This is a genomic window from Prauserella sp. PE36, assembly GCF_003311655.1.
Classification (GTDB): domain Bacteria; phylum Actinomycetota; class Actinomycetes; order Mycobacteriales; family Pseudonocardiaceae; genus Prauserella_A; species Prauserella_A endophytica.
In genome coordinates, this window is sequence record NZ_QEQT01000087.1 from 224,681 (window position 1) to 281,128 (window position 56,448).

The window sequence follows — 56,448 nt, forward strand, 5'->3', positions numbered from 1 at the left end:
CGAGCGTCGCGCCGATGCCGTTGTGTGCCCGCCAGCCGAACAGCAGGCCGCACGCCGCCATGATGACGAGGCTGCCCGCCGCGATCACCAGATCGGCCGCTGTCTGTCCGAACGGGACGGCGGAGCGGGCCATCGGCATGGAGCGGTAGCGGTCCATGACGCCCAGCCCGTTGTCCTTGGCGATCACCGTCAGGGCGCCCATCACGCCGAACACGGTGCTCATCACGAACAGGCCGGGCATGAGGTACTCGCGGTAGTTCCCGCCGCCGGGAATGGGGATGGCGCTGCCGAAGACGTAGCCGAACAGCACCACCGAGACGAGCGGGAAGGCGAACGTCGCGGCGATCTGACCTGGCTGGTGCTTGAGCTTGAGCAGGTTACGGCTCATGACGGCGAGGCCGTCGGAGAGCCCGGTGCGCAACGGGGACGCGGTCGCGGGCGCGGTCATCGGGCCGTCTCCTCGGGGGTCGTGGTGGTGGGTTTGCCGGTGAGGGTCAGGAACACCTCGTCGAGCGTCGGCTTGCGGATGCCGACGTCCACCGCCTTCACCCCGGCCTGGTCGAGCTGCCGCACGATGTCGGGCAGCGCCAGTGAGTCGGCGCCCACCGGCACGCTCAGCAGCCCGCGGTCGGCGTCGATGTCGGGCTCGGCGCCGGTGCCGGCGAGCACGGCGAGCGCCCGCGCGGCTTCGGCGATCTCGGCGGCATCGCCCACGGTCACGTCGATCCGGCCCCCGATCCGCGCCTTGAGCTCGTCGGGAGTGCCCGACGCGATCACCTTGCCGGTGTCGATCACGGCGATGTTGTGGGCCAGCTGGTCGGCCTCGTCGAGGTACTGCGTGGTGAGCAGCACCGTGGTGCCCTGTCCGACGAGGTCGCGGACGGTGTCCCAGATCTCGTTGCGGCTGCGCGGGTCCAGGCCCGTCGTCGGCTCGTCGAGGAACAGGACGGTGGGAGAGACGATCAGGCTCGAGATGAGGTCGAGCCTGCGGCGCATCCCGCCCGAGTAGGTCTTGACCAGCCGGTCGGCCGCGTGGGCGAGGTCGAAGCGCTCGAGCAGCTCGTCGGCCCGCTCCCTGGCTCGCTTGGTGCCGAGGTGGAAGAGCCTGCCGAAGATGCGCAGGTTCTCCCGTCCCGTGAGCTGCTCGTCGAGCGCCGCGTGCTGCCCGGCCAGTCCGATCTCACGGCGGACGGCGCCGGCCTCGCGCACCACGTCGTGGCCGGCCACGGTGGCCCGGCCCTCGTCGGGCCTGGTGAGCGTGGCGAAGACGCGCACCGACGTGCTCTTGCCGGCCCCGTTCGGGCCGAGCAGCCCGTAGACCTGCCCGGCGGGCACGGTCAGATCGAGCCCGTCGAGTGCCTGCGTCTGCCCGAATCTCTTGCGTAGTCCCTCGGCGACGACGACGGCGTCACCCGTGTGTTTCCCCATGAAGACCCCTGAAGTGAGTACGATGTACGCAGTACAAAGGTAGCCAACCGAGTACGACGTACGCAACTGAGTTTCGCCGAAGGAGAACGGGTGGCAGGCACGGGCGAGGCACGGCTGTCGGCTTTGGTCCGCGTGTGGGGCGACCAGCAGCGGCGCACGCGTGGACCCGCACCCGCCTACAGCCGGGACCAGATCGCCGACGCGGCCATCGAGATCGCCGACGAGGAGGGGCTGGCCGCGGTCACGATGCGCAAGGTCGCCGCGCGCCTCGGCACCGGGGCGATGAGCCTGTACCGGTACGTCGCGAACAAGGAGGCGCTCGTCGAGCTGATGGCCGACCGGATATTCGGCAGGGAGGAGTGGCCCGAGCCCAGCGGCGACTGGAAGCGAGACCTCGGCGACATCGCGCGTGGGCAGCGGCGGGCGCTGCTCGCGCACCCGTGGTTGCCCCGCGTGTGGTCGGGCAGGCCCGCGATGGGACCGAACATGCTGCGCGGCTTCGAGCGCTCGATGTCCATCCTGGACGGTCTCGGCCTCGGCATCGACGACATGTTCGAGACCATCGCACTGGTCAACACCTGGGTCGACGGCTACGTGCAGAGCGAACTGGCGACCCGCGAGTTCTTCGGCGACGCCGACGACGAGGAGGTGCACCGGGCGATGGCGCCCTACGTCGAGTCGGTCATCGAGAGCGGCGAGTACCCGTACTTCGCCCGCCTGATCGCCGAGGCCAAGGCGCCCCACCAGGACGCGGAGAGCCGTTTCGAACGCGCCCTCGACCGGATCCTCGCCGGCATCGAGGCCACCCTCCCGGAGTGACCCCAACCGCAGTGAAGGCCACCATCACTGCGTTCAACGCAGTGATGGTGGCCTTCACTGCAGTAGGGCTTACTTGGCGTAGAGGGAGTCGATCGCGGCGGCGTAGTTCTTGCTCACCACGTTGCGCTTGAGCTTCAGGCTCGGCGTGATCTCCCCGCCCGCCTCGGTGAAGTCGTTGGGCAGGATCGTGAACTTCTTGATCGACTCCGCGTGCGACACGAGCTTGTTCGCCTCGTCCACCGCCGCCTGCACGGCCGCCTTCAGGTCCGGGTCGTCGGCGAGGTCGGACACCGAAGCGCCCTCGGGCTTGCCGTGCTGCGACTTCCAGGCCGGGAAGAACTCCTCGTCGATCGTCACCAGCACGCCGATGAACGGGCGCTGGTCACCGACCACCATGGCCTGGCTGATCAGCGGGTTGGCCTTGAGCGTGTCCTCGAGCGCCGACGGCGCGACGTTCTTGCCGCCCGCCGTGACGATGATCTCCTTCTTGCGCCCGGTGATCTTGAGGAAGCCCTCGTCGTCGAGCTCGCCCAGGTCGCCGGTGTGGAACCAGCCGTCCTCGAGCGACTCGGCGGTGGCCTGCTCGTTGTTCCAGTAGGAGCCGAACACGATGTCGCCCTTGAGCAGCACCTCGCCGTCGTCGGCGATCCGCACCGAGGTGCCCGCGACCGGCCTGCCGACCGTGCCGACCTTGAACGCGTCCTCGGTGTTGACGTTGGCGGCCGCGCTGGTCTCGGTGAGGCCGTAGCCCTCGAACACCGGCACGCCGATGCCGCGGAAGAAGTGCGCGAGCCGGGTGCCGAGCGGGGCGCCGCCGGAGACGGCGGCGACGCACCGGCCGCCCAGCGCCGCCCGCAGCTTGGTGTAGACCAGCTTGTCGAACACCGCGTGCTTGATCTTCAGCCCCAGGCCGGCACCGCCCGCGTCCCTCGCCTCGCTGTAGGCGACGGCGGTGGCCTCGGCGGCGTCGAAGATCTTGCCCTTGCCCTCGGAGTGGGCCTTGAGCTTCGCGCCGTTGTAGACCTTCTCGAACACACGCGGCACGGCCACCACGAACGTCGGCCGGAACGTGCCGAGGTCGGCGACAAGGTCCTTGATGTCGGCGGTGTGCCCGAGCGTGGCCCGGGAGGTGAAGGCCGTCAGGGCGATGGCGCGCGCCAGGATGTGGGCCAGCGGCAGGAACAGCAGCAGCGAGTTGCCCGCGCCCATCAGCTGCGGGAACGCGGCGATGTCGGCGCGGACCTCGGCCAGCAGGTTGCGGTGGGTCAGCGTGACGCCCTTGGGCCTGCCCGTGGTGCCCGACGTGTACACGATGGTGGCGACGTCGTCGACGCGAACGGAGCGGCGGCGGGTGTGCACGTCGTCGTCGGACACGTCGGCGCCGAGCGAGCTCAGCTCGCCGACCGCGGGCTTGTCGCCCTCGATCTGCCAGGCGTGGTCGAGCTCCGGCAGCCTGCCGCGCACCTCGCCCAGCGTCTTGCCGTGCTCGGCCGTCTCGACGAACACCGCCTTGGCGCCCGAGTCGGAGAGGATCCAGTGGACCTGTTCCGCGGAGGAGGTCTCGTAGATGGGGACCGTGACCCCACCGGCGGCCCAGATCGCGAAGTCGATCAGGGTCCACTCGTAGCGGGTCTTCGACATCAGCCCCACGCGGTCGCCCTGCTTGAGCCCGGCCTTGATCAGGCCCTTGGCGACGGCCAGCGCCTCGGCCGCGAACTCGCGCGCGGTGACGTCGCGCCACGAGCCGTCGACCTGGCGCCGAAAACTCACGGTTTCGCCGAACCGCTCCGCGTTGGCCCACACGACGTCCGAGGCGTTCTCGTCGTCGGCGACGGTCCGGCTGGCGGGGGCGCTGTACTCGCGCACGTGAACCTCCGTGTCCCACTGTGTTACTCGCCGGTCAACTTAGCCCCAATATGTCCGTTTGACCATGGGCGGGTCCCGGTGATCGGGTGAGCATGTCATTCTGCACCCGTGTTGGCATCCGATACCGCGCCCGCGCTGGACATCGTTGACGAAACGTTCCTCGCGGTGCCCCCGAGCACGGTCGCCGCGGCGTTCGCCGACCCCCGCTCGTGGTCGAGATACTGGCCCGACCTGGTGCTCGAAGTTTACACCGACCGCGGCGACGCCGGCCTCCGCTGGACGGTGCGCGGTGCGCTCGTCGGCACCATGGAGGTGTGGCTGGAGCCCGTGCTGGACGGCACGCTGCTGCACTATTTCCTCAGGGCGACCCCCGCGAGTCCCGCCCGGTTGCGCCCCCGGGAGCTGCGCCGGGAGTTCGACCGCAGGGCACGGGCCGCGAAGGCGATCGCGCTGGAACTCAAGCAGCTGCTCGAGGACGGTCGCGAGCCGGGCGTGCCGCCCCGCGCTCCCGCCGCTCGGTAGGCTGTCGACGTGCGGGTTCATGTCGTTTCCGACGTGCACGGCAACGCGGAGGCACTCGCCCGCGCCGGTGACGGCGCCGACGCTCTCGTCGTGCTCGGCGATCTGATCGACTTCGTCGACTACCACGACCACGGCAAGGGAATCCTCGGCGCGCTCTTCGGCGCCGACAACGTGCGCACGTTCGCCAGGCTTCGGCGCGAGGGCACCCGCGACGAGACGGTCGCGTTCTCCCGGTCGCTGTGGGCGAGCCTCGACGATCCCGCGAGCGCCGTGGACGAGGCGATCCGCGAGCAGTACGCCGAGCTGTTCGGCGCCATGACCGCTCCCACCTACGCGGTGCCCGGCAACGTCGACGCGCCAGCGCTGTGGCCGGAGTTCGCCGGGCCGGGGATCCATCTCACCGACGGTGAGGTCGTGGAGATCGGCGGGCTGCGCTTCGGCTTCATCGGCGGGGCGCTGCTGCCCGACGGCGTCGTGCCCCGCCGCAACGGGATCTGGCGGCCCTACCTGCGCACGCCCGAGGAGTTCGACAAGGCCGCCGCCGAGCTGCGCGGCATCGACGTACTGTGCAGCCACATCCCGCCCGCGCTGCCGGAGCTCACCTACGACGTCGTCGCCCGCCGCGCGGAACTCGGCTCCGGCGCGCTGCTCGGCCTGATCACGGCGGAGCAGCCGAGATGGTCGCTGTTCGGGCACGTCCACCAGCCGCTCGCCGCCCGGTCCCGCGCCGGGCGCACCGAATGCCGCAACGTCGGCCATTTCAAGCACACGGCGCGCCCGTACGTGCTGCGCTGGTAGCCCGGCGTACCGCTACGCTGACGCCCATGGCCGAGCAGTCCACGCAGTCCATCGAGGTCGACGCCGCGCCAGCGGAGATCATGGCGGTCATCGCCGACCTTCCCGCGTACCCGGAGTGGGCCAAGGCCGTCCGCGAGACCGAGGTCCTCGCCACCGATGACGAAGGCCGCGCCAAGCAGGTCAGGTTCACGCTCGACTCCGGCCCGGTGAAGGACGTCTACACGCTCGAGTACGACTGGGCGGCCGACGGCCTCTCGGTGAGCTGGCACCTCGTGAAGGGGCAGATGCAGAAGGCCCAGAACGGGCGTTACCTGCTGGAGCCCCACGGTGAGCGCACCAAGGTCACCTACACGCTCTCCGTCGAGCTGGTGCTGCCCATGATCGGCCTGCTGCGCCGCAAGGCCGAGAAAATGATCATGGACACGGCGCTCAAGGAGCTGAAGCGCCGCGCCGAGGGCAAGGGGTAGCGTGCGGGTCCTGCTGTTCACGGGCAAGGGGGGCGTCGGCAAGACGACCCTCGCGGCGGCGACCGCCGCCGCGCTGGCGGGCCGGGGCAGCAAGACGCTCGTCGTCTCCACCGATCCCGCTCACTCGCTCGGCGACGCCTTCGGCGGCCCGCTGAGCGGCGAGCCCGCCGAGGTGGACACGTGCCTGCACGCCGCGCAGATCGACTCCCGGTCGCTCGTGGACAGCACCTGGCAGACCCTGCGGGCGCAGCTGCGTTCCGCACTCGTCACCGGCGCGGGCCTCGACAGCCTCGACGCCGAGGAGCTGACCGTGCTGCCCGGCGTCGACGAGCTGCTCGCGCTCACCGAGGTGCGGCGGCTCGCCGAGACGGGGCCGTGGGAGGCCGTGATCGTCGACTGCGGACCGACGGCGGAGACACTGCGGCTGCTCGCGCTTCCCGAGGCGGTCTCCGGGTACCTCACGCGGATGTACGGCTGGAAGACGCGGCTGTCCGGGCTCGCCAGGTCGGTCGAGCGGCTCGCCACCCACCTGGAGTCGCTGCGCACGCTGCTCACCGATCCGACGGTCACCAGCGTGCGGCTCGTGCTCACGCCCGAGCGCGTGGTGGTGGCCGAGACCCGCAGGACTCTGACCTCGCTCGCGCTGCGCGGCATCCGCGTCGACGGGTTGATCGCCAACCGGCTGATGCCCGCTCCCGGGCTGTGGCGCGGTGGCGCGGCGTCGTGGCTGCGTACGCGCAGGGCACAGCAGGAGGAGGTGCTCGCCGAGCTGGCGCGCTCCGTGCTCGGCGAGGGCATGCTGCGCTCGGTGGAGCACCGCGCCGCCGAGCCGGTGGGACTTGCGGCACTGCGCGAGATCGCCCACGAGCTCTACGGCGACGCCACGCCGCTCGCCGGCGCGGGGGACGGCCTCGCGCCGCTGCTGACGGTGTCGGAGACGGACACGGGGTACTCACTGCGGGTGGCGCTGCCGCTCACCAGGGACACCGTCGTCGACCTGGCCCGGATCGACGACGACCTGGCCATCACCGTGGACGGCTTCCGGCGGCTCGTCGCACTGCCCGAGGCGCTGCGGCAGTGCCGCATCGCCGACGCCGAGTCCGACTCCCGAGGGCTGCTGGTGCACCTGGAAGGACCTGAATGACGGGCAACGACGAAGGCGCCCGCCTTGCCGAGGAGATCCGGCTGCTCGTCGACCTGGTCATCGACCGAGCCGCCCCGTGGCTGGAGAGCGTGATCGCCGCCGGGCACGGAGACGCCGAGCAGGGAGAGCGGGGCGAGCACCCCGGCGGGCAGGGCGGCTGCACGTGGTGCCCGCTGTGCGCGGTCGTGGCCGTGGTGCGTGGTGAGCGGCCCGAGCTGGCCGCCCGCGTGCTGGAGCAGGCCGCGCAGCTCGTGGCACTGCTGCGCGCCGTGCTCGCGGATCGCTGGCAGCCGCAGGAGGGCGTGCACATGCCCGGCTTCCAGCCCGAGCCCAGGCCGGAGCCGCCCGGTGACGGCGCGGTCCGCGTCCAGCGTGTGGCCGTGCGCCAGCGCGAGCAGTGGGAGCAGTAGGAGTTCCGGATGCTGGCGATCGGCGTCGACGTCGGAGGCACGAGCGTGCGGGCCGGGGTCGTGGACGAGCAGGGCGCCCTGCTGGACACCGCGCGGACGGGCACGCCCAGCGGTGAGGTGGCGCTGGAGGACGCCGTCACCTCGGTGATCGAGGAGCTGCGCAACCGGCACGAGGTGGGCGCGGTCGGGCTCGCGGTCGCGGCGTTCGTGCGGCCGGACCGTCGCGGCGTGCTGTTCGCGCCGCACCTCGCCTGGCGCGCGGCCCCCGTCGGCGACCGCATCGCCAAGCGTGTCGGGCTGCCCGTGACCCTCGAACACGACGCCAACGCGGCGACCCTCGGCGAGCACCGCTTCGGCGCCGCGCGCGGCGCACGTGTGGTGACGCTCGTGGCGCTCGGTACCGGGATCGGCGCGGGGCTGCTGCTCGACGGCCGGATCTTCCGGGGCGCCCACGGCGTCGCGCCCGAGCTGGGGCACCTGTGCGTGGTGCCGGGCGGCAGGCCGTGCTCGTGCGGCAAGTACGGGTGCTGGGAGCGTTACTGCAGCGGCACCGCGCTCGCGGCGACGGCGATCGAGTTCCTCGCCCGCCACCCCGGCCGTTCCACCGTGCTGGCGAGGGAGATCGCCGGGGACCCCGGATCGGTCACGGGCCGGAGGGTCGCGGGAGCCGCGCGCGACGGCGACCCGGTGGCGCAGCTCGCGATGGCGGAGCTCGCCCGCTGGCTGGGGGAGGGCCTGGCGCTCGTCGCCGACGTCTACGACCCCGAGGTGATCGTGATCGGCGGCGGGGTTTCCCAGTCGGCTCCGCTGTTCCTCGACGAGGCGCGGGAGCACTACGCGCACGCCGTCACGGGCGCGGGGCACCGCCCGCTCGCCCGGATCAGGACGGCCCAGCTCGGCGACGAGGCCGCGATCGTCGGGTCCGCGACCCTCGCGAGGGAGGAAAGCGCCGGCCCGTATGACTAGGCTGGCGGAATGCTGCTCGGTGACGGCGACGGGTTCGTCAGCTGTGTGTGCGGGGAGCGGCACTGGGGGCTCCACGGCGCCGCCGGTCTGCTGCTGACCGACCCGCGGCGTGGTGTGCTGCTCCAGCACCGCGCGGGCTGGACCCACCACGGCGAGACCTGGGCGCTGCCGGGCGGGGCGATCCGCTCCGACGAGACGCCCGCGCAGGCGGCGACCAGGGAGACCGAGGAGGAGACCGCCGTGCCCGCCGGCTCCGTGCGGGTGCTCTCCGCACGTGCCGAGGACCACGGCACGTGGCGCTACACGACGGTGCTCGCCACGGTGCACGGCTCGGTGCGGCCCCGGGTCGCCAACGCCGAGAGCACGGCGCTGGACTGGGTCGACCCCGACGACGTTGAGCGCTACCCGCTGCACCGCAACTTCGCCGCCGCCTGGCCGAGCCTGCGCGCTCAGCTCGACCGCGAGCTCGTGCTCGTGGTCGACGCCGCCAACGTGATGGGCGCCCGTCCAGACGGCTGGTGGCGCGACCGGGCCGCCGCGGCCGGGCGCCTGCGCGACCGGCTCGCCCTGCTGGGCAGCTCCGGCGTCGAGGCCACCGACCTCGATCTGGACCACGACGGCCTGTGGGTCTGGTGGCCCAGGATCGTGCTGGTCGTGGAAGGCCAGGCGAGGCAGACGGCTGCGGTCGACGCGGTGGAGGTCGTCTCCGCCGAGCACGACGGCGACAGCGCGATCGTGGCGACCACGGCGGCGTTGCTGCGCGATCGGCCCCGTGACCATGTCCTGGTGGTGACCGCCGACCGGCTGCTGAGGGACCGGGTTCGCGCGGAAGGCGCCGGGGTGATCGGCCCCTCGGCGCTGTGGACCCTGCTCGACACCTGCGCGGTGTAGCGCTTCGTGGGGACCTGAGCCCTCCGTCGAGCGTCGCGGATTCGCGACTACTAGACCTGGGCGCCGTTGGACGGGTCGGCCCCGTCGGGCGGGCCCTGCTTCACGCGCAGCAGCAGCAACGCGATGCCGGTGGCCAGTGCGAGCATGCCGAGCGGCGTGCCCAGCGTGCTCGTCAGCCCGATGAGCTGGGGAGCGATGAGTAGCAGCAGGCCCACCACGAAGAACAGCAGCACCACGAACGCGCCCTTGCGCGGTCTCGGCAGCGGCGGCGGCTCCGGCGGGACGTAGTGCTCGTCGTCGTCGTCGCCGGCCGGGTCGGGACCGAGCATGGTCTCGTCCCAGTGCGAGCCGCTGTCGCGCCAGCCCGTGCCCGCGGGCGCGGGATCCTCCGTGGCGGGACGGCGTGGCTCGGGCTCCGGCTTTGACTCCGGCCGGGGATCGGCCTCGGTCGCCTGCCGGGAGTCTCTGCGTTCGGGTTCGGGGTCGCTCACGGCCTCCACGCCGAAGCCCTCGGCGCGCAGGTCCGCGATGATCTCCTCGAAGGTCGCGTCCACGTCCTCCGGGCCGTCGGAGCCACCAGCTCTGTTCACCGGGCACCCACCTGCCTGACCGTCCGTACGAACTCGGCGCTGCGTTCGAAGATCAACGGGGCGTCGTTGTCGAGCGTCGCCACGTGGTAGCTGTCGCGCAGCAGCACCTCCTCGAATTCGGTGCTGCGCACCCCCTCGGCGATGACCCTCGAGTTCACCGGCTCCACGATGTGGTCAACGACCGAGTGCATGAGGAGAAGCGGCTGGGTCACCCTGGGCAGGTCCTGCCGCACGATCTTCCACAGCCGGCTCAGGCTCTCCGTCGCCTTCACGGGCGTGCGCGCGTACGCCAGCTCGGTGACGCCCGGCTTCGCGATGTCGCCACCGAGCCCCTTGACCGAGGGCAGCACCCGCGCCAGCAGGGGCAGCAGCCTCGCGTCCTTCCGCAACGTCAGCACGGACGGGTTGACGAGCGCGAGCCCCGCCACGGCGTCGCCGCGCTGCTGGGCCAGCCGCAGCGCGAGCGTGCCGCCCATCGACAGGCCGAACACGAACACCGACTCGCAGATCCCCGTGAGTTCGGTGAGCTCGGCGTCGACACAGCCGTACCAGTCGGGCCAGCGGGTGCGGTTGCACTCCTGCCACGTGGTCCCGTGCCCCGGCAGCAGGGGGCAGCGGACGGTGAAGCCCTGCTCCGCGAGATACTCGCACCAGGGACGCATGCTCGCCGGGGAGCCGGTGAAACCGTGGCACAGGAGCACGCCGACCTCGGTCGAGTCGGTGTGCGAGAACGGCTCCGCGCCGGCGAGCACAGGCATGCCCGATCGCCCTCCCGTCGAGCTTCGTGGTCCCATGTTCGCACGCGCGGCGGCGGCTGTGGGGCACCGGCCTGGCTGTGAGATCTGTCGCGGGGATCGAGCAAGCGGGTGTCCGCTGTTGTGCCTCGCCAGCGCGGGTTCGTAGGCTGCAGAGCGGCCGGGTTTCGTGGAGGAGGGCTTGACGCGGTGCTGTATCGCCTCATGAAGTACGTGCTGCTCGGGCCGCTGCTGCGGCTCTTCTGGCCGACCAAGGTCACCGGCCTGGAGAACATCCCCGAGACCGGCGGCGCGATTCTGGCGAGCAATCACCTCGCGGTCGCCGACTCGTTCTTCATGCCGCTCTACGTTTCCCGCCGCGTCACGTTCCCCGCCAAGCAGGAGTACTTCACCGAGCCCGGGCTCAAGGGCAGGTTCAAGAAGTGGTTCTTCACCGGCGTCGGCCAGTTCCCGATCGACCGCTCCGGCGGCTCGGCGGCGCAGGCCGCGCTCGACACGGCGATCCGGCTGCTGCGGGAGGGCCGCCTGCTTGGCATCTACCCGGAGGGCACGCGGTCCCCGGACGCCAGGCTCTACAAGGGCAAGACGGGTGTCGCGCGCATCGCGCTGGAGGCGCGCGTGCCGGTGATCCCGGTCGCGATGGTCGGCACCGAGTCCGTGAACCCCATCGGCTCGAAGATGTGGCGGCCGCGCAGGCTGGAGATCCGCTTCGGCAAGCCGCTGGACTTCTCCCGCTACGAGGGCCTCTCCGGCGACCGCTTCGTCGAGCGCTCGATCACCGACGAGATCATGTACGCGCTCATGGAGCTGTCGGGTCAGGAGTACGTGGACATCTACGCCGCGAAGGCCAAGGAACTGCTCGCCGCCGAGGCCGCCGGGGTGCGGCCCGCGGTCCCGCTGCAGCCCGACGCCCGTGACGCCGCCCGGCTCCCGCAGAGCAAGGCAGGCTGAGCGGTCGAGTACCGTGCTGCGGTGCGATTCTTCTACGACACCGAGTTCATCGAGGACGGCGTGACGATCGACCTGGTGTCGATCGGTGTCGTGGACACCTCCGGCCGTGAGTTCTACGCCGTGTCCACCGAGTTCGACCCCGGCAAGGCCGGTCCGTGGGTGCGGGAGAACGTGCTCGACAAGCTGCCCTCGCCTGGCGACCCGGCCTGGCGGAGCCGGGAGCGCATCCGTACCGACCTGCTCGAGTTCCTCGGCTCCCCGCCCGGCGGCATCGAGCTGTGGGCGTGGTTCGCCGCGTACGACCACGTGGCGCTCGCCCAGCTGTGGGGACCGATGCCCGCCTTGCCCCGGCAGCTGCCCCGGTTCACCCGCGATCTCCGGCAGCGCTGGGAGGACGTCGGCAAGCCGCGGCTGCCCTCGCCGCCCGCGGACGCGCACGACGCGCTCGCCGACGCGCGGCACAACCTCGAACGCTGGCGCGTCATCGAGGAGGTCCGCCGCCGCAAGGGCTTCCCCGCCGCCTGACCGCCCCCAAGGCCACCTTTGTTGCGTTCAACGCAACGAAGGTGGCCTTGGGGGCCCGTTGGTCAGCGGGCTCGGACGGCGGCGGCGAGGTCGTCGAGGAGGGTCGCCGTCGTGTCCCAGTCGACGCAGGCGTCGGTGATGCTCTGCCCGTAGGCCAGCTCGTCCGCCTTGCCGAGGGTGAGGTCCTGGCGCCCGCCCTCGAGGAAGCTCTCCAGCATCAGCCCGGTGATCCCGCGTTCCCCGGCGCCGATCCGCCCGGCCAGCTCGCTCACCACACCGGCCTGCCGGTGGTGGTCCTTGCCGCTGTTGCCGTGGCTGGCGTCGATGAGCACCCGCTCGGGCAGGCCGGCCTTGCGCAGGCGGGCGAGCGTGTCGGCGACGGTCTCGGCGTCGTGGTTCGGGCCCGCGCTGCTGCCGCGCAGGATGACGTGGCAGTCCGGGTTGCCCGCCGTGGTGAACAGCGCCGCCAGCCCGTCGGAGTTGATGCCGGGGAACACGTGGCTCGCCGCGGCCGCGCGTGTGGCGTCGACGGCGACCTGCACGTCGCCCTCGGTCGAGTTCTTGATCCCCACCGGCATCGACAGCGCGCTGCACAGCTGGCGGTGCACCTGGCTGGCCGCGGTCCGCGCGCCGATCGAGCCCCAGCTCACGGTGTCGGAGATGAACTGCGGCGTGATCGGGTCGAGGAACTCGCAGCCCACGGGAAGTCCCAGCGCGGAGACGTCGAGCAGCAGCTGCCGGGCCAGGCGCAGGCCCTTGTTCACCGCGAAGCTGCCGTCGAGATCGGGGTCGTTGATGAGGCCCTTCCAGCCCAGCGTGGTCCTCGGCTTCTCGAAGTACACCCGCATCACGATGTGCAGCTGGTCGCGGACCTTCTCGGCGTGCTCGGCCAGCCTGCGGGCGTAGTCGAGCGCGGCGTCGGGGTCGTGCACGGAGCACGGCCCCGCCACGACGAGCAGCCGGTCGTCGCGGCCGTCGAGGATGTCGACGGTGTCGGCACGGCCCTGCGCGACGGTCTTGGCGACCGCGGCGTCCATCGGGTGCTCCTCGCGCAGCAGGGCGGGCGACAGCAGCGGGCTGACGTGCGTGGTCCGCTGCGCGTCCAGCTGCTGAAGCGGGTCGGTGGTGTCCGCGGGAGCTGCGGTGAGTGACATCGGGAGGCTTCCTTTCCGCAAGCCGTCCCGCGTCCCGAGCCGGCTTGGCGTCCGGCTCGAGGTGGTTGTGGTCAGCGCACGGCGTCGCCGACCGACCCACCCGGGGCCGGCCTGCTAAACCAGAAATAGCGCTGCACGGCCGTGACTGTAACAGACGACCGACGCACCTGCACCGATCAAGACCCGTGCCGCTAGGCTGGCCGCGCAAAGTGTGACGCAGAACAAACGCAGGACGAACGCGGAGGTTTGAACTGATGCGAGTCGGTGTGCTGACCGGCGGCGGGGATTGCCCCGGGCTCAACGCGGTCATCCGTGCGGTCGTGCTCAAGGGCATCGACGTGCACGGCTGGGAGTTCGTCGGCTTCCGCAACGGGTGGCGGGGACCGCTCACCGGGGAGGGCCGGCCGCTGGGCCGCGACGACGTCGAGGGCATCCTCACCCGGGGCGGCACGATCCTCGGCTCCTCGCGGACCAACCCGTACAAGGAGGAGAACGGCACCGAGCGTATCAAGGCGGTGCTCGCCGAGCAGGGCGTGGACGCGCTCGTCGCGATCGGCGGCGAGGACACCCTCGGCGTCGCGAAGCGGCTCACCGACGAGGGCGTCAACGTCGTCGGCGTGCCCAAGACGATCGACAACGACCTCGGCGCCACCGACTACACGTTCGGCTTCGACACCGCCGTGCACATCGCGACCGAGGCGATCGATCGCCTGCACACCACCGCCGAGTCGCACCACCGCGCGCTCGTCGTCGAGGTCATGGGCCGCCACGCCGGCTGGATCGCCCTGCATTCCGGTCTTGCCGGCGGCGCGAGCGTGATACTCATGCCGGAGCGGCCGTTCTCGGTCGACCAGGTCGTGCGGTGGGTGGAGCGCCGGTTCGAGCGCGAGTACGCGCCGATCATCGTCGTCGCCGAGGGCGCGCTGCCCGAGGGCGGGGGGGAAGTGCTGCAGAGCGGCGAGAAGGACGCCTTCGGGCACGTCCGGCTCGGCGGTGTCGGCACGTGGCTCGCCGAGGAGATCGCCGAGCGCACCGGCAAGGAGTCGCGCGCCGTCGTGCTCGGGCACGTTCAGCGGGGCGGGACGCCCACGGCGTACGACCGCGTGCTCGCCACGCGCTTCGGCCTGCACGCGGTGGACGCCGTCGCCGACGGAGACTTCGGCGTGATGGTGGCCTTGCGTGGCACCGACATCGTGCGCGTCAAGCTCGCCGAGGCGACCGCCGAGCTCAAGACGGTGCCGCCCGAGCGCTACGCCGAGGCCGAGGTCTTCTTCGGCTGAGCGGACGCGGACCGCTGACGGGTCTCAGTCGCCCGTCAGCGGGTACGGCGGATCGGCGGCGGCCCTCCGGACGATCTCGGCCAGCACTCCGCTGTCCACATCGGACAGTCGCTTGAAACGGATGCAGCTCTTGCCGATCGAGGCCTTGGGCAGCCGGTCCCGGTAGGACTCCGCGAGGTAGCCGTCACCGGTCACGGCGGTGATGTAGAACGAGATGTAGTTCTTGTTGCTCGCGATGGACACCAGCGCCCAGTCGCCTTCCCGGCCGGAGGCGTAGCGGTAGTGGTAGGTGCCGTAGCCGGGCATGCCGAACGCCATCGTGGGCACCAGTTCCGGCGCGGCGGCCCGGACGAGCTCGTGGAGTGCGCGCACGTCAGCACGACGCGGCTCGGGCAGCCCGTCGATGTACTCGTCGTGGGTCGCGGCCTTGCGCTTGCCCTCCATCGCGTCACTGTAGCCCGGCCACGATCGCCCGATGCCACACCGAACCCGCGAGGCGCTCGTCGACGCCGCCGCCCGGCTGCTCGACGAGGGTGGCGCGAGGTCGGCCGGGAACGTCCCGCGCGGCGACGCGCCACTATGCCGGCTGGGCCCGCGCGCACCCGGAGCGGTTCAAGCTCGTCTTCGGCCGCCGGCACGGCGACGACCTCCCCGAGCTGGGTGCCGCTGCGTAGACCGCGCAGGCGCGGTTGGTGGACGACCTGTTCGAGCACCTCAGAAGCCGAGTTCTAGGGTTGGCCCCATGCGGTTCGGGGGTTTCGGCGAGTACGCCATCGACTTCTACGACGGCCTGGTGGTCGACAACTCCAAGACGTACTGGGACGCGAACCTGGAGACGTACAAGGCCGACGTGCGCGCCCCGATGGAGGCGCTGCTCGCCGAGCTGGCGCCCGAGTTCGGCGCCGGGTTCGGCGAGGGCAAGGTGTTCCGGCCCTACCGCGACGTCCGGTTCGCCAAGGACAAGAGCCCGTACAAGACCCACTGCGGCGCGGTGATCGAGCAGGGCCGGGGCGGCGGGGCCTACTACGTCGAGGTGGGACCCGACGGGCTGCGGGTCGGCGGCGGCTGTTTCCACCTCGCCCCCGACCAGCTCGCCCGGTTCCGGCAGGCCGTCGACACCGAGATCCACGGAGCGGCGCTGGCCACGATCCTCGGGAAGCTGCGCAGGGCGGGCTGGGAGATCGCGGGCGACCGCATGAAGACCAAGCCGAGAGGGTTCGACGCCGACCATCCCCGCCTCGACCTGCTGCGGCACCGCTCGCTCTACGCCGTGCGCGTCTGGGACCCGGACGACACGCTGCACCAGCGGGAATGCCTCGATCGCGTACGAAAGGCGTGGCGGCAGCTTCGGCCGTTCAACGAGTGGGCGAGGGACCGCGTGGGGGCCAGCGAGCTGCCCCGGCGGTGAACCGTTCCTTAACGATCACGGGATCGGTAAAGACGTACGGGCGGCGAGGGACTAGGCTTTCCGGGTGTGAGCCGACGAGCGAAGATCGTATGTACCCTCGGCCCGGCGACGGCGACGGCGGAGAAGGTCCGTGCGCTCGTCGAGGCGGGCATGGATGTCGCACGGATGAACTTCAGCCATGGCAGCCATGGCGACCACAAGGAGGTCTACGACCTCATCCGTGCCGCGGCGGCCGACACCGGCCGCGCCGTGGGCATCCTCGCCGACCTGCAGGGCCCCAAGATCCGGCTCGGCACTTTCGCGGGTGGTCCGGTCGAGTGGCGCACCGGCGACAAGGTCCGCATCACCGTCGAGGACGTGGCCGGGACCCACGAACGCGTGTCCACGACCTACAAGGGCCTCGCCAAGGATGCCAGGCCGGGTGACCGGCTGCTGGTCGATGACGGCAAGGTCGGGCTGGTCGTCGAGTCCGTCGACGGCCCTGACGTGATCTGCGAGGTCACCGAGGGCGGCCAGGTCAGCAACAACAAGGGCGTGTCCCTGCCCGGCATGGACGTGTCGGTGCCCGCGCTGTCCGACAAGGACCTCGAGGACCTCGAGTTCGCGCTCCAGCTCGGCGTCGACTTCGTCGCGCTGTCGTTCGTGCGCTCGCCCGCCGACATCGACCTCGTGCACCAGGTGATGGACCGCGTCGGCAAGGGCCGGGTCCCGGTGATCGCCAAGCTGGAGAAGCCCGAGGCCGTCTACAACCTCGAGGCGATCGTGCTCGCGTTCGACGGGCTGATGGTCGCGCGTGGCGACCTCGGCGTCGAGCTGCCGCTCGAGCAGGTGCCGCTGGTGCAGAAGCGCGCGATCCAGATCGCCCGCGAGAACGCCAAGCCGGTGATCGTCGCGACGCAGATGCTGGACTCGATGATCAACAACTCGCGCCCGACGCGTGCGGAGGCGTCCGACGTCGCCAACGCGGTGCTCGACGGCGCCGACGCGGTGATGCTCTCCGGCGAGACCAGCGTGGGCCGCTACCCGATCGAGACGGTCGAGACGATGAGCCGCATCGTCGAGGCCGTTGAGGCCGACCTGCCCTCCGTGCCGCCGCTGAGCCACGTGCCGAGGACCAAGCGAGGGGTGATCTCGTACGCCGCCCGCGACATCGGCGAGCGGCTCAACGCCAAGGCGCTGGTCGCGTTCACGCAGTCGGGCGACACCGTGCGCAGGCTCGCGCGGCTGCACACGCGGCTGCCGCTGCTGGCGTTCACGCCGCTGGAGAGCGTGCGCAGCCAGCTGGCGATGACGTGGGGCACCACGGCGCGGATCGTGCCGCACGCCGACTCGACGGACCGGATGATCCAGCAGGTCGACCACGCGATGCTCGAGACCGGCAGGTATCAGACGGGCGACCTCGTGGTGATCGTCGCGGGCTCGCCGCCCGGCACGGTCGGCTCGACCAACCTGATCCGTGTGCACCGTCTCGGTGAGGACGACCACGCCTGAGGGGCGAGGTCGTCGCGGAGCGTGTTGAATTCCGGGCATGACTGAGCTGGCGAGGGCGGCCGCGTCGGGGCTGGACGGCGACGCGGGCCAAGGCGGGCAGGTGGTGCTCGACCGGCTGGTGGGCCTGCTGGACCTGGAGAAGATCGAGGAGAACATCTTCCGCGGCGTGAGCCCGCCCCACTCGCCGACGCGCGTGTTCGGCGGGCAGGTCGCGGGCCAGGCGCTGGTCGCCGCGGGGCGGACGGTGCCGGAGGAGCGCAAGGTGCACTCGCTGCACGCGTACTTCATCCGGCCCGGCGATCCGAAGGTGCCGATCGTCTACGAGGTCGACCGCATCCGTGACGGTCGGTCGTTCACCACGCGACGCGTGGTGGCTGTCCAGCACGGCAAGGCGATCTTCGCGCTGTCGGCATCCTTCCAGCTCGAGGAGGAGGGCGTCGAGCACGGCGAGGAGATGCCCGACGTGCCGGATCCCGAGTCGCTGCCGACGCTGACGGAACGAACCCGGGACTACGCGGGCAGGCTCGGACTGCGTGCCCAGCCGAGGCCCATCGACCTCCGCTACGTCAACGATCCGCCGTGGGTCACCAGGGAGAGCGGCGACCGGCCCGCGCGTAACCAGGTGTGGATGCGAGCCGACGGCACGCTGCCCGACAACCAGCTGCTGCACGTGTGCGTGCTGACCTACGCCTCCGACATGACGCTGCTGGACTCCGTGCTGGCCAGCCACGGCGTGTACTGGGATCTGGACCGGGTGCTCGGCGCGAGCCTCGACCACGCGCTGTGGTTCCACCGGCCGTTCCGGGCCGACGAGTGGTTCCTCTACGACAGCGCCTCGCCGGCCGCGTCCGGTGCCCGGGGCCTGGCCACCGGCCGGTTCTTCTCCCGCGACGGCAGGCACCTCGCCACCGTGGTCCAGGAAGGCCTCATCCGGATCCTCTGAGGTCCCGGTGGCCGCGGTGGCCGGATCCCCGGCCGGTCAGCTCGCGGCGTCCAGTGCGGCGCGTCCGCGCCGGTGGTGGCGGGCGGGGTCCGGTGCCTTGCTCGTCGCCTCTTCGATGTCGGGGCCGAGTGCGAGGTGGGCGGCGAGGTAGGCGCGGCACGGCAGGGTGCCGCGGCGGCGGGTGAAGAACCGGGGCCGCCTGCCGTGGCAGACCGCGCAGTGGCCGGTGGCGTCGGGGCGGTGTTCGGAGAGCACGGACCGTAGGGCCGCGATGAGCAGGGCGTTCTGCTGCCGGCACGATCCGGTGCCCGTGGTCACGGAACGGGTGATGTCGTCGAGCTTGCGGTGCACGCTCGCCTGCAGCGGGTTGACGATGGGGTCGCGCCCGGGCACGTGGGTCTCCTGTGTTTCATTGCATGGAACACTCTAACCACCAACGGCAAGAGCATACCGGGTAGTCCTGCAATTTGCAGTCCATCGATCGGGCAGTGTTTCCGGCCCTGGCCGTGGTCAATGCGTCACCCGGTACGGAAGCTGCTGGTTAGATGTCGATCGGGGACCGAGTGGACCGGAGGTGAAGCCATGACCCGAGGGCAGGGCCCGACCGTTCGCAGGCGCAGGCTGGCGAGCGAGCTACGGCGGCTCCGGGAGGCGGCCGACCTGACGATCGACGAGGTGGGCGAGAAGCTCGAGTGCTCGGCCTCGAAGGTGAGCCGGATCGAGACGGGCCACGTCGGGGTCACGCCGCGCGACGCGCGCGACATGCTCGAGCTGTACGGCGTGCGCGGCGACGAGCAGGAGGCGCTGGTCCAGCTCGCCAGGGAGGCCCGCAAACGTGGCTGGTGGCACGCCTACAACGAGGTGTTCACCGGTACCTTCGTCGGACTCGAGGCCGATGCCAGCTCGCTGCGCGCCTTTCAGGCGTTGCTCGTCCCCGGCCTGCTGCAGACCCGGCGCTACGCGCACGCGGTGATCAGGGCGATGCGCCCGGACGCCGAGGACACCGAGATCGGTCGAAGGGTCGCCGCGAGGATGGAGCGGCAGCAGCTGCTGCGGGATCCGCACCCGCCCGAGTACTGGGCCGTGATCGACGAAGCGGTGCTGCACCGGGAGGTCGGCGGCACCGAGGTGATGGCGGAGCAACTGGCCCGGCTCCTCGAGGTCGCGCAGCTGCCACATGTCACCATTCAGGTGGTTCCTTTCAACGCCGGTGCCCACCCCGGAATGGAGGGTCCCTTTCTTATTCTCGGCTTTCCTGAGCAGGCCGATCACGACGTCGTGTACGTCGACAGCACCAGCACGGGGCTCTATCTCGAACTCGAGGCCGACGTGCGCCGTTATGCACTCATGTTCGATCATTTGCGAGCCGCCGCGCTCAAGCCGGACGACTCGATCCAGGTGATCGTGGACGCCGGACGGCGGTACGACACCTGAGAGAGAAGCCTTCACGAGCTAAGGAGTGGGGAAATGGGGACCAAGGTCGACATTCCCGGTCTGGAATGGCGGAAGAGCACGCACAGCGGTGGCGGCAACGACTGCGTCGAGGTCGCCTTCACACCCGACGGCACGGCACTGCGCGACTCGAAGAACCCCGCCGCTGGGCTGCTGACGCTGCCCTCCGCAGGCTGGGACGCCCTGCTCAGCGCCGCGCGTTCCGGTGAGCTGAACCTGCGCTGACCACAGTCTTCCGCCGTCCTCCGACCCCTTACCCCGGCTCCCGCGTCTCGCGGGCGGGGGTAAGGGGTCGCTGAGTCTCCGGGCCGCCCTTCCGACGTGAACGCCTGATGCCGCTGCGTCCGCCTCAGGACGAACCTCGTCCTCACCACAGAGGAACGAGGAGTTGAGAGGGATGGCGAGGATGCCGGGGGACTGGGCGTGGGACGCCGTGAGGGCCGAGGTCGCCTACCGACAGGACGAGCTGCGCAAGGCGGGTCGGGGTGCGGCCGCCGCCCGCAGGCGCCGCTGGGGCCGGGCGGTCCCGGAACCGCGGATTCCCGAGCAGCGTGCCGGGGAGTACGACGCGGGCGGGCCCGAGGTGCTGCGCCGCGCGAGCTGAGCCGGGGCGTCATGCTCTGCGCGAAAACCATGGCGGGAATGTCGGTGGGGTACGGGACAATGCTTCTCGTGCCCCGCCTTGGTTCCGGAATTCCGCTCGTGGGCCGCGCCGACGAGCTTGCGCGCCTGCGCGGCGCGGTCGCGCGCGCCGAGCGGTCGGAGGCCTCGGCGGTGCTGGTCGCCGGTGACGCCGGGGTCGGCAAGACCCGGTTGCTCGCCGAGCTCTCCGCCGACGCGCACGACCGGGGTGCGCTGGTGCTGACGGGCCGGTGCCTCGACGTCAGGGAGGGCGGTCTGCCCTACCTCCCGTTCGCCGAGGCGCTGGCTCCGCTCGCCACCACCGACGACGACGTGATCGCCGCCGCCGTGCGCGCGCGGCCCGCGCTCGCCCGCCTGCTGCCGCTCGTGGCGGGCGAGCCGGAGGCAGGCCCCGACTTCGCGCAACTGTCCGCGCCCGACGTCCACGTGCGGCCCCGGCTGCCCGCGGACCTCGACCTCGGGCAGCTGCAGCTGTTCGACGCCGTGCTCGGCGTGCTCACCGAGGTCGCCGGGCACCGCACCGTCGTGCTGGTGCTGGAGGACCTGCACTGGGCCGACGGCGCCACGCGCAACCTGCTGTCGTTCCTGGCTTCGCGGTTGCGGTCGCAGCGCCTGCTCGTGATCGGCAGCTACCGCGAGGAGGACGTCTACCGCACGCATCCGCTGCGCGCGCTGCTCGTGGAGCTGGTGCGCCTGCCGACCGTCGAACGCGTGGACCTACGGCCCTTCGTCGAGGCGGAGGCACGGGCTTTCGTCGAGGCGCTGGCCGAGGAGCCGCTCACGGCGGAGACAGTGGCCGACCTGGTCGCCCGCTCGGAGGGCAACCCGTTCTTCGCCGAGGAACTGCTGGCCTCGTGCGCCAGTGGCGACGACGTGCCCGCGGGTCTCGCCGAGCTGCTGCTCGCGCGGCTGGAGCGGCTCGCCCCCGACACCCGCCGCGTGCTGCGTGCGGTCGCCGTCGCCAGCGACGCCGTGTCGCACGCCGCGCTGGCCGAGGTGTCGGGGCTCGGGGAGCTGGAGCTGGACGAGTCGTTGCGCGAGGCCGTCCAGCACCACGTGCTGGTGATCGAGCGGGGCTTCTACCAGTTCCGGCACGCGCTCCTGCAGGAAGCCGTCTACGGTGACCTGCTGCCCGGCGAGCGGACCCGCATGCACGCCGCGTACGCGGCCAGGATCCGGGCGACCCCGCAGGGCCGCGGGCACGAGGCCAAGCTCGCCTACCACAGCTTGCGAAGCAAGGACTTCCGCACGGCACTGACCGCGCTGGTGCAGGCCGCCGACGAGGCAGAGCGGCTCGGCGCGCCCGGCACGGCCCTGCGGCACATCGAGCAGGCGCTGGAGATCTGGGACGCCGTGCCGGACAGCGGCAGGCCGGAGGGCTACGACGAGCTGCGGCTGCTGCAGGAGGCCGCGCACTACGCGGGCGTGTCCGGCGATCCGGAGCGCGCGATCGCGTTCGCGCGCTCGGCCGTGCAGACGCTCTCGCCCGATCTCGACCGGGCCCGTTCCGCGATGGCGTGGCGCAGGCTCGCGGAGTCGTTGCTGAGCCTGGACAGCACGTGCGACGAGGCTCCAAGGGCGATCGAGCGAGCGTGGGAACTGGTCGCCGACGGCGAGCCGAGCCGGGCGAGGGCGTGGGTGCTCGCCACGCGCGCGCAGATCCTGCGGGGCCAGCAGCGGCTCGACGAGGCGTGGTGGAGCGCCGAAACCGCCGTGGCCGACGCCCGCGCGGCCGGGGTCGGCGGTGCGGAGGCCTCGGCACTGGTGACGCTCGGTGCGCTGGCCGACTCGGCGGCGCGCGTGGAGGAGGCCCGGCAGCGGCTCGTGGAGGCCGTGCGCAAGGCGCGTGCGGCGGGCGCGCTCCACGTCGAGCTGCGGGCGCTGTACTACCACGCCCTCAGCCACGACGACCAGGGCGAGATCCCGGCCGCGCTCGACCTGTACCGGCAGGCGATCGAACGGGCCGAGGAGACGGGGCTGACCTGGAGCTCCTTCGGGATCGGCTCCCGGGTGCGCTACGTCGCCCTGCGCTACACCAGCGGCGACTGGCCCGAGGACCGCGGTGAGCGCCCCAATTCCTCGGTGTCCAGCACCGCCACCACGATCATGAACACCGCGTGGGTCCACCTGCTGGTGGCGAGGGGCCGCTTCGCCGAGGCCGAGCGGCTGATGCCCGAGCTGCGGAGCCAGCTCCGCTCCGACCTCTGGATCGCGCTGGCGGCCAGCTCGGGCGGGATCGAGCTGGCGTACTGGCAGGGCGAGTACGAGGAGGCCGTGCGCCGGTGCCGCGAGGGCATCGGCTGGCTGGACGAGCTGTCCCCGAGGGCGATCGGCGGCATCCGCGTCGGCGCGCTGGGCATCGAGGCCGCCGCCGCGTGGGCGGCCGCGGCCCGACTCCGCGCCGACGTCGCCGCGGCGGGCGCCGCGGTATCGGCGGGGGAGGAGCTGCTGGCCCACGTCCGCGACTGCGCCGAGCGCGGCCGCCCGCGCACGGACACGCTCGGCCCTGAGGGGCAGGCATGGCTCGCGAGGGCCGAGGCGGCGGCGAGTGGCCTGACCGGGCCCGCCGATCCGGCGCTGTGGGCCAAGGCGGCCAAGGGGTTCGGCTACGGCGCCGTGTACGAGCAGGCGATCTGCCGGCTGCACCACGCCGACGCGCTGCTGGCAGCAGGGGACACCGGGCTCGCCGCGCAGGAGCTGGGCGAGGCGCATGCGCTGGCCGAGCGGCTCAGCGCCGTGCCGTTGCGCACGGCCGCACGGGCGCTCGCGAAACGGGGGCGGATCGCGCTGCCAGGCCTGGCGCCGCCGAGGGAGACCGTCGACCTGCTCACCGAGCGGGAACGCTCGGTGCTCGAACGGGTCGCCCTCGGCCGCACCAACCGCCAGGTCGGCGAGGAGCTCTTCATCAGCGAGAAGACGGTGAGCGTGCACCTGTCGAGGGCGATGGCGAAGCTCGGCGCGAGCAGACGCGCCGAAGCCGTCGCCATCGCCTACGACAAGGGCCTGCTGACCAAGGCGGCGCAGTAACCGCAGGTACCGACCCCCTCCGCAGTCGAGTCCACCTGCCTGCTGCAAAGGCCACCTTCACCGCGTGGAATCGGGAACAGCGGCGCACAGCGCCTCCGTCTCGGCGGTGGGGGAGACGGGCGGGCGCAGGCAAGGTGGCCTTCACTGCGAACGCGGCGGTGCTCCCGTCACGCGCACGCTCAGCGCCCCGGCAGGTGCCGCAGGGCCTTCATGCCCGCCGTCATCGCCTTGGTCCACAGGGCCGGCGGCAGGCCGCGCGGCGGGCGCAGCCGCAGGCCCCGCTGCACGGCGATCGCCTGCGCCTCGGTGTACTTGAGCAGGCCCTCTGCGCCGTTGCGCCGGCCGACGCCGGAGTCCTTCATACCGCCCATCGGAACGCCGACCGTGCCGAACGTGGCCGCGTAGCCCTCGTTGACGTTGACCGTGCCCGCCTTCAGCCGTGCGGCGACGTCCCAGCCGCGGCGCGCGTCCCGCGTCCACACGCTCGCGTTGAGCCCGAACGGCGTGTCGTTGGCGCGCTCCACCGCATCGTCCACTTCGGAGTAGCCGTAGACCGACACGACCGGGCCGAAGGTCTCCTCGGCGAACAGCCTGGCGCGTTCGGTGACACCCGTGAGGATCGTGGGCTCGTAGAACAGCGGCCCGAGATCCGGCCGGGGCCGCCCGCCGGTGACCACGGTGGCCCCGGTGGCCCGCGCATCGTCCACATGCGACGACACGGCGGCCAGCTGTTCCCGCGACGTCAGGGAACCCATGCCCGCGGTGTAGTCCAGCGCGGCCCCGAGCCGCAGCGCCTCGGTGCGCGCGGCGAACTCCCGGACGAACTCCTCGCGGATGCTCTCGTGGACGTAGATGCGTTCCACCGAAACGCACAGCTGTCCGGCCGAGGCGAAGCACGCGGTGACCGCGCCGGCCGCCGCCTTGCGGACGTCGGCGTCGGGCAGCACGATCATCGGGTTCTTGCCGCCCAGTTCGAGCGAGTAGCCGGTGAGCCGCGTGGCGATGCGGCCCGCGAGGTCCTTGCCCGTCGGGGTGGAGCCGGTGAAGCAGACGTAGTCGGACTCCTCGACGATCGCGTCGCCGATCCGCGAGCCCCTGCCGAGGACGATCTGCCAGGCGTCCACGGGCAGGCCGGCCCGCTCGGCGAGTTCGTGCAGCCACAGCGCGGACAGCGCCGTCTGGTTGTCCGGCTTCTGGACGACGGCGTTGCCGGCCACGAGCGCGGGCAGTACGTCCATCGCAGTGAGCGCGAGCGGGTAGTTCCAGGGCGAGATGATCCCGACCACGCCCTTGGGGTGGCGCACCTCGCCCGCCTTGGTCAGCACCGGCAGCGCGCCCGGCGCCCGCCTCGGGGCGAGCAGGCGCGCGGCATGCCTGCCGTAATGGTCTGCGACGAGCGCGGTGGCGCTGACCTCGTCGAAGGCGTCGAGCCGGGCCTTGCCCGCCTCCACCTGCACCAGGTCCAGCGCCTCGTCCTGGTGCCGGAGCACGAGTTCGTGCAAACGGAGCAGCACCCGGGCGCGCTCGGCGGCCGGCCGGGCGGCCCACGTGCGCTGGGCGTGGCGCGCCTTGGCGAACACGGCGCGGGTGTCGGCGTCGGTGGCCTGCGGCAGGACCGCCGTGGTCAGGCCGGTGAAGGGGGCCTTCATCTCGACCGGCGCCGAGTCCTCACCCCCGGCGACGCGGTTGACCAGTGTGGTGGCCCTGCTCGCGGGCGGGGCGCCGGCCACCCCGCCGATCGTGCCCGGCAGCTGTGTGCGTGCGGGAACGGTGCTCGTCATGGCGCCTCCGTTAGCGACGTTGTTACCGACGAGTACAACATACCGTGAGTATGGCCGCCAGTGCCCGTGCTGTGAACCCTCAACCTGCGAGGTGGGCCACGGCGATGCGCTTCCACTCGTCGAGCAGCTGCTTGCGGCGATGCGGGTCACCGCCGAGCTCGGCGTCGAGGGCGAGCCCCCTGGTGATGTTCACGGTCAGCCAGTACAGCGTCTCCACCTTCTCTCTCGGCAGGTCGCCGGAGAGGGTCGCGATCTGTTCCAGCGTCGAGCGGCCCAGCGCGCGGTCGACGGGGCGCATCGCCGCGCGCAGCTCGGGATCGGTGCGCGCGGCGATCCACAGCTCCATGGCGGCTGTGGCGAGCGTGCCGGAGTAGGAGTCCCACAGCAGGTCGACGGCGGCGGCGATCCGCTCCGGCCCTTCGGGCAGCCTGCCGATCTCGGGCTCGCGCTGCTCCTTGAGCCGGTTGGTGAGGTGCTCCACCGCGGCGGCCATGAGCTCGGCCTTCGCCGCGAAGTGGTGCTGGAAGGCGCCCTTGGACACGCCGGCCCGCGCGCAGATCTCCTGCATGGAGGTGCGCGGGTAGCCCAGCTCGACGAGGCAGTCGATCGTGGCGTCGAGCAGCGCCGTCCTGGTCTGCTCGCGCCGTTCGGCCTGCGTGCGGTGTCCCCGTGCCGTGGTCACGCCGCCCCCTTTACCCGTCCGCCGGACGCATGTACATTCCGGTCAGAACTTACATTCCAACTGGATTGTTTTCCAGTCATCGGGGATCAGGAGGGCAGGCCCGTGCCGCTGAACATCCAGAGAAGCTCGTGGATGACCGAGGATCTCGACGACTTCCGGCAGCTCGCGAAGACCTTCTGCCAGAAAGAGCTGACGCCGAACCAGGAGCGCTGGATCGCGGCGAAGCAGGTCGACCGCGAGCTGTGGACCAAGGCCGGTGAGGTCGGCCTGCTCGCACTGTCCATTCCGGAGGAGTACGGCGGTGGCGGCGGCACGTTCGCCCACGAGGCCGTGCTGTACGAGGAGCAGGCGCGCAGCGGCGACGGCGGCTGGGGCGTGTCCGTCCACAACGGAATCGTCGCGCACTACCTCCTCGCGTACGCCTCCGAGGAGAAGAAGAAGGAGTGGCTGCCGAAGTTCGCCAGCGGCGAGTACGTTGGCGCCATCGGCATGACCGAGCCGGGCACCGGGTCGGACCTGCAGGGCATCAAGACCCGCGCCGTACGCCAGGGCGACGAGTACGTCATCAACGGCGCCAAGACGTTCATCACCAACGGGGCCCACGCCGACCTCGTGGTGCTGGCCGTCAGGACCGACCCCGACCCCGAGGCGGGTGCCAAGGGCCTCTCCCTGATCGCCGTGCCCACCGACACCCCCGGCTTCCGCCGCGGCCGCGTGCTCGACAAGGTGGGTTTGCGCGGGCAGGACACCGCCGAGCTGTTCTTCGACGACGTCCGCGTGCCCGCCACGAACCTGCTCGGCGACGAGGAGGGGCAGGGCTTCATCCAGCTGATGCAGCAGCTGCCACAGGAGCGGCTGATCATCGCGGTCACCGCGGTGGCGGGCATGGAAGCCGCCGTGGAGCAGACGCTGGCCTACACCAAGGAGCGCACGGCGTTCGGTCGGCCCGTCTTCGGTTTCCAGAACACGAAGTTCAAGCTCGCCGAGGCCGCCACCGAGGCCGCCGTGGCGCGCGCGTTCCTCGACCAGTGCATCGAGCGGCACCTGAAGGGCGAGCTGGACGTGCAGGGCGCGGCCATGGCGAAGTTGTGGACCACCGAGCGTGTCAACAAGGTGGTCGACGACTGCGTGCAGCTCTTCGGCGGCTACGGCTACATGATGGAGTACCCGATCGCGCGAGCCTGGGCCGATGTCCGCATCTCGCGGATCTTCGGTGGCACCAGCGAGATCATGAAGGACATCATCTCTCGCACGCTCTGAAAGGGAGTCCCGCGATGAAGGCTGGTCCGCTCAGCGGCCTCAAGGTGATCGAGCTCGCCGGGCTGGCCCCGGCGCCGTTCGCCTGCACGATCCTCGCCGACCTCGGCGCCGACGTGATCCGGGTCGACCGCGTCGTGCCGGGTGAGGACGTGCTCGGCCTGCCCTACGACCCGCTCCTGCGCGGGCGAAGGACGATCGGCGTGAACACCAAGACGCCCGAGGGCGTCGAGCTGGTGCTCAAACTGGCCGAGAAGGCCGACGCGCTCGTGGAGGGCTACCGGCCCGGCGTGGCCGAGCGGATGGGGCTCGGCCTGGCGGACCTGCACGCGCGCAACCCGAGGCTCGTCTACGGCCGGGTCACCGGCTGGGGCCAGGACGGGCCGCTAGCGCAGGCCGCCGGGCACGACATCAACTACCTCGGCCTCGCCGGGGCGCTCGAGCCCATCGGCAGGGCCGGGGAACGCCCCGTGCCGCCGGTGAACTTCCTCGGCGACTTCGGTGGCGGCGGGCTGTTCCTCGCGATGGGCATCCTCGCGGCGCTGTACGAGCGGACCTCCTCTGGCAAGGGGCAGGTGGTGGACGCGTCGATGGTCGACGGGGCCGCCCTGCTCACCACCCAGCTCTACGGTCTCAAGGCCAGCGGTGTGTGGGAGGGCGGCCGCGGCGAGAACCTGCTCGACGGCGGCGCGCCCTTCTACGACACCTACGAGTGCGCCGACGGCAAGTACGTGGCCGTCGGCGCGCTGGAGATGCGGTTCTGGGCGGCGCTCGTGCAGGTGCTCGACCTCGACGCCGACGAGCTTCCCGTGCACCTCGACCAGCGCGAGTGGCCCCGGCTGCGCAAGATCCTCGCGGAGGCGATCGGCAAGCACACCCGCGACGAGCTCGTCGCGAAGGCGGAGGGCACGGACGCGTGCCTCACCCCGGTGCTCTCGCCGTGGGAGGCGGCGGAGCACCCGCACAACGCGGCGCGCGGCACGTTCGTCGACGTCGGTGGCGTCACGCAGCCCGCGCCGGGGCCCAAGTTCGACCGCACGCCGCCCGCGACCCCGGAGCCTCCGCACGAGAAGGGTGCCGACACCGCCGAGGTGCTACGGGAGCTCGGACTCGGCGACGGCGAGATCGCGCAGCTGCGCGACGGGGGAGTGACGGCGTGAGGCGTGTCGTACCCACCGCGGGTTGTTGATCACGCCTAGGGTGACCTCTGTCAGCCGGACTGAAGGGATTTCACGACCTACGGGCAGTCACTACCAACGCCCATTCGCGTGATTACCCGTCGGGATGCCTTGGGGTAGGGCATCATGGCGGTGTACTGCGCGGGGAGAGCAGCGCGGTCACCGTGCACGTTTCGGTGCCGCCGAGATGAATCGGATGGAGCTATGTCGCCGGGTCTCAAGAAAGTACTCATCTTCGGCGTCGTCGCACTCGTCCTGTTCTTCTTGATCACGCGGCCGACCGAGTCGGCCGATGCCGTCCAAGCCGCGCTCGGCTGGCTCCGGGACGGCGCCGAAGCCATCGTCACGTTCGTGCAGAGCCTCTTCTCCTGACCCGAAACCGACGCCCGACCGGCACCGTTGAACCGGTGCCGGTCGGTTTGTCGCGCGCGGACCGGTGTGATCACCCTCTGTCGCGAAACTGGCCTTCCGGCTCGGTTGCTCCACCATCCGGGTGGATTCAGGGGGTTAAGACGCTGGTCAACGGATTGGTCACCGAGAGGGTCTGGCGGAGGGCTGGCTCGCTCTCATACGGTGCTCACATTGCGTGATCGGCCGGTTCCCCAGGCCTCACGCTCCACATCTCGAACAACGTTGCTCGACCAGTCTTTTGCGATACGACAGCAGTGCCGTTGCAGAGGAGGCAGGGATGCGAGATCCCGGAGTTGACGCGGTGATCCGGCAGTGGACGTCCGAGCGCGAGCAGAGCGCCGAGGACCGCGAGATCACCAGGATCGCGTCGGCGTGGCTGGCGGAGGCCCCGCAGACCTCCCAGCCGGCCCCGGGCATCCCGGGCCAGCGCAGGAACACCGGTGCCGGCAGCTGGGCGCCGGTCGACGCCGCCGATCCCGGCTACCTCGCCGCCATGCGCGAGCGACTTCCCGAGGTCCCCGACGAGCTGCTGACGGCCGCGGCAGGCTGGTGGCAGATGATCGGCGACGTGAGCGAGGCCGAGGCGTGGTGGGACGCCGGCATCAGCCCGCTCGACCAGCGTGCGCTCGACTACCGGGCCGCGGGCCTCGCGCCCGCCGACCTGAGCAAGCGGCTCGGCCCGCTCACCGTGCTCGAGCACCTGCGTCGCGGCAGCGCCCCGGCGTGGTGCGTGGCCAGGCTCTCGCGCCAGCGCCGCGACGCCGCCAGCTGATCTCCTTCCAGTCCCCGTAACGCTAGGCTGCACCGGCTCGTTGTCAGTAGGTCACAAGGTCGGTCAGGTGGAGGCCCAGCGGTGCAGGATCCGGGGACGCGGGAGACGACGCGTCCAGGCTGGGCGGCCCTCGTCCGATTGGTCATCGTCGTCGCCGTGCTGGGCGTGGCGGGCGTGGGAGCGTGGCTCCTCGCCCGCGCGGGCACCCCGGAGGCGAGCCCGACGACCACCGACATCCCGGCGCTCCAGGTGGAGCCAGCCGACGTCGAGCCGGGATCGGTGATCCCGGCGGCCGACACGATCGCGGGTGCCGAGACCGGCGGCGGCGAGGTCCGGCCGCAGCAACAGGCGGGCGACCCGCTCGGGGCGTGGGCGGAACGGACGTCGGCCGCGGTCGGCGTCCCGGCAAGGGCCCTGCGGGCCTACGGCAACGCCGAGCTCGCGCTGCGGGCCCACCAGCCGGACTGCCGGATCTCCTGGGCGACCCTCGCCGGGATCGGCCGTGTCGAGTCGGATCACGGCCAGTACCGCGACGCGGTGCTGGGCGACGACGGCAGGCCGTCCACCCCGATCATCGGCGTCCCGCTCAACGGCTCCGCCGGGGTGCGGGCCATCCCCGACACCGACGGCGGCAGGCTCGACGGCGACCCGGTGCACGACCGGGCCGTCGGCCCGATGCAGTTCATCCCCTCGACCTGGGAGCGCTGGGCCAGCGACGGCAACGGTGACGGGCTCGCCGACCCGCATCAGATCGACGACGCGGCGCTCACCGCGGCCCGCTACCTGTGCGCGGGCGGGCGCGACATGGCCAGCGCCGAGGGCTGGTGGGCCGGGATCATGTCCTACAACAACTCCGTCGAGTACGCGCAGAAGGTCTTCGGCCTCGCCGACACCTACGCGAGGCAGGCCCAGACCGCGCAGGGCTGACCTGTGGCGGCCCTCACCTCGGGGTAGGTGCTAGTTTCGATGGCGTGTCCCCGAGCTCAACGACGGCACGCCGGCTCGCGATCGTCGGCGTCTCGGTGCTGAGCCTGGTGATCTGCTGTGGGCTCGCCTGGTGGCAGTGGGAGCGGTACTCCTCGGCCGGCGGCACGTTCCAGAACCTGGGTTACGTACTGCAGTGGCCGCTGTTCGGGCTCTTCCCGGCCTTCATGTTCTGGCGCATCCGCAGGCTGAGCCGTCAGGCGAAGGAAGCCGAGCAGCACGGCGCGAGCGGAGGGGACACGACGAGCAGTGGCCGGGCCGAGTGGGGCCGCAGGCCCGCCGAGGTCCCGGCGCCCCGTCCCGCCGCGCGCCAGGCTCCGTCCTCCGAGCCTGCCGACGACGAGGACGAGGAGCTGGCCGCCTACAACAGGTACCTGGCCGAGTTGAACGCCCGCGATCAAGAGGTGACATGACATGGTGACGACCGACCGCGACGAGACGCAGGCGGCTCCGGCCGCGACGTCCCTGCGTGGACCACTCCAGCGGTTCCGCATCGCGGCCTTCGCCACCGGCATCGGGCTGATCGGGCTGTGCGTGGTGATGATCGTGCGCTACGGCTTCGACAACCCGGACCCGTCCGCGATCTATTCGCCCATCCACGGCGTGATCTACATGATCTACCTCGTCGTGGCTGTGGACCTCGCGCTCAAGGCCCGCTGGTCGGTGAAGGGGACCGTCGGCGTCCTGCTCGCCGGCTGCGTCCCCCTCCTTTCCTTCTACGTCGAGCGCAAGGTCACCCAGCGCGTCACCGAGGGCCGGAAGCTCTGACCGAGTACGGCGGCACGGTGCAGCCGCGCAGCGCCTCGGCGTCGATCGAAGCGGGGCGGTAGCCCGTTCCGGCCGCGAGCCGCGTGGTCATGGCGCCCACCGGGTCGGCCACCACGTCGGTGCGGCCGGAAAGGAACGCCCACTCGTGCTCGTCGGAGCCGAAGTACACGACCGTGCCGAACACCTCGGTGAACCGGCGCCACGCCGCGAGCAGCGTGTCGTTGCGCCACAGCGTCGGGCAGCCGGCCTGGCAGGTCACCACGCCTCCGGGGGCGAGCACGGCTGCGCAGCGGCGCAGGAAGTCCGCCTCGTAGAGCCGGTTGTGCTGTGCCTGCTCGTCGGTGTTCTCGTCCGGCAGGTCGATCACCACGACGTCGTAGCGGGTCCGCGTGGAGGCGAGGAAGTCGAAGCCGTCGCGGTAGTGCACCCGCACCCGGCCCTCGCCCCGTTCGGCCTCGGCGAGCTCGGCAGGTGTGTAGCCGTAGGGCAGGTGCTCGGCGCACGCGCGCACGGCGAGGTGGTCGATGTCGACGTGGTCGACCAGCCCGGCGCCGTCGGCGACGGCGAGCTGGCTCGCGACGCCCTCGCTGGAACCGATGATCAGCACGTTGCGCACCTGGTCGGCCAGCAGCAGCGCGGGCACCATGAGCGCCTCGTGGTAGACGAGCTGGCTCTGCTCCGTGCTCTGCCGCTCGTCGTCGCAGAACAGCGTGATGCCCTGGGCGGTCCGCCCGATCACGACGTGCTGGAAGTCGGTGTGGGTGTCGAGGATGGTCTCCGACACGTCCCAGATCCGGGTGAGGCCGGGACCGAGCGGTTCGACGATCTGCTTGGTCATCTCACGCCCCCGCGGTGGTGGCCTGCCGTCCGCGCTGGACGGTCTTCATGGTCAGTGAGCCGGTGCCGAGCGCGGCGGCGAGCAGCCGCACGGCCTCCTCGGGATCGGCCCGGTCGCCGCACGTGAACACGTCGACGAACACCGCGCCGATCTCCGGATAGGTGTGCACCGAGGCGTGCGACTCGGCCAGCATGGCGAGCACGGTGACGCCCTGGGGCTCGAATCGGTGTGCGATCACCTCGCGCACGGTCGCCCCGGCCGTGGTCAGCGTGTCCGCGAGCGTGGTGCGCAGGAACCGCTCGTCGTCGAGCACTCCCGGCTCGATGCCGTCCAGCTCGGCCAGGACGTGCCTGCCGGAGAAAACGCCGACCTCGGCGAACTCACTCGGCACTCGGGGGCCTCCCTTCATGGATGCTGTGGATGCAGTAGGTGCGCAGGGGCGGGATACCGTTGAACGCCACCGACGAGTAGCTCGCCGTGTAGGCACCGGCGGAGAGGATGTCGATCCGGTCGCCCGGCCGCAAGGACAGGGGCAGCCGGTAGGGCGTCCGCTGGTACAGCACGTCGTCACCATCGCATGTCGGACCTGCGATGATCACCGGCCCGTCCGCCGTCGAGTGATCTGTGACAACCTCGAGCCGGTAGGCGATCGCCTCGTTCTCCGTCTCGGCCAGCCCGTTGTAGCGGCCGACGTCGAGATACACCCAGCGTTCCGGGTCGTCGGCGGACTTGCGGGACACCAGCACGACCTCGCAGCGGATGAGCCCCGCCTCGGCGACGATCGCCCTGCCCGGTTCGAGCACCACCTCGGGTTCCTGCCCCGGAAGGTGCTCGCGCAGGGCCGCGCCGATCGCGGCGGCGTAGTCGGCCGGTGCGGGCGCCGGCCCGGTGTAGGCGACACTGATGCCGCCGCCGACGTTCAGCCTGCGCAGTGGCACGCCGTGTTCGGCCGTCGCCGTGAACACCTTGGCGGCGGAGGCGATCGCGAGGTCCCAGGCGCCGGTGTCGAGCTGCTGAGAGCCGACGTGGAAGCTGACCCCGGCTGGATCGAGGCCGAGTTCGGCGGCACGCAGCAGGAGCGGCACGGCCTGGTCGGCGGCGCAGCCGAACTTGCGGCCGAATGGCGTCACCGACGCGGGCGCCTCCACCAGCAGGCGCACCGACACCTCCGCGCCCGGCGCCCGCTCGGCGACGTTGACCAGGTCGCTCTCGGCTTCGACCACGTACTCGCGCACGCCCGCGCGGTGGGCGAACGCGATGTCGGCAGGCTTCTTGACCGTGTTGCCGTACGACAGCGTCTCCGGAGCGGCGCCCGCGGCGAGGCACAGCTCGATCTCCGCCGGGCTCGCGACGTCGAAGGAGGCGCCCGCGGCCACGAGCGCGCGCAGCACGGCGGGCTCGGGGTTGGCCTTGACGGCGTACTGGACGCGGCTGCCTTCGAAGGTCGCGGCCAGTGTGCGGTAGCGCTCCAGGACGGTGTCGACGTCGATCACGAGACAGGGAGTGGGCGGGTCGTGTTCGGCGAGGAAGCCGCGAATTCGATCGAGCGTGGTACTCACCCTGCCCAGCGTCTCAGGTCCCGGCGCGCCGTGGGAACGCGGCTCCATTCCGTGCGGAGCAGAGCGGCGCGCGAGCCGTGAAGTTGCAGTCCTGACCTCGGCGTCAGCTCTCGGCGCCACGGTGGGGAGGCGCCCATTCGAATAGCACGCCGGGTGCCGGAAATATAGGCTTTGGCCATTGTCCGAATAGTTCGCCGTGAAATGGCCGCGGCGCGAATCCGACCTTCGCGCGCGCTGTGCCGACAATTCCGGATGGAGGTGGAATGCGTCCCGGCGGCCTTCCTGGGCGCGCCGGACGGCGGCTCGGGCGCTGGGGGCCGCCGGCATCACGAACGTGGCTTGTCGCGATGTCCCGGAACGCGCTTCCGGGACCTGATCACGGGTAAGGCCAGGCTAAATCGCAGGCTCACCCTGCTCGACCGGCTCCGGGGTCGCGTTCGGTCATGGTCAGCGGGGTGTCGTGGGCTAATGGGTGAATGATTCCCGAGATCGAAGCCGGTGTGGTTTACCCTGGGTAGCACGCCAAGATGGGAGAGCGGGGTCTGGACCGCAGTGTCCGCGATGTCACGCTTCGGTGAAGATCCCCTGGCCGAGACGCTGAACCCGTTAAGAAGCACCGGATACATCCCGTTCGCCGAAGCCACAACATCGGGGACTCTTTGGTGTGTTCACTCCACCGTGACGGCGTGTCGACTAGGCCGTTCGAGTGGCTAGAAGGTGTCCATTGGTCTATGTGGGTGATGCTTGATGCCTTGCTTGCCATGAATGCGGTAACCGAATTGCCGGGGACCGGATCGCCGTCGGGTGATTCGGTGGGCCACCGAAGAGTGAGAATCGGTATTTCCGCTGGTCACGGGCCATAGATCGAGAACATTTGCCGAGCACCCGATTGGTGTACGCTTTCTGGCACCTCGACCGAAGTCAATTGGGCACTGATGCGCGCCTGGACGCTGTGCAGTTCGCATGATGCGATGTGCGGTGCCCTCAGGGGGTTGACGGACGTCGTGCCGGTAGACGTACGAGAACGGCTGAATGCTGGCGAGGACCAGCGGCGAAGGATGGGCTCACATGCGGTACACGACTGGTCGCGTACGACACTTGGCCTCGCCTGACGGGACCCGGTAGGCGAGGAGCCATGAGCCGTCCGCAGTCAGCGAGCAAGCCGGAGGAGGAGTCACCTTCGTGACCGTTGCTGGAGAAGGTCAAGTGCCCGTGGGGACGCTTCTCGGCCAGCCGGCCCCGACGCCGTCCAAGTGGCGTGCCCTCGTGCGATGGCGCGACTGGAGCCTGCCCGTCAAGCTCGGCGCCGTCACGCTGGTCCCCATCGTCATCGCGCTCGTGCTGGGCGGCATCACGCTCGGCAACCAGATCGAGCGCTCCGACCGCTACGACCGCGTGGCGCAGCTCGCCGACCTCGGCGCCTCCACGCGCGCCGTGCTCGACGGCCTGCAGCGTGAGCGCACGCAGACAGCGCGGCTGCTCACCGACGGCTCCGGCCTGAACTCACCGGAGCTGCGCGACGCGCGAGCCGCCGTCGACCGCGCGGCCGGTCCGCTCACGTCCGCGGCGGGCGCCGCCGAGCTGGACGGCATCGCCGGCCCTCGTCAGGAGGTCAGCGATCAGCTGGGCCGGCTCGGCAGCCTGCGCGATCAGGTCGCCGCGGGCCAGGTCGGCCCCGTGCAGGCCGTCACCGAGTACTCGAGCATCACCTCGGCCCTGCTCAACCTCGACGTCGCGGTCGTGGCCGGCATGGGCGACGACGGCCTCGGCGGCACGCCGAGCGCCCTGCACGGCCTGCTCGTCGCGCGGGAAGAGGTGTCGGTCCAGCAGGCGCTGATCGGCTACGGCATCAGCCGCGGCGGTCTCGCGCCGAGCGAGTTCAACCAGGTCCGCACGTCGGACGTGCGGCTGACCGACCGACTCGCGGAGTTCCGCATCGCCGCCACCGGCGCCCAGCGCCAGGACTTCGACTCCACGGTCCGCGGGGACGACTTCGACAACCGCGACCGCGTGGTCAAGACGGTGCTGGCCGAGCAGGACTCGGGTGGCTCCGCGGGCTTCGGCTCGACCTCGGAGCAGCAGTGGGCCGACACCTCCGGCGCGGTGTTCACGAGCCTCGGAGACGTCAGCGACAGGCTCGGCGGCGAGCTCACCAGCACGGCGGGCGAGCTGGCCGACGGCGCGAGCACAGGCGTGGTCGTGCTCGCCGTGGTCCTCGTCATCGCGCTGCTGCTCGCGGCGGCCGTGGTCTTTCTCATCACGCGGCAGCTGCTGCGCTCGCTGAAGCTCTTGCGCACCAGGGCACTGGAGGTCGCCGAGCACGACCTGCCCTCGGCCGTGCGCACGATCCAGGAGGGCCGGTCGCAGAGCACGGACGTGCAGCCCGTGCCCGTCGGGACCAACGACGAGATCGGCGAGGTCGCCAGGGCGTTCGACGCCGTGCACAGCCAGGCGCTGCGCCTCGCCGTCGAGCAGGCCGGCATGCGCACCGGCTACGCGAGCGTGTTCGTCAACCTGTCGCGGCGCAGCCAGAGCCTCGTGCAGCGGCAGCTGCAGCTGATCGAGCGGCTCGAACGCGACGAGGAGGACGCCGACCAGCTGGCGACGCTGTTCCAGCTCGACCATCTCGCCACGCGCATGCGGCGCAACAACGAGAACCTCATGGTGCTTTCCGGCGCGGAGCCGGGCCGCAGGTCCGGCCAGCCCGTCAGCACCACCGACGTCCTGCGGGCCGCGGTGTCGGAGATCGAGCAGTACCAGCGGGTCGTGGTGCAGCCGCCGCCTCAGGTGCGGGTCGTCGGCTACGCCGCGGGCGACCTGGTCCGGCTCGTCGCCGAGCTGCTCGACAACGCCACCGCGTTCTCCGCGCCCGAGACACAGGTGACGGTGGCGACGCGGCAGCTGGAGGACGGCTCGCTGTCGATCGACATCATGGACCGCGGCATCGGCATGAACGAGGCCGAGGTGACGGAGGCCAACGCGCGCCTGACCGAGGCGGGCTCGGTGGACCTCGCCACGTCGCGCCGCATGGGCCTGTTCGTGGTCGGCCGGCTCGCGAGCAGGCACAACTTCGGCGTCGCCCTGCACGGCGGCAAGGACATCGTCGGGGTGCGTGCGACCGTGAAGGTGCCCGCTGAGCTCGTGATGGACGGCCAGGGCACGCCGCAGTCCATGTCCCCGCGGGGCGAGACCACCCCGCAGCTGCCACAGGCACCGCAGGCCTCGGCCCCCGCGGGTCAGGGCCCCGGCGGGCTGCCCCGCAGGCAGACCAACGGCGCGAGCAGGCCGGGTGCGCTGCCGGCGTTCTCGCAGGGCACGCCACCGCCCTCGGCCAACGAGGTGTCCGGCACAGCGTTGTTCACGCCGATCGGGCGCGACGAACCGGAGGAGGGGGCCCGCACTCAGCAGGTGCCACCGCCCCGGTGGCCCCAGCAGCACGACCAGCAGGCCGCGGCCGACGAGCCGTCCCGCAACGGCGTCGTGCCCCCGGAGACGGCGGCGGAGACCACCGCGGCCACCCCGGTCGTCACCGACGGCGCGGTTGCCGAGGACACGGAGGCCACCGAACGCACGGCGGCTCCCGGGGCGCCGTCCGAGGAGATCGGGCGGCAGCCGGATCCGGAGAAGGCGGCCGAGCCGGCAGCGGAGCAGGCACAGGCCGACGATGCGCTGAGCGGCAAGGAACTCTTCGCCGCCAACAGCACCGTCGTGAGCGACTGGTGGAGCGCGGCCACCACGGCGAGCGACGCCGAGCGCCGCGCCCGGCAGAGCATGGACCCGTCGGAAACGACGCCGATCTTCGACGAGATGCTCTCGGTGTGGTTCCGCAGCGATGCCGACGCGTCGGCGTCCCAGGGCGGCCGCAGTGGCTGGGACTTCGCCGCGGACGAGCGGTGGCGCGCCGTGCAGGCCGTGTCGGAGGTGTCGCCTTCGGACTACACCAAGGCCGGACTTCCCAGGCGTCGCAAGGGAGAACAGCTCCTGCCCGGTAGCGCGGTCCCGCCGAGCCCGGCCCCGGACGCCGCGGCGAAGGAGAAGGACGGCAAGCCGGAACTGCCCGCGCGGGACCCGGTCGACGTGCGCAGCAGGCTCAGCAGCTTCCAGCAGGGCGTGAGCCGAGGCCGCAGGCAGAGCGGCGCGGCCGAGCCGGAGACCCCGGAGTCGCCCGCGGCCCAGCCGCAGGCCGAGCGGCCGAAGACCACCGCCTCGGGACTGCCACAGCGGCAGCCGAGGAAGAAGGCGGCACAGACGCCGGCACCGGCGCAGGCGGCGGACACCGCGGCGGCACGGCCGGCCGCGGAACCCGCGCCGCAGGCCGGTGCGAGCCAGGGCGCCGCTCCCGCCTCGGAGTGGGCGTTCGCCTCCGACGACCGGTGGCGGACCGTGCAGGCGGTTGCCGAGTCCTCGCCGTCGAGCTACACGGCGGCGGGCCTGCCGAGGCGCCGCAGGGGTGAACAGCTGCTTCCCGGCAGCGTGTCCGCATCGAGCACGACCGAGAGCCGGCCGAGGACCGAACGCGACCCCGCGGACGTCAGGGGCAGGCTCAGCAGCTTCCAGCAGGGTATTCGCCGAGGCAGGCATCGGACCGCTCAGGCGACCGAGAGCACTCAAGAGAAAGTGGAGGGTGAATGACCGCGCCGGAACGGGCTCAGCCCCAGCAGAATCAGTTCGGGTGGCTGGTGAACGACTTCGCCGAGCGGGTGCCCGGCGTGGCCCACGCCGTGGTGGTGTCGGCGGACGGGCTGCTGCTCACCGCCTCCAACCGGCTCCCCCTCGACCGGGCCGACCAGCTCGCCGCGGTCGCCTCCGGGCTCGTCAGCCTCACCCAGGGTGCGGCGCGCTGCTTCGAGGCGGGCGCGGTCAACGAGACCGTCGTGGAGATGGAGCTCGGCATCATGGTGCTGATGTCCATCAGCGACGGCTCGTGCCTCGCCGTGCTGGCCGCGCCCAACTGCGACATCGGTCAGGTGGCGTACGAGATGACGCTGCTCGTCGACCGCGTCGGGCAGATCCTCACGCCGGAGCTGCGGGCTCAGCTGCAGGGCGCGGGCGGCCCGCTGGTCGGCGAACCGGTGGGATGACCGCGCGATGAGCACGGGGGCTGGATCCTCGGCCGAGGACGACCCGGGCACGTTCGCCGACGTGCTGGGCGGTTTCGCGCTGGGTTCCGGTCGTGTCCGTCGCAAGAAGGGCAAACGCAGGGACGACCCCGGTGAGGACAACGGCCGGGAAGCACCACCGGCCACCCCGCCAGCCGAGGCGGAGGAGCGCGGTGAGACCCGGTCGTGGACCGGAGAGGAGCAGTTCGTGTCGGCCGAAGCCATTCCGTTCATACCGGCCACAGCGCCGAATCCAGCGGAGGAGACCGGTTTCGTCCGTCCGTACGCCATCACTGGCGGCCGGACGAAGGCGAACTATCCACTGGAGCTCGAGACCTTGGTCTCCACTCGCGAGGCCGCTGTGATTGCGGTGCCCGACCAGATCGAGCACCAGCTGATCATGGAAGAATGTCGAACCCCACGTTCGGTCGCCGAGATCGCTGCGGCTCTCCGTGTCCCGCTCGGCGTGGCGCGGGTGCTGATCAGTGACGCGGCGGACACGGGGCTGGTCACCGTGCACAAGACCATCTCCGGTGACGAGGGCGCCGAAGCGCATCTGATGTTGATGGAAAGGGTTTTGAGTGGACTCCGTCGGCTTTAAGGCACCGCGCGAAGCCGCGCCGAAGACGATGACGTCGGCCAAGATCGTCGTGGCCGGCGGGTTCGGGGCGGGCAAGACGACCTTCGTCGGGTCGGTGTCGGAGATCGTGCCGCTGACGACCGAGGCGATGATGACGGACGCCAGTACCGGCATCGACGATCTCGAGGCGACGCCCAACAAGGCCACGACGACCGTGGCCATGGATTTCGGCCGGGTATCTCTCGACGAGGATCTGATCCTGTACCTCTTCGGGACGCCCGGCCAGCAGCGCTTCTGGTTCATGTGGGACGACCTGGTGCGCGGCGCGATCGGCGCCGTGGTGCTCGCCGACACCAGGCGGCTCGCCGACTCGTTCGCCCCGGTCGACTTCTTCGAGGACAGGGGCCTGCCCTACATCGTGGGGGTGAATACGTTCGACGGCGTGTTACACCACGACCTGAACGATGTTCGAGAGGCGTTGTCGATCGACCCGGCCATCCCGATCGTGCGCTGCGACGCCCGTGACCGGGAGTCCACCAAGCAAACCCTGATCACCCTGGTCGAGTACGCGATGCGCCAGTGGATCGCGCTGCGTTCCCCGGCCCCCGCCGGCTGAATCGATTCCGGGCGGCTGAGACCGCCGTCACGGTGAAGCTTGGGTTCAAAACAGTAGGAAGTCCAAGTATTTTGGAGGCATGACCTCCGAACTGCACCGGCCTGCGCACCCCGTCCGGTTCGTGACCGCGGCGAGCCTCTTCGACGGTCACGACGCGTCCATCAACATCATGCGGCGGATCCTCCAGTCGCAGGGCGCCGAGGTGGTCCACCTCGGCCACAACCGGTCGGTGGACGAGGTCGTCACGGCGGCGATCTCGGAGGACGTGCAGGGCGTGGCCATCAGCGCTTACCAGGGCGGGCACGTCGAGTACTTCACGTACCTCGTCGACCTGCTCCGGGAGCGCGGCGCCGGACACGTCAAGGTGTTCGGCGGCGGTGGCGGTGTCATCGTCCGCGAGGAGATCGAGCTGCTGCACTCCCGCGGCGTGGCGCGGATCTTCTCGCCGGACGACGGCCTCGAGATGGGCCTGCCCGGCATGATCAACTCGATGATCGCGGCGTGCGACGTCGACCTCGCGGCTCAGGAGACGGGGTCGGTCGACCAGCTGCTCTCCGGTGACGTCCGGACGCTCGCGCGCACCATCACGCGCCTGCAGCAGGAGGTTCTGCAGGGGGAGTGGCTCACCGCGATCCGGGACGCGGCGCGGACGCGCACGGTGCCGGTGCTCGGCATCACCGGCACCGGCGGCTCCGGCAAGTCGTCGCTCACCGACGAGCTGGTGCGCCGGTTCCGGCTCGACCAGGAGGACAAGCTCCGCATCGCCGTGCTCGCGATCGACCCGACGCGGCGCAAGGGTGGCGGCGCGCTGCTCGGCGACCGCATCCGCATGAACTGCCTCGACGGCGACCGCGTGTTCTTCCGCTCGCTGGCCACGCGTACCACCAGCGGCGAGATCCCCGCCGGGCTCGACGACGCCATCCTGGCGTGCAAGGCCGCCGGCTACGACCTGGTGATCGTCGAGACGCCGGGTATCGGCCAGGGCGACGCGGGCATCGTCGACCACGTCGACCACGCGCTGTACGTGATGACGCCCGAGTTCGGCGCGGCCTCGCAGCTGGAGAAGATCGACATGCTCGACTTCGCCGACGCCGTGGCCATCAACAAGTTCGAGCGGCGAGGGGCGGAGGACGCGCGCCGCGACGTGGCCCGGCAGCTCGTGCGCAACCGCGAGGAGTTCCACGCCGCGCCCGAGGACATGCCGGTGTTCGGCACGAGCGCCGCGAAGTTCAACGACGACGGCGTCACGGCGCTGTACCAGCACCTGCGGGACCTGCTCGCCGGCAGCGGGCTGTCGGTGTCGACCGGGGTGCTGCCGAAGGCGGAGGGCAAGGTCTCCACCGAGCTCAGCACGATCATCCCCACCGACCGCACCCGCTACCTCGCCGACATCGCGGCCACCGTGCGCGGATACCACGACCGGACCGCGAGCCAGGTCGAGGCCGTCCGCAGGCGCGAGCACCTCGCCGCCGCCCGGGACGAGCTGGCCGCGGCCGGCGCCGACACCGAGGCGCTCGACCGGCTGCTCGCCGACGCGGAGTCCGGTGTGGACGGTGCGACCGTGAAGCTGCTGGAGGAGTGGAAGCGCCTGGCCGACGAATACCGGGGCGAGGAGCTGGTGTTCAAGGTCCGCGACAAGGAGATCCACACGCAGCTGTGGCGGGAGACCCTGTCCGGCAACCGCGTGCCAAGGGTCGCGCTGCCGCGCTACAGCGACTCCGGCGAGCTGGTGTCGTTCCTGCGTCGCGAGAACCTGCCCGGCTACTTCCCTTACACGGCGGGTGTTTTCCCGTTCAAGCGCGAGGGCGAGGACCCGGCCCGCATGTTCGCGGGCGAGGGGGACGCGTTCCGCACCAACCGGCGGTTCAAGTACCTTTCCGCCGACTCCGAGGCCAAGCGGCTCTCGACGGCGTTCGACTCGGTGACACTCTACGGCTTCGACCCGGACACCCGGCCCGACATCTACGGCAAGGTCGGCACGTCCGGCGTCTCCATCGCGACGCTCGACGACATGAAGGCGCTCTACGACGGTTTCGACCTCACGGCGCCGAGCACGTCGGTTTCGATGACGATCAACGGCCCCGCCCCGACGATCCTCGCGTTCTTCCTCAACACCGCGATCGACCAGAAGCTCGACGCGTTCCGGGAGGAGCACGGGCGGGAGCCGTCGGCAGAGGAGGCCGGGCAGATCCGCGACTGGACGCTGCGGCAGGTGCGCGGCACCGTGCAGGCCGACATCCTCAAGGAGGACCAGGGTCAGAACACCTGCATCTTCTCCACCGAGTTCAGCCTGCGGATGATGGCCGACATCCAGGAGTGGTTCATCGAGAAGGGAGTCCGCAACTTCTACTCGGTGTCGATCTCCGGCTACCACATCGCGGAGGCCGGGGCCAACCCGATCTCACAGCTGGCCTTCACCCTCGCCAACGGGTTCACCTACGTCGAGTCCTACCTGGCGCGCGGCATGGACATCGACGATTTCGCGCCGAACCTGTCGTTCTTCTTCTCCAACGGCATGGACGCGGAGTACTCGGTGCTCGGCCGGGTTGCGCGGCGGATCTGGGCGGTCGCGATGCGGGAACGCTACGGAGCCAACGACCGGTCGCAGAAGCTCAAGTACCACGTGCAGACCTCGGGTCGCTCGCTGCACGCGCAGGAGATGAGCTTCAACGACATCCGCACAACGCTGCAGGCGCTGTGCGCGCTCTACGACAACGCGAACTCCTTGCACACCAACGCCTACGACGAGGCGATCACCACGCCGAGCGAGAGCTCGGTGCGCCGCGCGATGGCGATCCAGATGATCATCAACAAGGAGTGGGGCCTGTCGAAGAACGAGAACCCCCTGCAGGGCTCGTTCGTCATCGACGAGCTGACCGACCTCGTGGAGGAGGCCGTGCTCACCGAGTTCGACCGCATCTCCGAGCGCGGCGGCGTGCTGGGCGCCATGGAGACCGGATACCAGCGCGGCAAGATCCAGGACGAGTCGATCCTCTACGAGCGCCTCAAGCACGACGGCTCGCTGCCGATCGTCGGGGTGAACACCTTCCGGAACCCGCACGCCGACGAGGAGGAGGTGGAGGTCGAGCTGGCCCGCGCCACCGAGGAGCAGAAGCAGTCGCAGCTCGACCGGCTCGCCGACTTCCAGCGGCGCCACCACGACGAGGCGCAGCAGGCGCTCAAGGAGCTGCGGGAGGCGGCCACGCGTGGCGACAACGTGTTCGCGGTGCTGATGGACGCCGCGCGGGTGTGCTCGCTCGGCCAGATCACCGAGGCGTTCTTCGAGGTCGGAGGCCAGTACCGGCGCAACGTCTGAGCCGGAGGAACAATCGGTGCGCACGCCGGGTTCCATGGTCATATGAAGTTCGGTGTCTCGACCTTTCTGACCGACGAGGGCATCCGGCCGGACGTGCTGGGCAGGGCGCTGGAGGAGCGCGGGTTCGACTCGCTCTTCGTGACCGAGCACTCGCACATCCCCGCCAGCAGGGAGTCGCCCTATCCTGGCGGCGGCGAGCTGCCGAGGATCTACTACCGGACCCTCGACCCCTTCGTGGCGCTCGCCGGCGCGGCCACGGTGACGAAGAACCTCCTGCTCGGGACCGGCGTGGCACTGCTGCCGCAGCGCGACGTGCTGCACACGGCGAACGAGGTGGCGAGCCTCGACCTGCTCTCCGGCGGGCGCTTCGTGTTCGGCGTCGGGGTCGGCTGGAACCGCGAGGAGATGCGCAACCACGGCACCGACCCGCGCACGCGGGGCAGGCTGATGGACGAGCAGCTCCAGGCGCTCAAGGCGCTCTGGACGCGGGAACGGGCGGAGTTCCACGGCGAGTTCGTGGACTTCGACCCCGTCTACGCGTGGCCGAAGCCCGTGCAGCGGCCGCATCCGCCGGTCTACATCGGCGGGGAGAGCCCGGCCGCGCTGGCCCGGCTCGTCGCGCACGGTGACGGCTGGCTGCCGCGCGCCGAGACCACGCCCGAGGAGATCCGCCGGGTCCGGAAGTGGCTCGCCGAGCAGGGCAGGCCGGACGTGCCGGTGACGATGTTCGCGATCGGGCGCAGGGCTTCGGCGGACCTCGCCGGGTGGGCCGACGCGGGGGTCGACCGGGTGACGTTCTACCTGCCGACCAAGCCGGAGGACGAGACCCTGCGCAGGCTCGACGAGTTCACCGCGCTCACCGAGCGTCACGGGAGGTAGGTTGATCGGAGAGGCACAGGGGCACGCAGAAGGGTTGGTACAGGCGTGAGTGACGTTCAGATCGGCATCGCGGCGGCGCTGGAGCAGTTCTCGCCGAGGGAGTCCATCAAGCTGGCGGCGCTGGCCGAGCAGCACGGGTTCTCCGGCCAGATGGCGGCCGACCACTTCCAGCCGTGGGTGCCGGCGCAGGGCGAGGCCTCGTTCGTGTGGAGCGTGCTGGCCTCGCTCGCCGAGAACACCACGGGAGACCTCGGGCCGGGGGTGACCTGCCCGTCGTTCCGGCTGCACCCGTCGATGGTGGCGCAGGCGGCAGCGACGCTGGAGGCGACGTACCCGGGTCGCACGTGGCTCGGCATCGGCTCCGGTGAGGCGCTCAACGAGCACGTCATCGGCGGCTACTGGCCGGAGGCGCCGGAGCGCGTGCGCCGGATGTTCGAGGCGCTCGAGATCATCCGCAAGCTGTTCACCGGCAAGGACGTCAAGCACAGCGGCGAGTTCTTCAAGCTGCACACCACCCGCCTGTGGACGCTGCCGGACGCCCCGCCGCCGATCTACATCGCCTCTGCGGGCCCGTACACCTCGCGCAAGACCGGTGAGCTCGCCGACGGGCTGATCACGCCGGGCGCGTCGCTGGAGAAGCTCGCCGGCATCCTCGACAACTTCGGGAAGGGCGCCAAGAAGGCGGGCAAGGACCCGGACAGCATGCCGAAGCTGCTGCAGGTGCACCTCTCGTGGGCGGCGACCGACGACGAGGCCTGGAAGAACGCCATGGAGCAGTGGCCCAACGGTGGCATGAAGTTCCCGAAGGCCGACATCCGCTCGCCGTTCGACTTCGAGCAGATGGCCAAGCTGGTGCGCCCGGAGGACTTCGAGGGCCGCATGGTGGTGTCGTCGGATCCCGACGTGCATCGCGCGTCGCTGCAGAAGTTCATCGACGCCGGGTTCAACCGGATCTACATCCACAACGTGGGCCGCAACCAGGAGGAGTGGATCGAGACCTTCGGCCGCGAGGTGCTGCCGAAGCTCACCGCGTAACCCCGGGGCTCAGCTGCAGTGAAGGCCACCTTGCCTGCGTTCAACGCAGTGAAGGTGGCCTTCACTGCGTCCGGCCACTGCGTCCGGGGCGACCTAGTCGAGGAGTAGGTGGACCGAGAGCTCCAGGCGGTTGGCGACGTCGGCGGCGGAGGCCCTGCGCGTCACCCACGCCACCAGGTTCGCCATCCAGACGTCGGCGATGACGTGGAAGACGTCGCGATCGTGGTCGGTCGGCTCGTCGATGCCCATCGCCTTGGCGAACATGTTCTCCATGTGCCTGCCGACCTGCTCCACCTCGGCGGCCGCGGTCGTGTCGGCGAACATGAACGCCCGGACCATCGCCTCCGTGAGGTGCGGGTCGCGCTGCATCATCCGCGTGTTGCGGCCGAGCACGAACAGCAGCCGCTCGGTGGGCGTGTCGCCGGGAATGGAGCCGCGGTCGAGCTTGTCCTGCGCACGCTCGAACTCCCGCGCCAGCCCCGAGACGAGCAGGTGGATCTTGGAGGGGAAGTAGCGGTACAGGGTGCCGAGGGCGACGTCGGCGCGTTCGGCGACCGTCCGCATCTGGACGGCGTCGTACCCGCCCTTGGCGGCCAGCGCGAGCGTCGCGTCGAGAATGCGCTTGCGCCGGTCGCGCTGTGCGGCCGAGCCCAGCTCCTCGCCGCCGATCGGGCTCAGCGCGCCCCGGCCCTTCGTCTGGGCCGGTGCCTTGGGCTTGCTTGCCATCCGCAGTCTCCCCGTTGCAGAACTTGTTCCACTTTGCGTGCTCAGCGTACCTAACGCCGGACGTGGATCGGGTATGAGGTTGATCGCCCAAAAACTGAAACACGTTCTATAATCGCCCTCGTGTCGATCGCGATCACCGATGAGCAGCGCGCACTGGCCACGTCGATCCGTGCCTGGGCGGCAGGCGGGCGTGACCCCGATGGTCTCATCGGGATCGGGTTGCCCGCGATCGCCGTGCCGGAAGCCCTCGGCGGCGCTGGAGCCGGCGTGGCCGATCTCGCGGCCGGTATCGAGGAGGCCGCCGCCGTGCTCGCGGAGGGGCCGCTGTTCGGCAGCCTCCTCGCGGGACTCGTGCTGGCGCGGTTCCCTGACTCGCCCGTGGCGAAGGAGCTCGTCCCGGCACTGGCCGAGGGCACCGTCCGCGCCGCGGTGGCTCTCGGGCCGGGGGAGCTGTCCGGGAGCCGGGCGCCCGGCGGCGGGCTCGTGGTGTCGGGCCGCACCCCGGCGATCCCTGACGCAGGAGACGCAGGGCAACTGCTGCTGGCCGCCCGCGTCGACGGCGGGCCCGTGTGGTTCGCCGTCGACGCCGCCCTGGTCACCGTGACGCCCGCGACCGCGTTCGACCCGTCGAGGCCGCTCGCCCGCGCCGAGCTGGCCGCCGTGGAGGTGCCGCCGGAGTCGGTGCTGCCCGGCGCGCCGGTCGCCGAGCTGGCCGCGACCCTCGCCGCCGCCGAGGCCGCGGGCGTGGCCGCCTGGTGCGTGCGCACCGCGAGCGAGTACGCGCGGGTGCGCGAGCAGTTCGGCCGCCCGATCGGGTCGTTCCAGGCCGTCAAGCACGTCTGCGCGGAGATGCTGTGCCGCTCCGAGCTGGCCTCGGCGCTGGCGTGGGACGCCGCACGGGCGGCCGACGAGGACGGCACGGACCCCGCTCAGCACGCCTTCGCCGCCGCCGTCGCCGCCGCGGGCGCACTCGACGCCGCGGTGGACAACGCCAAGGACTGCATCCAGGTGCTCGGTGGCATCGGCTTCACGTGGGAGCACGACGCGCACCGCTACCTGCGCCGCGCGCTGGCACTGCGGCAGCAGCTCGGTGGCGCGGCGCGCTGGCGGCACCGGGCCGCGGAACTGGCGCTGACCGGCACCCGCAGAACCCTGGACATCGACCTCACCGGGCACGAGGACGACCCTGTCGCCGTGGAGGCCCGGCGGCTCGCCGCCGAGCTGGCCGGGCTCGAGGCTCACCGGCAACGCGAGCGGCTGGCCGAGACCGGCTACCTCGTGCCGCACTGGCCCCGGCCGCACGGGCTCGACGCGACCCCCGCGCAGCAGCTGCTCGTCGACGCCGAGCTGCGCCGCGCAGGCGTGCGCAGGCCCGACCTGGTGATCGGCGCGTGGGCCGTCCCGACGATCCTGCGGCACGGCACCGCCGAGCAGCGCGAGCGGTTCACCGGGCCGACCCTGCGCGGCGAGCTCACGTGGTGTCAGCTGTTCAGTGAGCCCGGCGCCGGGTCCGACCTCGCCTCGCTGCGCACGAGGGCCGTGCGCGCCGAGGGCGGCTGGCGGCTCAGCGGGCAGAAGGTGTGGACATCGCTCGCGCACGAGGCCGACTGGGCGATCTGCCTCGCGCGCACCGATCCGGACGCGCCGAAACACCGCGGCATCACGTACTTCCTCGTGGACATGCGGGCCGAGGGCATCGAGATCAGGCCGCTGCGCGAGATCACCGGCGAGACGCGGTTCAACGAGGTGTTCCTCGACGACGTGTTCGTGCCCGACGCCGACGTGGTCGGCGAGGTGAACGACGGCTGGCGGCTGGCGAGGACCACGCTCGCCAACGAGCGGGTGGCCCTCGGTGGCGGATCCTCCGTGGGTGAGGCCGTGGAGCAGCTGCTGGCGGAGCACCCCGACCTCGGCACCGAGCGGCTCGGCGCCCTCGTGGTGCAGGGCTGCGCGGTGTCGGTGCTCGGGCTGCGCGACACGCTGCGCAGGCTCGGCGGCGGGGAACCGGGCGCGGAGTCGAGCGTGAGCAAGCTGCTGGGCGTGCGGCACCGGCAGGAGGTCGCCGAGGCGGCGCTCGACGCGCTCGGCGAGCACGGCGTGGTGGTCGACGAGTCGACATCGGCCGCGCAGCACGAGTTCCTGCTCACCCGGTGCCTGAGCATCGCGGGCGGCACCACGCAGGTGCTGCTCAGCGTGGTGGCCGAGCGGCTGCTGGGTCTGCCCCGGAGTTGATGAGGTAGCGGACGTAGGTCCACTCCAGGAACCGTTCCACGCCTCGCACGACGTGGGCGCTGCGGATCGACGGGAACAGGTCGAACGCGTGCTGCGCGCCGGGGATCTCCGCGTACGCCACCGTGTTCGGGGAGAGCTCGCGCAGCCTGCGGACGAACTCGCGGGCCTCGCGCACCGGCACGAGCGTGTCGTGCTCGCCGTGGACGACGAAGAACGGCGGCGCCTTGTCGGTGATGCGGTCCAGCGGGGAGGCGGCCACGTACTCGTCGAGGAACTCCTCGGGGTCCTTGCCGACGACGAAGCGCGCGAGCAGGTGCCGCCGGGTCGTGCTCGCCCTCGACCCGCTCGTCGCGGCGAAGTCGTAGACCCCGTAGTGCGGCACGCACGCCTGCACGCTCGTGTCGATCTCGGTGAAGCCGGGCTGCAGGCGCGGGTCGTTGGGCGTGAGCGCGAGCAGTGCCGAGAGGTGCCCGCCCGCCGATCCGCCGGTGGCAACCACGTAGTCAGGGTCGCCGCCGTACTCCGTGATGTGCTGGCGGATCCACGCCAGGGCCCGCTTGGCCGCGACGATGTGGTCGGGCCAGTGCGCCGAGGGCGAGAGCGGGTAGTTGATCGCCACGCACACCCACCCGCGCTGGGCCATGTGCAGCATCAGCGGGATGCCCTGCTGGTCCTTGTTCCCGACCGTCCACGCCCCGCCGTGCACCTGCAGCAGCACCGGCCTTCCGGACACGGGCTCGCGCGGCCGGTACACGTCGAGCAGGAACCGCCGCCCGCCAGGCGCGTAGGCGATGTCGCGGTCGCGGCGGACCTCCTTGTCGTGCATGCGGAACGGCAGCACGAGCTGGCCCCACGGTGTGGCGAGGTCCTTCGGACTCGGCGGCCTGCTCAGCTCCTGGCGGTAGGCGGGGCCGAGTGCCTCGACGAGGGCGTCCTCCACCGCGCCCTTCGCGCGCTGCGCCGACACGATGAGCGAGGCGAGGCCCGCCGCCGAGAGGCCCGCCATGGCGAGCCCGGGCTTGTCGGCCCGGCGAAGGCCGCGTTTGGCGATGTGGGCGGCCGTGTCCGCGACGGTGAGCGCGAGCAGGTGCGGCGCGAGCTCGGCGGTGAGCCAGCCGGCGAAGAACGCCGGGAACGCGGCACGGCTACCGGGCAGCGGACGCACGGCGTTGGCCGTGAACCCCAGTTGCACCGCCCGGCGGGTCCGGAACGAGGCATGCATGATCCACGAGCGTACCGATCTCGTTCGCCTACGCTAGGCGAGTGGAGCGATTGAGCGGGCTCGACGCGAGCTTTCTCTACCTGGAGACGTCCTCGCAGCCGCTGCACGTGTGCGGGCTGGTGACCGTCGACCCGTCGGCCGTTCCCGGCGGGTACGGCTTCGCACAGTTGCGCGCGCGGCTGGCCGAGCGGGTGCGGGGCAACCCCGTGTTCCGGCGCAGGCTCCACAACCCGCTCCTGAACCTGAACCACCCCGTGTGGGTGGAGGACGAGGACTTCGACCTCGACCGGCACGTGCACCGCGCCGAGGTGCCCGCGCCCGGCGGCCGGGAGCAGCTCGCCGAGGTGTGCGCCGGGATCGCGGGCACACGACTCGAACGGTCCAGGCCGCTGTGGGAGATCCACGTCCTGGAGGGGCTCGCCGACGGCGGCGTCGCCGTGCTGGCGAAGATGCACCACGCGAGCGTCGACGGCGTGAGCGGAGCGAACCTGCTGACCTACCTCGCCGGGCTGGAACCCGACTCGCCGGCGCCGGAGCCCGGGGAGCCGGTGAACGCGGAACCGCCGGGCCAGCTCACGATGCTGCGCAGGAGCGCGTTGGACGTCGCCCGCAGGCCGGTGGAGCTGGCGCGGCTGCTGCCCGGCCTGGCCGGGCTGGTGCCGCGGTGGGTGGGCCGTTCGCTGCAGGGCAAGGGCATGGCGACGCCGTTCACGGCGCCGCGCACGTCCTTCAACGGCACGATCACCGCCGAGCGCGCCGTCGCCTTCGCGCAGGTGGACCTCGACGACGTCAAGGCCATCAAGAACGCCTTCAACGTCACCGTCAACGACGCGGTGCTGGCGATGTGCGCCGGAGCGCTGCGCCGCTACCTGCTGGAGCGCGGGGAGCTGCCGGAGGATCCGCTCGTGGCGACGGTGCCGGTGTCGGTGCAGGAGCGCAGCGAGCGCGACGCCGGCAGCAACCGCGTGTCCGCGTTCTTCGCCTCCCTGCCGACGCACCTGGCCGAGCCCGCCGCGCGCGTGTTCACGCTCGCCGAGAACAACCGGCTCTCGAAGGAGCACCACCACACCATCGACGCCGACATGCTGCAGGACTGGGCGCAGTTCGCGGCGGCGACGACGTTCGGCCTTGCCGTGCGCGCCTACTCGGCGTTCCGGCTGGCCGAGAAGCACCCGGTGGTGCACAACCTGGTGATCTCGAACGTCCCGGGCCCGCCGGTGCCGATCTATCTCCTCGGCGCGCGCGTCACCGGCCTGTACCCGCTCGGCCCGGTCTTCCACGGCGCCGGGCTGAACATCACCGTGCTCTCGCAGGCCGGCAAGGTCGACATCGGCCTGCTCGCCGCACGAGAACTCGTTCCAGATCTATGGCACCTCGCCGACGCGATGCCGGACGCGCTCGAGGAACTACTCGCCGCGAGACCCTGATCCACCTGCCCCCAAGGCCACCTTTGTTGCGTTCAGCGCAGCAAAGGTGGCCTTGGGGGCAGGTAGGGGAGCGTTGGCGAGGGTGGGGGTTGCCGTGATCGGCTCCTGTGGTGAACACTAGAACGTGTTTCAGTCTTGGGCGGTTCTGGGCCAGTGAGGAGCAGCGTGGACTTCACCCCCGACGAGACCCAGCGTGAGATCGCCGAGCTCACCGCCGGGGTCCTGCGCAGGGCGGGCGACGACGGCGAGGCAGCCTGGCGCGGGCTCGCCGAGGCGGGCCTGCTGGCGTTGTCGCTGCCCGCCGAGCTCGGCGGTGACGGGCTCGGCGTCGCCGAGGTCGCCGCCGTGCTCACCGAGACGGGCCGGGCCGCCGCGCCGGTGCCCGCCCTCGCGACGCTCGCGCTCGGCGTGCTGCCGCTGGGCCGCCTCGGCACTCCCGCGCAGCGGGCCACCCTCCTGCCGGATGTCGCCGAGGGGCAGGCCGTGCTCACGGCCGCGCTGCACGAACCGTCCGCGCCGCTCACCACCAGGCCGGCCACCACGGCCACCCCGGTGGACGGCGCGTGGCTGCTCACCGGCGTCAAGACCGCCGTGCCGTACGCCGCCACCGCGCGCCGCGTGCTGGTGCCCGCGTCCGTCCCCGGCGGCACCGGCGTCTTCCTGGTGGACCCCCACGGCGAGGGCGTCACGGTCACCGCGACCCCGGCCTCGGCCGGCGGTCCCGAGCACACGCTCCGCCTCGACGACGCGGCGGTCGCCGACGAGGACCTGCTCGACACGCGCAGCGCCGGTGAGGGCCTGCGGGTGCTGCACCGGTACACGCTGGCCGGGGCCGCCGCGGTGGGCGACGGCGCGCTGGCGGGCGCGCTCGCGCTCACCACCACCCACCTCGGCACGCGCGAGCAGTTCGGGAGGCCGCTCGCCACGTTCCAGGCCGTCGCCCAGCAGATCGCCGACGTCTACATCGCCTCGCGCACGGTGCACCTCGCGGCGACGTCGGCCGTGTGGCGGCTCGGCACGGGTCTGGACCCGGATGCCGAGCTCGACATCGCCACCTACTGGCTCGCGCGGGAGGCGCCCGCCGCTCTCGCCGCGTGCCACCACCTGCACGGCGGGATCGGCCTCGACATCACCTATCCGCTGCACCGCTACTCGTCGCTCGTCAAGGACCTCGTGCGCGGCCTCGGCGGCGTGGAGTCGCGAGTGGACGGAGTCGGCGCGCTCGTGGGAGGTGTGTGATGGACATCGAGCTCACCCCGGCACAGCGCGAGCTGCGCGCCGAGCTGCGCCGCTACTTCGCGAACCTGGTGACGCCTGAGGAGCGCAGGACGATGCTGCGCGAGCGGCACGGCGAGACCTACCGCGCGATCGTGCGCCGCATGGGCCGGGACGGCTGGCTCGGCGTCGGCTGGCCCGAGGAGTACGGCGGCCGGGGCTTCGGCCCCGTCGAGCAGCACCTCTTCGCCGACGAGGCGGCGCGGGCGGACGTGCAGCTGCCGTCGGTGACCCTGCAGACCGTCGGGCCGACCCTGCAGCAGTTCGGCACCGACGAACAGAAAGGGCTGTTCCTGCCGAAGATCCTCGCCGGTGAGGTGCATTTCGCCATCGGCTACAGCGAGCCGGACGCCGGCACCGACCTCGCCTCGCTGCGCACCTCCGCCGTCAGGGAGGGCGACCACTACGTCGTCAACGGGCAGAAGATCTTCACCACCGGCGGGCACGACGCCGACTACATCTGGCTCGCCGTGCGCACCGACCCGGACGCCCCCAGGCACAAGGGCATCTCGATCCTCATCGTCGACACGCGCGACCCCGGCTACTCCTGGACCCCGATCATCACGTGCGACGGCGCGCACCACGTCAACGCCACGTACTACTCGGACGTCCGTGTGCCCGCGAACATGCTGGTGGGCGGGGAGAACCGCGGCTGGGGCCTCATCACAACGCAGCTCAACCACGAGCGCGTGATGCTCGGACCCGCCGGGCGCATCGGGGGTCTCTACGACCGGGTGCGCGACTGGGCGGCCGCCCGCAAGACGCCCGACGGCACACCGTTGCTGGACCTGCCCGACGTGCGCAGGGCGCTCGCCGAGACGCTCGCCGTGGTGCGCGTGAACGAGCTGCTCAACTGGCAGGTCGCCGTGTCGGAGCCGGGTTCGGTGGCCGACGCGTCGGCCACCAAGGTGTTCTCCTCCGACCGGCAGCAGCGGGCGAGCCGGGCACTGGAGGAGATCGTCGGCAGGCACGGTGACCTCGCCGACCCCGAGACCGCCGAGCTGGCCGCGTGGCTGGACGTGCTGGCGAAACGCAACATCGTGCTGACCTTCGGCGGCGGCGTCAACGAGATCCAACGGGAGCTGATCGCGATGTTCGGGCTGGGCCTGCCGAGGGTGCCGCGATGATCGATGTCGAGGAGGCCGCGCGGCGGATCGCGGCGAAGGGGGAGTCGCGGCCGAGGCTCGCGCGAGACCCGGTGAACCAGGCGATGGTCAACAACTGGGTCGAGGCGCTCGGCGACGCGAACCCCGTCTACACCGATCCCGAGTTCGCGGCGAGCTCCGTCCACGGTGGACTCGTCGCGCCGCCAGCGATGGCGCAGGTATGGTCGATGAACGGGCTGCACGGCCAGCGGGCCGCCGACGACCCGCTCGGCGCTATGATGTCCATTCTGGACGAAGCCGGTTACACCTCCGTGGTGGCGACCAACTCCGAGCAGACCTACCACCGCTACCTGCGGCCCGGCGAGCACGTGTCGTCGTCGATCCGGCTCGAGGACGTCACCGGGCCCAAGCGCACCGCGCTCGGCGAGGGCTGGTTCGTCACCACGAGGACCACCTGGCGGGTCGGCGACGAGGTCGTGGCTGAGATGGTGTTCCGCGTGCTGAAGTTCAGCCCCGCGGCGCGGCGGGAGACCGTGCCGGACGCCGGTGCGGTGCTGCGGCCGGTGATCAGCCGTGACACCGAGTTCTTCTGGGAGGGCACCCGCAAGGGTGAGCTGCGGATCCAGCGCTGGGGCGACGTGCTGCGCCACCCGCCGGGCCCGCTGCCGCCCGACGGGGACCTGACGGCCGAACCGGATTACGTCGTGGCCGAGGGCACCGGCGCCGTCTACAGCTACCTCGTGCACCACCACCCACAGGTGCCCGGCAAGAAGCTGCCGTTCGTGGTAGCGCTCGTGGAGCTGGCCGAGGGTGTGCGGGTGCTCGGCGAGCTGGTCGACACGGATCCCGAGGATGTCCACATCGGACTCCCGGTCGAGGTGACCTTCCTGCGCGTGGACGACGAGCTGACCCTGCCGGCCTGGAAGGTGCGCGCATGACCATCGCGATCGGCACCGAGCTGCCGGAACTGACCATCGAGGCCACACCGACGTTCGTGATCAGCACGGCACTGGCCACCCGCGACTTCCAGGACGTTCACCACGACCGCGACGCCGCGGTCTCCCGTGGCTCGAAGGACATCTTCGTCAACATCCTCACAGACACCGGCCTGGTGCAGCGGTTCGTCACCGACTGGGCGGGCCCGGAGGCACTCGTGCGCTCGATCAGGATCCGGCTGGGCGTGCCGTGTTACGCCTACGACGTCCTCACGTTCACCGGCCACGTGACCGCGGTCGACGGCGACGACGCGGAGATCGCCGTCACCGCGAAGGGCAGCCTCGGTGACCACGTCACGGGCACGGTGCGCGTGACACTGCCGGGAGCGGGCTCATGACACTCGCGGGCAGGGCGGCGATCGCGGGCATCGGCGCCACCGAGTTCTCCAAGGACTCAGGGCGCAGCGAGCTGCGGCTGGCCGCCGAGGCGGTGAGCGCGGCACTCGCCGACGCCGGGCTCACGCCGTCCGATGTGGATGGTCTGGTGACCTTCACCATGGACGGGAACGCGGAGATCGCCGTCGCCCGTGAGCTGGGCATCCCCGAGCTGACGTTCTTCAGCCGCGTGCACTACGGCGGCGGCGCCGCGGCCGCGACCGTGCAGCAGGCGGCGATGGCGGTGGCCACCGGGGTCGCCGACGTGGTCGTGGCCTACCGGGCGTTCAACGAGCGCTCGGGGCACCGGTTCGGACAGGTGTCCTCCGCCGCCGCGCAGCAGGTGAACACGTCCGGTGTGGACAACGGCTTCCACTACCCGATGGGCCTGGCCACGCCCGCCGCGACCGTGGCGATGGTGGCTCAGCGGTACCTGCACACCTACGGCGCGACGAGCGAGGACTTCGGCCGCGTCGCCGTGCTCGACCGCAAGCACGCGGCGACCAACCCGCGCGCGTGGTTCCACGGCAAGCCGATCACGCTGGAACAGCACCAGGCCTCGCGCTGGGTAGCCGAGCCGCTTCACCTGCTCGACTGCTGCCAGGAGAGCGACGGCGGCGTGGCTCTCGTGATCACCAGCGCCGAGCGGGCCCGCGACCTCGCGCAGCCGCCCGTCGTGGTGGCGGCCGCCGCGCAGGGCAGCGGCCCCGACCAGTACATCATGACCAACTACTACCGCGACGACCTCGCCGCACTGCCCGAGATGGGCGTCGTGGCACGGCAGCTGTGGCGGCAGTCCGGGCTCGAGAGGTCCGATGTGGACGTCGCCGTGCTGTACGACCACTTCACGCCGTACGTGCTGATGCAGCTCGAGGAGCTCGGGTTCTGCGGCCGGGGCGAGGCCAAGGACCTCGTGGCGAGCGGTGCGCTGGAACTGGACGGCTCGCTGCCCCTCAACCCGCATGGCGGCCAGCTCGGCGAGGCCTACATCCACGGCATGAACGGCATCGCGGAGGGCGTGCGGCAGGTGCGGGGCACCGCCGTGAACCAGGTGCCCGGCGCCCGCCACGTTCTCGTCACGGCGGGCACCGGGGTACCCACGAGCGGCCTGATCCTCACCGCCGCCTGATCCGGCGGCCAGTGCGGGCTGTCGGCGAAGCGGTTGTCGAACCGCTCCTGGTTCTCCAGGTTCTCGCGGGCTCACCTGTCCCTTGCTGGCCAGCTCGCCGAGGCGGAGGTACTCGAACCGCTCATCACGAGCACGTCGGCCTCGGCGTCCTCCGCCGCGCCGAAGGCGGGTGGCTCCTCCAGGGTCACCACGCGGTCGCCCGCGAGCGCGCGCAGGCGCCGCCGAGCACGGAGAGCAGCTCGGTGGAGCCGCGGTGACAGGCGGCGGCCCCGCGGTACCGCGCGGTCGGCGTTGACCGCGCCACCGGTGTGTGGGCGTCGGCGAGCAGCCGCATCCGCGTCCCGCCGACGTCGAGCGCCTCGGCCTGGTCCGCGCGGGTGAGCAGAGCCGGCGTGCCATCGGCGCCGAGCGGACATGCCGGGTGCTCCCGTCACGCCTCGTGGCGCACGCCGCGCCGCCAGACGCCGGCGATGGCCCGGGTGGCCGTGATGTCACGGGTCGGGTCGCCCTCCACGAGCACCAGGTCGGCCCGCAGCCCCGGGGCGATCCGGCCACGGTCGGCGAGGCCGAACACGCGAGCGGGCACGCTGGTGGCCGCGGCCAGCGCCTCGGCGGGATCGAACCCGGCGGAAGTCAGCAGCTCCAGCTCCCGGTGCATGCTCTCGCCGTGCACGGGC

The 56,448-nt window shown here is 71.4% G+C and carries 56 protein-coding genes (2 of these 56 only partly in view); 39 read left to right on the top strand and 17 right to left on the bottom strand.

Translation table 11 applies throughout. From position 1 onward, the window contains the following. On the bottom strand, positions 1–448 hold the 5' portion of the coding sequence (locus DI005_RS26430; protein ID WP_112267162.1) for an ABC transporter permease. The gene continues 368 nt to the left of window position 1, outside the view; only the first 448 of its 816 coding nucleotides appear in the window; its start codon is at positions 446–448; the stop codon falls past the left edge of the window. Beyond that, positions 445–1,428: an ATP-binding cassette domain-containing protein gene (locus DI005_RS26435; RefSeq protein WP_113643966.1), complete on the bottom strand. Its 984-nt coding sequence runs from the start codon at positions 1,426–1,428 to the stop codon at positions 445–447. Before DI005_RS26435 ends, DI005_RS26430 begins: the two co-directional genes overlap by 4 nt. 90 nt (positions 1,429–1,518) lie before the next feature. Between DI005_RS26435 and DI005_RS26440 the strand changes: the two genes are divergently transcribed. Further along, on the top strand, positions 1,519–2,247 hold the full coding sequence (locus tag DI005_RS26440; protein ID WP_112267158.1) for a TetR/AcrR family transcriptional regulator: 729 nt from the start codon (positions 1,519–1,521) through the stop codon (positions 2,245–2,247). A 69-nt stretch (positions 2,248–2,316) separates the two neighbouring features. On the opposite strand, the gene DI005_RS26445 is transcribed toward DI005_RS26440, so the two are convergent. Then, positions 2,317–4,113: a long-chain fatty acid--CoA ligase gene (locus DI005_RS26445; protein ID WP_113643967.1), complete on the bottom strand. Its 1,797-nt coding sequence runs from the start codon at positions 4,111–4,113 to the stop codon at positions 2,317–2,319. A 108-nt stretch (positions 4,114–4,221) separates the two neighbouring features. On the opposite strand from DI005_RS26445, the gene DI005_RS26450 reads away from it, so the two are divergent. From DI005_RS26450 to DI005_RS26480, 7 genes are read left to right on the top strand one after another with little or no spacing between them, the layout of a single operon-like run. Further along, positions 4,222–4,635, top strand: a complete 414-nt coding sequence (locus DI005_RS26450; protein ID WP_199543228.1) for a polyketide cyclase / dehydrase and lipid transport — start codon at positions 4,222–4,224, stop codon at positions 4,633–4,635. Between the two features lie 9 nt (positions 4,636–4,644). Then, the gene (locus DI005_RS26455) at positions 4,645–5,433 is read left to right on the top strand and encodes a metallophosphoesterase (RefSeq protein ID WP_113643968.1); all 789 of its coding nucleotides are present in this window, start codon (positions 4,645–4,647) and stop codon (positions 5,431–5,433) included. A 26-nt stretch (positions 5,434–5,459) separates the two neighbouring features. Continuing rightward, positions 5,460–5,900, top strand: a complete 441-nt coding sequence (locus tag DI005_RS26460) for an SRPBCC family protein (RefSeq protein WP_113643969.1) — start codon at positions 5,460–5,462, stop codon at positions 5,898–5,900. 1 nt (position 5,901) lies between these two features. After that, on the top strand, positions 5,902–7,044 hold the full coding sequence (locus DI005_RS26465; RefSeq protein ID WP_113643970.1) for an ArsA family ATPase: 1,143 nt from the start codon (positions 5,902–5,904) through the stop codon (positions 7,042–7,044). Beyond that, on the top strand, positions 7,041–7,454 hold the full coding sequence (locus tag DI005_RS26470; RefSeq protein WP_112267148.1) for a hypothetical protein: 414 nt from the start codon (positions 7,041–7,043) through the stop codon (positions 7,452–7,454). The genes DI005_RS26465 and DI005_RS26470 overlap by 4 nt, the downstream gene beginning before the upstream one ends. A 9-nt stretch (positions 7,455–7,463) precedes the next feature. After that, on the top strand, positions 7,464–8,420 hold the full coding sequence (locus DI005_RS26475; RefSeq protein ID WP_113643971.1) for an ROK family glucokinase: 957 nt from the start codon (positions 7,464–7,466) through the stop codon (positions 8,418–8,420). 9 nt (positions 8,421–8,429) lie between these two features. Next, a complete protein-coding gene (locus DI005_RS26480; protein WP_113643972.1) occupies positions 8,430–9,311 on the top strand; it encodes an NUDIX domain-containing protein in 882 nt (293 codons plus the stop codon). A 50-nt stretch (positions 9,312–9,361) separates the two neighbouring features. Here the strand turns inward: DI005_RS26480 and DI005_RS26485 are convergent, their stop codons facing one another. Together DI005_RS26485 and DI005_RS26490 are read right to left on the bottom strand one after the other, a co-directional pair. Next, positions 9,362–9,901, bottom strand: coding sequence for a hypothetical protein (locus DI005_RS26485; RefSeq protein WP_113643973.1), 540 nt, complete (start codon positions 9,899–9,901; stop codon positions 9,362–9,364). Beyond that, a complete protein-coding gene (locus DI005_RS26490) occupies positions 9,898–10,659 on the bottom strand; it encodes a carboxylesterase (RefSeq protein ID WP_113643974.1) in 762 nt (253 codons plus the stop codon). The genes DI005_RS26485 and DI005_RS26490 overlap by 4 nt, the downstream gene beginning before the upstream one ends. Before the next feature lie 186 nt (positions 10,660–10,845). Between DI005_RS26490 and DI005_RS26495 the strand changes: the two genes are divergently transcribed. Both DI005_RS26495 and DI005_RS26500 read left to right on the top strand, forming a co-directional pair. Then, positions 10,846–11,607 carry a 1-acyl-sn-glycerol-3-phosphate acyltransferase gene (locus tag DI005_RS26495; RefSeq protein WP_112267138.1) on the top strand — a complete coding sequence of 254 codons (762 nt, stop codon included), beginning with the start codon at positions 10,846–10,848 and terminating at the stop codon, positions 11,605–11,607. A gap of 21 nt (positions 11,608–11,628) precedes the next feature. Then, on the top strand, positions 11,629–12,132 hold the full coding sequence (locus tag DI005_RS26500; RefSeq protein WP_112267136.1) for a polyadenylate-specific 3'-exoribonuclease AS: 504 nt from the start codon (positions 11,629–11,631) through the stop codon (positions 12,130–12,132). Positions 12,133–12,194: 62 nt separating this feature from the next. Here DI005_RS26500 and DI005_RS26505 read toward each other — a convergent pair whose 3' ends face one another. After that, positions 12,195–13,286, bottom strand: coding sequence for a 3-deoxy-7-phosphoheptulonate synthase (locus DI005_RS26505; protein WP_113643975.1), 1,092 nt, complete (start codon positions 13,284–13,286; stop codon positions 12,195–12,197). 254 nt (positions 13,287–13,540) lie between these two features. On the opposite strand from DI005_RS26505, the gene DI005_RS26510 reads away from it, so the two are divergent. Next, on the top strand, positions 13,541–14,566 hold the full coding sequence (locus DI005_RS26510; protein ID WP_113643976.1) for a 6-phosphofructokinase: 1,026 nt from the start codon (positions 13,541–13,543) through the stop codon (positions 14,564–14,566). Positions 14,567–14,590: 24 nt separating this feature from the next. On the opposite strand, the gene DI005_RS26515 is transcribed toward DI005_RS26510, so the two are convergent. Then, positions 14,591–15,010 carry an iron chaperone gene (locus tag DI005_RS26515; protein ID WP_113643977.1) on the bottom strand — a complete coding sequence of 140 codons (420 nt, stop codon included), beginning with the start codon at positions 15,008–15,010 and terminating at the stop codon, positions 14,591–14,593. A 298-nt stretch (positions 15,011–15,308) separates the two neighbouring features. Here DI005_RS26515 and DI005_RS26520 point away from each other — a divergent pair, with 298 nt between their 5' ends. The 3 genes from DI005_RS26520 (at position 15,309) to tesB (ending at position 18,408) form a co-directional block, all read left to right on the top strand. After that, the gene (locus DI005_RS26520) at positions 15,309–15,974 is read left to right on the top strand and encodes a DUF2461 domain-containing protein (RefSeq protein ID WP_113643978.1); all 666 of its coding nucleotides are present in this window, start codon (positions 15,309–15,311) and stop codon (positions 15,972–15,974) included. 66 nt (positions 15,975–16,040) lie between these two features. After that, complete coding sequence (pyk, locus tag DI005_RS26525; RefSeq protein WP_112267124.1) at positions 16,041–17,465, top strand: pyruvate kinase; 1,425 nt, start codon at positions 16,041–16,043, stop codon at positions 17,463–17,465. A 37-nt stretch (positions 17,466–17,502) separates the two neighbouring features. Next, positions 17,503–18,408: an acyl-CoA thioesterase II gene (gene tesB, locus DI005_RS26530; protein WP_112267122.1), complete on the top strand. Its 906-nt coding sequence runs from the start codon at positions 17,503–17,505 to the stop codon at positions 18,406–18,408. Positions 18,409–18,444: 36 nt separating this feature from the next. Here the strand turns inward: tesB and DI005_RS26535 are convergent, their stop codons facing one another. Then, on the bottom strand, positions 18,445–18,801 hold the full coding sequence (locus DI005_RS26535) for a hypothetical protein (protein WP_199543231.1): 357 nt from the start codon (positions 18,799–18,801) through the stop codon (positions 18,445–18,447). Positions 18,802–18,990: 189 nt separating this feature from the next. On the opposite strand from DI005_RS26535, the gene DI005_RS26540 reads away from it, so the two are divergent. The 4 genes from DI005_RS26540 to DI005_RS26555 all read left to right on the top strand — a co-directional run bounded on the left by DI005_RS26540 (position 18,991) and on the right by DI005_RS26555 (position 23,529). Next, a complete protein-coding gene (locus DI005_RS26540) occupies positions 18,991–19,842 on the top strand; it encodes a helix-turn-helix transcriptional regulator (protein ID WP_112267120.1) in 852 nt (283 codons plus the stop codon). A gap of 33 nt (positions 19,843–19,875) precedes the next feature. Beyond that, positions 19,876–20,085: a DUF397 domain-containing protein gene (locus DI005_RS26545; RefSeq protein WP_113643979.1), complete on the top strand. Its 210-nt coding sequence runs from the start codon at positions 19,876–19,878 to the stop codon at positions 20,083–20,085. A gap of 172 nt (positions 20,086–20,257) precedes the next feature. After that, positions 20,258–20,464 (top strand): hypothetical protein, encoded by a 207-nt coding sequence (locus DI005_RS26550; protein ID WP_112267116.1) that lies wholly within the window; start codon positions 20,258–20,260, stop codon positions 20,462–20,464. 59 nt (positions 20,465–20,523) lie between these two features. Further along, positions 20,524–23,529 (top strand): helix-turn-helix transcriptional regulator, encoded by a 3,006-nt coding sequence (locus DI005_RS26555; RefSeq protein ID WP_113643980.1) that lies wholly within the window; start codon positions 20,524–20,526, stop codon positions 23,527–23,529. 179 nt (positions 23,530–23,708) lie between these two features. Here the strand turns inward: DI005_RS26555 and DI005_RS26560 are convergent, their stop codons facing one another. Next, positions 23,709–25,310: a succinic semialdehyde dehydrogenase gene (locus DI005_RS26560; RefSeq protein WP_113643981.1), complete on the bottom strand. Its 1,602-nt coding sequence runs from the start codon at positions 25,308–25,310 to the stop codon at positions 23,709–23,711. 79 nt (positions 25,311–25,389) lie between these two features. Next, a complete protein-coding gene (locus tag DI005_RS26565) occupies positions 25,390–25,992 on the bottom strand; it encodes a TetR/AcrR family transcriptional regulator (RefSeq protein WP_112267110.1) in 603 nt (200 codons plus the stop codon). A gap of 132 nt (positions 25,993–26,124) precedes the next feature. Between DI005_RS26565 and DI005_RS26570 the strand changes: the two genes are divergently transcribed. The 7 genes from DI005_RS26570 to DI005_RS26595 all read left to right on the top strand — a co-directional run bounded on the left by DI005_RS26570 (position 26,125) and on the right by DI005_RS26595 (position 31,362). Further along, the gene (locus tag DI005_RS26570; RefSeq protein WP_369973623.1) at positions 26,125–27,252 is read left to right on the top strand and encodes an acyl-CoA dehydrogenase family protein; all 1,128 of its coding nucleotides are present in this window, start codon (positions 26,125–26,127) and stop codon (positions 27,250–27,252) included. Between the two features lie 14 nt (positions 27,253–27,266). Continuing rightward, on the top strand, positions 27,267–28,409 hold the full coding sequence (locus tag DI005_RS26575) for a CaiB/BaiF CoA-transferase family protein (protein ID WP_113643983.1): 1,143 nt from the start codon (positions 27,267–27,269) through the stop codon (positions 28,407–28,409). Between the two features lie 222 nt (positions 28,410–28,631). Beyond that, positions 28,632–28,799, top strand: coding sequence for a hypothetical protein (locus tag DI005_RS38730; RefSeq protein WP_170200570.1), 168 nt, complete (start codon positions 28,632–28,634; stop codon positions 28,797–28,799). Between the two features lie 316 nt (positions 28,800–29,115). Then, on the top strand, positions 29,116–29,610 hold the full coding sequence (locus tag DI005_RS26580; RefSeq protein ID WP_112267104.1) for a helix-turn-helix transcriptional regulator: 495 nt from the start codon (positions 29,116–29,118) through the stop codon (positions 29,608–29,610). 81 nt (positions 29,611–29,691) lie between these two features. After that, positions 29,692–30,537 (top strand): lytic transglycosylase domain-containing protein, encoded by an 846-nt coding sequence (locus DI005_RS26585; RefSeq protein WP_112267102.1) that lies wholly within the window; start codon positions 29,692–29,694, stop codon positions 30,535–30,537. A 44-nt stretch (positions 30,538–30,581) separates the two neighbouring features. Beyond that, the gene (locus DI005_RS26590; protein ID WP_112267100.1) at positions 30,582–31,007 is read left to right on the top strand and encodes a hypothetical protein; all 426 of its coding nucleotides are present in this window, start codon (positions 30,582–30,584) and stop codon (positions 31,005–31,007) included. A 1-nt stretch (position 31,008) separates the two neighbouring features. Further along, on the top strand, positions 31,009–31,362 hold the full coding sequence (locus tag DI005_RS26595; RefSeq protein ID WP_113643984.1) for a DUF3817 domain-containing protein: 354 nt from the start codon (positions 31,009–31,011) through the stop codon (positions 31,360–31,362). Here the strand turns inward: DI005_RS26595 and DI005_RS26600 are convergent. From DI005_RS26600 to DI005_RS26610, 3 genes are read right to left on the bottom strand one after another with little or no spacing between them, the layout of a single operon-like run. Beyond that, positions 31,340–32,200 carry a spermidine synthase gene (locus DI005_RS26600; protein WP_113643985.1) on the bottom strand — a complete coding sequence of 287 codons (861 nt, stop codon included), beginning with the start codon at positions 32,198–32,200 and terminating at the stop codon, positions 31,340–31,342. The genes DI005_RS26595 and DI005_RS26600 overlap by 23 nt on opposite strands. 1 nt (position 32,201) lies before the next feature. Then, a complete protein-coding gene (gene speD / locus DI005_RS26605; RefSeq protein ID WP_112267094.1) occupies positions 32,202–32,591 on the bottom strand; it encodes an adenosylmethionine decarboxylase in 390 nt (129 codons plus the stop codon). Beyond that, positions 32,581–33,759 carry a type III PLP-dependent enzyme gene (locus tag DI005_RS26610; RefSeq protein ID WP_112267092.1) on the bottom strand — a complete coding sequence of 393 codons (1,179 nt, stop codon included), beginning with the start codon at positions 33,757–33,759 and terminating at the stop codon, positions 32,581–32,583. The genes speD and DI005_RS26610 overlap by 11 nt, the downstream gene beginning before the upstream one ends. A gap of 1,206 nt (positions 33,760–34,965) precedes the next feature. Between DI005_RS26610 and DI005_RS26615 the strand changes: the two genes are divergently transcribed. The 7 genes from DI005_RS26615 (at position 34,966) to DI005_RS26645 (ending at position 45,284) form a co-directional block, all read left to right on the top strand. Continuing rightward, positions 34,966–38,391: a nitrate- and nitrite sensing domain-containing protein gene (locus DI005_RS26615; RefSeq protein ID WP_199543248.1), complete on the top strand. Its 3,426-nt coding sequence runs from the start codon at positions 34,966–34,968 to the stop codon at positions 38,389–38,391. After that, entirely contained in the window at positions 38,388–38,840 is a 453-nt protein-coding gene (locus DI005_RS26620) for a roadblock/LC7 domain-containing protein (RefSeq protein WP_110338650.1), read from the top strand. Before DI005_RS26615 ends, DI005_RS26620 begins: the two co-directional genes overlap by 4 nt. 7 nt (positions 38,841–38,847) lie before the next feature. Then, positions 38,848–39,459 (top strand): DUF742 domain-containing protein, encoded by a 612-nt coding sequence (locus DI005_RS39185; RefSeq protein WP_233520322.1) that lies wholly within the window; start codon positions 38,848–38,850, stop codon positions 39,457–39,459. Further along, entirely contained in the window at positions 39,440–40,054 is a 615-nt protein-coding gene (locus DI005_RS26630; RefSeq protein WP_170200572.1) for an ATP/GTP-binding protein, read from the top strand. Before DI005_RS39185 ends, DI005_RS26630 begins: the two co-directional genes overlap by 20 nt. 79 nt (positions 40,055–40,133) lie before the next feature. Beyond that, positions 40,134–43,370, top strand: coding sequence for a fused isobutyryl-CoA mutase/GTPase IcmF (gene icmF, locus DI005_RS26635; protein ID WP_112267088.1), 3,237 nt, complete (start codon positions 40,134–40,136; stop codon positions 43,368–43,370). Between the two features lie 42 nt (positions 43,371–43,412). Further along, a complete protein-coding gene (locus tag DI005_RS26640; protein ID WP_112267086.1) occupies positions 43,413–44,249 on the top strand; it encodes an LLM class F420-dependent oxidoreductase in 837 nt (278 codons plus the stop codon). A gap of 45 nt (positions 44,250–44,294) precedes the next feature. After that, positions 44,295–45,284, top strand: a complete 990-nt coding sequence (locus DI005_RS26645) for a TIGR03557 family F420-dependent LLM class oxidoreductase (protein WP_112267084.1) — start codon at positions 44,295–44,297, stop codon at positions 45,282–45,284. A gap of 93 nt (positions 45,285–45,377) precedes the next feature. Here the strand turns inward: DI005_RS26645 and kstR are convergent, their stop codons facing one another. Then, positions 45,378–46,010: a cholesterol catabolism transcriptional regulator KstR gene (gene kstR, locus DI005_RS26650; RefSeq protein WP_112267082.1), complete on the bottom strand. Its 633-nt coding sequence runs from the start codon at positions 46,008–46,010 to the stop codon at positions 45,378–45,380. 120 nt (positions 46,011–46,130) lie between these two features. Between kstR and DI005_RS26655 the strand changes: the two genes are divergently transcribed. Beyond that, positions 46,131–48,242, top strand: coding sequence for an acyl-CoA dehydrogenase (locus DI005_RS26655; protein ID WP_113643987.1), 2,112 nt, complete (start codon positions 46,131–46,133; stop codon positions 48,240–48,242). Here DI005_RS26655 and DI005_RS26660 read toward each other — a convergent pair. Then, entirely contained in the window at positions 48,199–49,464 is a 1,266-nt protein-coding gene (locus DI005_RS26660; protein WP_113643988.1) for an alpha/beta hydrolase, read from the bottom strand. The two genes, DI005_RS26655 and DI005_RS26660, sit on opposite strands and share 44 nt — an antisense overlap. A 41-nt stretch (positions 49,465–49,505) precedes the next feature. Here DI005_RS26660 and DI005_RS26665 point away from each other — a divergent pair, with 41 nt between their 5' ends. The 6 genes from DI005_RS26665 to DI005_RS26690 all read left to right on the top strand — a co-directional run bounded on the left by DI005_RS26665 (position 49,506) and on the right by DI005_RS26690 (position 55,771). Beyond that, positions 49,506–50,891, top strand: a complete 1,386-nt coding sequence (locus DI005_RS26665) for a wax ester/triacylglycerol synthase family O-acyltransferase (protein ID WP_113643989.1) — start codon at positions 49,506–49,508, stop codon at positions 50,889–50,891. Between the two features lie 165 nt (positions 50,892–51,056). Beyond that, a complete protein-coding gene (locus tag DI005_RS26670; protein WP_113643990.1) occupies positions 51,057–52,130 on the top strand; it encodes an acyl-CoA dehydrogenase family protein in 1,074 nt (357 codons plus the stop codon). Beyond that, positions 52,130–53,293 (top strand): acyl-CoA dehydrogenase family protein, encoded by a 1,164-nt coding sequence (locus DI005_RS26675; RefSeq protein WP_113643991.1) that lies wholly within the window; start codon positions 52,130–52,132, stop codon positions 53,291–53,293. The genes DI005_RS26670 and DI005_RS26675 overlap by 1 nt, the downstream gene beginning before the upstream one ends. Continuing rightward, a complete protein-coding gene (locus tag DI005_RS26680) occupies positions 53,293–54,210 on the top strand; it encodes a bifunctional MaoC family dehydratase N-terminal/OB-fold nucleic acid binding domain-containing protein (RefSeq protein ID WP_112268255.1) in 918 nt (305 codons plus the stop codon). Before DI005_RS26675 ends, DI005_RS26680 begins: the two co-directional genes overlap by 1 nt. After that, the gene (locus DI005_RS26685; RefSeq protein WP_113643992.1) at positions 54,207–54,605 is read left to right on the top strand and encodes a MaoC family dehydratase; all 399 of its coding nucleotides are present in this window, start codon (positions 54,207–54,209) and stop codon (positions 54,603–54,605) included. Before DI005_RS26680 ends, DI005_RS26685 begins: the two co-directional genes overlap by 4 nt. Then, entirely contained in the window at positions 54,602–55,771 is a 1,170-nt protein-coding gene (locus tag DI005_RS26690) for a lipid-transfer protein (protein ID WP_113643993.1), read from the top strand. Before DI005_RS26685 ends, DI005_RS26690 begins: the two co-directional genes overlap by 4 nt. 184 nt (positions 55,772–55,955) lie before the next feature. Here DI005_RS26690 and DI005_RS38325 read toward each other — a convergent pair whose 3' ends face one another. After that, positions 55,956–56,105: a hypothetical protein gene (locus DI005_RS38325; protein WP_158559907.1), complete on the bottom strand. Its 150-nt coding sequence runs from the start codon at positions 56,103–56,105 to the stop codon at positions 55,956–55,958. A 96-nt stretch (positions 56,106–56,201) separates the two neighbouring features. Further along, positions 56,202–56,448, bottom strand: partial view of an amidohydrolase family protein gene (locus DI005_RS26695; protein WP_113643994.1) — the final stretch only. Its footprint extends 845 nt past the window's final position; 247 of the gene's 1,092 nt are visible here — the last part of the coding sequence; the start codon falls outside the window, past its right edge — the gene reads right to left on this strand; its stop codon occupies positions 56,202–56,204.

Coding starts and splice junctions, on each gene's coding strand:
- tesB (WP_112267122.1), top strand. CDS start 17,503: ATGACTGAGCTGGCGAGGGCGGCCGCGTCGGGGCTGGACGGCGACGCG.
- DI005_RS26690 (WP_113643993.1), top strand. CDS start 54,602: ATGACACTCGCGGGCAGGGCGGCGATCGCGGGCATCGGCGCCACCGAG.
- DI005_RS26505 (WP_113643975.1), bottom strand. CDS start 13,286: ATGTCACTCACCGCAGCTCCCGCGGACACCACCGACCCGCTTCAGCAG.
- DI005_RS38325 (WP_158559907.1), bottom strand. CDS start 56,105: ATGCGGCTGCTCGCCGACGCCCACACACCGGTGGCGCGGTCAACGCCG.
- DI005_RS26520 (WP_113643978.1), top strand. CDS start 15,309: ATGCGGTTCGGGGGTTTCGGCGAGTACGCCATCGACTTCTACGACGGC.
- DI005_RS26435 (WP_113643966.1), bottom strand. CDS start 1,428: ATGGGGAAACACACGGGTGACGCCGTCGTCGTCGCCGAGGGACTACGC.
- DI005_RS26595 (WP_113643984.1), top strand. CDS start 31,009: ATGGTGACGACCGACCGCGACGAGACGCAGGCGGCTCCGGCCGCGACG.
- DI005_RS26580 (WP_112267104.1), top strand. CDS start 29,116: ATGCGAGATCCCGGAGTTGACGCGGTGATCCGGCAGTGGACGTCCGAG.
- DI005_RS26560 (WP_113643981.1), bottom strand. CDS start 25,310: ATGACGAGCACCGTTCCCGCACGCACACAGCTGCCGGGCACGATCGGC.
- DI005_RS26480 (WP_113643972.1), top strand. CDS start 8,430: ATGCTGCTCGGTGACGGCGACGGGTTCGTCAGCTGTGTGTGCGGGGAG.
- DI005_RS26460 (WP_113643969.1), top strand. CDS start 5,460: ATGGCCGAGCAGTCCACGCAGTCCATCGAGGTCGACGCCGCGCCAGCG.
- DI005_RS26555 (WP_113643980.1), top strand. CDS start 20,524: ATGCTTCTCGTGCCCCGCCTTGGTTCCGGAATTCCGCTCGTGGGCCGC.
- DI005_RS26550 (WP_112267116.1), top strand. CDS start 20,258: ATGGCGAGGATGCCGGGGGACTGGGCGTGGGACGCCGTGAGGGCCGAG.
- DI005_RS26675 (WP_113643991.1), top strand. CDS start 52,130: ATGGACATCGAGCTCACCCCGGCACAGCGCGAGCTGCGCGCCGAGCTG.
- DI005_RS26620 (WP_110338650.1), top strand. CDS start 38,388: ATGACCGCGCCGGAACGGGCTCAGCCCCAGCAGAATCAGTTCGGGTGG.
- DI005_RS26470 (WP_112267148.1), top strand. CDS start 7,041: ATGACGGGCAACGACGAAGGCGCCCGCCTTGCCGAGGAGATCCGGCTG.
- DI005_RS26540 (WP_112267120.1), top strand. CDS start 18,991: ATGACCCGAGGGCAGGGCCCGACCGTTCGCAGGCGCAGGCTGGCGAGC.
- DI005_RS26545 (WP_113643979.1), top strand. CDS start 19,876: ATGGGGACCAAGGTCGACATTCCCGGTCTGGAATGGCGGAAGAGCACG.
- DI005_RS26640 (WP_112267086.1), top strand. CDS start 43,413: ATGAAGTTCGGTGTCTCGACCTTTCTGACCGACGAGGGCATCCGGCCG.
- DI005_RS39185 (WP_233520322.1), top strand. CDS start 38,848: ATGAGCACGGGGGCTGGATCCTCGGCCGAGGACGACCCGGGCACGTTC.
- DI005_RS26510 (WP_113643976.1), top strand. CDS start 13,541: ATGCGAGTCGGTGTGCTGACCGGCGGCGGGGATTGCCCCGGGCTCAAC.
- DI005_RS26570 (WP_369973623.1), top strand. CDS start 26,125: ATGACCGAGGATCTCGACGACTTCCGGCAGCTCGCGAAGACCTTCTGC.
- DI005_RS26600 (WP_113643985.1), bottom strand. CDS start 32,200: ATGACCAAGCAGATCGTCGAACCGCTCGGTCCCGGCCTCACCCGGATC.
- DI005_RS26685 (WP_113643992.1), top strand. CDS start 54,207: ATGACCATCGCGATCGGCACCGAGCTGCCGGAACTGACCATCGAGGCC.
- icmF (WP_112267088.1), top strand. CDS start 40,134: ATGACCTCCGAACTGCACCGGCCTGCGCACCCCGTCCGGTTCGTGACC.
- DI005_RS26475 (WP_113643971.1), top strand. CDS start 7,464: ATGCTGGCGATCGGCGTCGACGTCGGAGGCACGAGCGTGCGGGCCGGG.
- DI005_RS38730 (WP_170200570.1), top strand. CDS start 28,632: ATGTCGCCGGGTCTCAAGAAAGTACTCATCTTCGGCGTCGTCGCACTC.
- DI005_RS26660 (WP_113643988.1), bottom strand. CDS start 49,464: ATGCATGCCTCGTTCCGGACCCGCCGGGCGGTGCAACTGGGGTTCACG.
- DI005_RS26575 (WP_113643983.1), top strand. CDS start 27,267: ATGAAGGCTGGTCCGCTCAGCGGCCTCAAGGTGATCGAGCTCGCCGGG.
- DI005_RS26490 (WP_113643974.1), bottom strand. CDS start 10,659: ATGCCTGTGCTCGCCGGCGCGGAGCCGTTCTCGCACACCGACTCGACC.
- DI005_RS26515 (WP_113643977.1), bottom strand. CDS start 15,010: ATGGAGGGCAAGCGCAAGGCCGCGACCCACGACGAGTACATCGACGGG.
- kstR (WP_112267082.1), bottom strand. CDS start 46,010: ATGGCAAGCAAGCCCAAGGCACCGGCCCAGACGAAGGGCCGGGGCGCG.